The 56307-nt window shown below is 69.7% G+C and carries 56 protein-coding genes (2 of these 56 running past the window's edge); 21 read left to right on the forward strand and 35 right to left on the reverse strand.

All coding sequences use genetic code 11. The features are described from left to right. The 6 genes from ITJ43_RS09785 to ITJ43_RS09810 all read right to left on the reverse strand — a co-directional run. Positions 1-273, reverse strand: partial view of an amino acid transporter gene (locus tag ITJ43_RS09785; protein WP_194583636.1) — the 5' portion only. Its footprint begins 63 nt before the window's first position; the window shows 273 of its 336 coding nt (coding positions 1-273); the start codon lies at positions 271-273; its stop codon lies beyond the left edge, outside the window. Next, entirely contained in the window at positions 270-947 is a 678-nt protein-coding gene (locus ITJ43_RS09790; RefSeq protein ID WP_194583637.1) for an acyl-CoA synthetase, read from the reverse strand. The genes ITJ43_RS09785 and ITJ43_RS09790 overlap by 4 nt, the downstream gene beginning before the upstream one ends. Before the next feature lie 87 nt (positions 948-1034). Further along, entirely contained in the window at positions 1035-1472 is a 438-nt protein-coding gene (locus ITJ43_RS09795) for a hypothetical protein (protein ID WP_194583638.1), read from the reverse strand. A 43-nt stretch (positions 1473-1515) separates the two neighbouring features. Then, positions 1516-1929, reverse strand: coding sequence for a VOC family protein (locus ITJ43_RS09800; RefSeq protein WP_194583639.1), 414 nt, complete (start codon positions 1927-1929; stop codon positions 1516-1518). Between the two features lie 5 nt (positions 1930-1934). Beyond that, positions 1935-2336, reverse strand: coding sequence for a helix-turn-helix transcriptional regulator (locus ITJ43_RS09805; protein WP_194583849.1), 402 nt, complete (start codon positions 2334-2336; stop codon positions 1935-1937). 32 nt (positions 2337-2368) lie between these two features. Then, positions 2369-3358 (reverse strand): Gfo/Idh/MocA family protein, encoded by a 990-nt coding sequence (locus ITJ43_RS09810; protein ID WP_194583640.1) that lies wholly within the window; start codon positions 3356-3358, stop codon positions 2369-2371. Between the two features lie 65 nt (positions 3359-3423). Here ITJ43_RS09810 and ITJ43_RS09815 point away from each other — a divergent pair, with 65 nt between their 5' ends. Continuing rightward, positions 3424-4347, forward strand: a complete 924-nt coding sequence (locus ITJ43_RS09815) for an NADP-dependent oxidoreductase (protein WP_194583641.1) — start codon at positions 3424-3426, stop codon at positions 4345-4347. 25 nt (positions 4348-4372) lie between these two features. Here ITJ43_RS09815 and ITJ43_RS09820 read toward each other — a convergent pair whose 3' ends face one another. After that, the gene (locus tag ITJ43_RS09820; protein WP_194583642.1) at positions 4373-4729 is read right to left on the reverse strand and encodes a sterol carrier family protein; all 357 of its coding nucleotides are present in this window, start codon (positions 4727-4729) and stop codon (positions 4373-4375) included. A 56-nt stretch (positions 4730-4785) separates the two neighbouring features. Here ITJ43_RS09820 and purD point away from each other — a divergent pair, with 56 nt between their 5' ends. Further along, positions 4786-6057 (forward strand): phosphoribosylamine--glycine ligase, encoded by a 1272-nt coding sequence (purD, locus tag ITJ43_RS09825; protein WP_194583643.1) that lies wholly within the window; start codon positions 4786-4788, stop codon positions 6055-6057. A gap of 24 nt (positions 6058-6081) precedes the next feature. Here purD and ITJ43_RS09830 read toward each other — a convergent pair whose 3' ends face one another. Continuing rightward, positions 6082-7566 (reverse strand): DHA2 family efflux MFS transporter permease subunit, encoded by a 1485-nt coding sequence (locus ITJ43_RS09830; RefSeq protein WP_194583644.1) that lies wholly within the window; start codon positions 7564-7566, stop codon positions 6082-6084. Continuing rightward, complete coding sequence (locus ITJ43_RS09835) at positions 7563-8192, reverse strand: PadR family transcriptional regulator (RefSeq protein ID WP_194583645.1); 630 nt, start codon at positions 8190-8192, stop codon at positions 7563-7565. Before ITJ43_RS09835 ends, ITJ43_RS09830 begins: the two co-directional genes overlap by 4 nt. A gap of 90 nt (positions 8193-8282) precedes the next feature. Between ITJ43_RS09835 and ITJ43_RS09840 the strand changes: the two genes are divergently transcribed. The 3 genes from ITJ43_RS09840 to ITJ43_RS09850 are packed head-to-tail and all read left to right on the forward strand — an operon-like array spanning position 8283 to position 10010. Continuing rightward, on the forward strand, positions 8283-8606 hold the full coding sequence (locus ITJ43_RS09840) for a hypothetical protein (RefSeq protein ID WP_194583646.1): 324 nt from the start codon (positions 8283-8285) through the stop codon (positions 8604-8606). 55 nt (positions 8607-8661) lie between these two features. Next, complete coding sequence (locus ITJ43_RS09845) at positions 8662-9030, forward strand: PH domain-containing protein (protein WP_194583647.1); 369 nt, start codon at positions 8662-8664, stop codon at positions 9028-9030. A gap of 29 nt (positions 9031-9059) precedes the next feature. Further along, positions 9060-10010 carry a phosphoribosylaminoimidazolesuccinocarboxamide synthase gene (locus tag ITJ43_RS09850; protein ID WP_194583648.1) on the forward strand — a complete coding sequence of 317 codons (951 nt, stop codon included), beginning with the start codon at positions 9060-9062 and terminating at the stop codon, positions 10008-10010. Between the two features lie 13 nt (positions 10011-10023). Here ITJ43_RS09850 and ITJ43_RS09855 read toward each other — a convergent pair whose 3' ends face one another. Genes ITJ43_RS09855 through murQ form a run of 3 tightly spaced genes read right to left on the reverse strand, consistent with a single transcriptional unit; the run spans position 10024 to position 13469 of the window. Further along, positions 10024-11052, reverse strand: a complete 1029-nt coding sequence (locus ITJ43_RS09855) for a MupG family TIM beta-alpha barrel fold protein (protein ID WP_194583649.1) — start codon at positions 11050-11052, stop codon at positions 10024-10026. Next, entirely contained in the window at positions 11052-12518 is a 1467-nt protein-coding gene (locus ITJ43_RS09860; protein ID WP_194583650.1) for a PTS transporter subunit EIIC, read from the reverse strand. Before ITJ43_RS09860 ends, ITJ43_RS09855 begins: the two co-directional genes overlap by 1 nt. A 30-nt stretch (positions 12519-12548) precedes the next feature. After that, positions 12549-13469, reverse strand: a complete 921-nt coding sequence (gene murQ, locus ITJ43_RS09865) for an N-acetylmuramic acid 6-phosphate etherase (RefSeq protein WP_194583651.1) — start codon at positions 13467-13469, stop codon at positions 12549-12551. A gap of 130 nt (positions 13470-13599) precedes the next feature. Here murQ and ITJ43_RS09870 point away from each other — a divergent pair, with 130 nt between their 5' ends. Both ITJ43_RS09870 and ITJ43_RS09875 read left to right on the forward strand, forming a co-directional pair. After that, positions 13600-14481, forward strand: coding sequence for a MurR/RpiR family transcriptional regulator (locus ITJ43_RS09870; RefSeq protein ID WP_194583652.1), 882 nt, complete (start codon positions 13600-13602; stop codon positions 14479-14481). A 153-nt stretch (positions 14482-14634) separates the two neighbouring features. Next, positions 14635-15990: a uracil-xanthine permease family protein gene (locus ITJ43_RS09875; RefSeq protein WP_194583653.1), complete on the forward strand. Its 1356-nt coding sequence runs from the start codon at positions 14635-14637 to the stop codon at positions 15988-15990. Positions 15991-16013: 23 nt separating this feature from the next. Here ITJ43_RS09875 and ITJ43_RS09880 read toward each other — a convergent pair whose 3' ends face one another. From ITJ43_RS09880 to ITJ43_RS09900, 5 genes are all read right to left on the reverse strand, one after another. After that, entirely contained in the window at positions 16014-17027 is a 1014-nt protein-coding gene (locus ITJ43_RS09880) for a LacI family DNA-binding transcriptional regulator (protein ID WP_194583654.1), read from the reverse strand. A gap of 4 nt (positions 17028-17031) precedes the next feature. After that, positions 17032-18528, reverse strand: a complete 1497-nt coding sequence (locus ITJ43_RS09885; RefSeq protein WP_194583655.1) for a GH1 family beta-glucosidase — start codon at positions 18526-18528, stop codon at positions 17032-17034. A gap of 30 nt (positions 18529-18558) precedes the next feature. Then, on the reverse strand, positions 18559-19464 hold the full coding sequence (locus ITJ43_RS09890) for a carbohydrate ABC transporter permease (RefSeq protein WP_194583656.1): 906 nt from the start codon (positions 19462-19464) through the stop codon (positions 18559-18561). Continuing rightward, complete coding sequence (locus ITJ43_RS09895) at positions 19461-20558, reverse strand: carbohydrate ABC transporter permease (RefSeq protein ID WP_194583657.1); 1098 nt, start codon at positions 20556-20558, stop codon at positions 19461-19463. The genes ITJ43_RS09890 and ITJ43_RS09895 overlap by 4 nt, the downstream gene beginning before the upstream one ends. Positions 20559-20646: 88 nt before the next feature. Next, a complete protein-coding gene (locus ITJ43_RS09900) occupies positions 20647-21921 on the reverse strand; it encodes an ABC transporter substrate-binding protein (RefSeq protein WP_194583658.1) in 1275 nt (424 codons plus the stop codon). A gap of 344 nt (positions 21922-22265) precedes the next feature. Between ITJ43_RS09900 and purS the strand changes: the two genes are divergently transcribed. Together purS and purQ are read left to right on the forward strand one after the other, a co-directional pair. Further along, positions 22266-22511, forward strand: a complete 246-nt coding sequence (gene purS, locus ITJ43_RS09905; protein ID WP_194583659.1) for a phosphoribosylformylglycinamidine synthase subunit PurS — start codon at positions 22266-22268, stop codon at positions 22509-22511. Further along, the gene (gene purQ, locus ITJ43_RS09910) at positions 22508-23215 is read left to right on the forward strand and encodes a phosphoribosylformylglycinamidine synthase subunit PurQ (RefSeq protein ID WP_194583660.1); all 708 of its coding nucleotides are present in this window, start codon (positions 22508-22510) and stop codon (positions 23213-23215) included. Before purS ends, purQ begins: the two co-directional genes overlap by 4 nt. Before the next feature lie 3 nt (positions 23216-23218). Here the strand turns inward: purQ and ITJ43_RS09915 are convergent, their stop codons facing one another. From ITJ43_RS09915 to ITJ43_RS09925, 3 genes are all read right to left on the reverse strand, one after another. Continuing rightward, positions 23219-23650 carry a DUF1761 domain-containing protein gene (locus ITJ43_RS09915; protein WP_194583661.1) on the reverse strand — a complete coding sequence of 144 codons (432 nt, stop codon included), beginning with the start codon at positions 23648-23650 and terminating at the stop codon, positions 23219-23221. Between the two features lie 100 nt (positions 23651-23750). After that, positions 23751-24305 (reverse strand): nucleotidyltransferase family protein, encoded by a 555-nt coding sequence (locus ITJ43_RS09920; RefSeq protein ID WP_194583662.1) that lies wholly within the window; start codon positions 24303-24305, stop codon positions 23751-23753. Further along, positions 24302-25381, reverse strand: coding sequence for an XdhC family protein (locus ITJ43_RS09925; RefSeq protein ID WP_194583663.1), 1080 nt, complete (start codon positions 25379-25381; stop codon positions 24302-24304). Before ITJ43_RS09925 ends, ITJ43_RS09920 begins: the two co-directional genes overlap by 4 nt. A 93-nt stretch (positions 25382-25474) precedes the next feature. Between ITJ43_RS09925 and ITJ43_RS09930 the strand changes: the two genes are divergently transcribed. From ITJ43_RS09930 to ITJ43_RS09955, 6 genes are all read left to right on the forward strand, one after another. Then, positions 25475-26308, forward strand: a complete 834-nt coding sequence (locus ITJ43_RS09930) for an FAD binding domain-containing protein (RefSeq protein ID WP_323741189.1) — start codon at positions 25475-25477, stop codon at positions 26306-26308. Continuing rightward, on the forward strand, positions 26305-29067 hold the full coding sequence (locus ITJ43_RS09935) for a molybdopterin-dependent oxidoreductase (RefSeq protein ID WP_194583664.1): 2763 nt from the start codon (positions 26305-26307) through the stop codon (positions 29065-29067). Before ITJ43_RS09930 ends, ITJ43_RS09935 begins: the two co-directional genes overlap by 4 nt. 87 nt (positions 29068-29154) lie before the next feature. Beyond that, the gene (locus tag ITJ43_RS09940) at positions 29155-30252 is read left to right on the forward strand and encodes an ABC transporter substrate-binding protein (RefSeq protein WP_194583665.1); all 1098 of its coding nucleotides are present in this window, start codon (positions 29155-29157) and stop codon (positions 30250-30252) included. A 22-nt stretch (positions 30253-30274) separates the two neighbouring features. Continuing rightward, the gene (locus ITJ43_RS09945; protein WP_194583851.1) at positions 30275-31087 is read left to right on the forward strand and encodes an ABC transporter ATP-binding protein; all 813 of its coding nucleotides are present in this window, start codon (positions 30275-30277) and stop codon (positions 31085-31087) included. Positions 31088-31098: 11 nt separating this feature from the next. Continuing rightward, positions 31099-31896: an ABC transporter permease gene (locus tag ITJ43_RS09950; RefSeq protein WP_228495748.1), complete on the forward strand. Its 798-nt coding sequence runs from the start codon at positions 31099-31101 to the stop codon at positions 31894-31896. Continuing rightward, positions 31893-32729 (forward strand): ABC transporter permease, encoded by an 837-nt coding sequence (locus ITJ43_RS09955; RefSeq protein WP_323741190.1) that lies wholly within the window; start codon positions 31893-31895, stop codon positions 32727-32729. The genes ITJ43_RS09950 and ITJ43_RS09955 overlap by 4 nt, the downstream gene beginning before the upstream one ends. Positions 32730-32895: 166 nt before the next feature. Here ITJ43_RS09955 and ITJ43_RS09960 read toward each other — a convergent pair whose 3' ends face one another. Beyond that, complete coding sequence (locus ITJ43_RS09960; RefSeq protein ID WP_194583668.1) at positions 32896-34272, reverse strand: amidohydrolase family protein; 1377 nt, start codon at positions 34270-34272, stop codon at positions 32896-32898. Positions 34273-34365: 93 nt separating this feature from the next. Between ITJ43_RS09960 and ITJ43_RS09965 the strand changes: the two genes are divergently transcribed. Next, positions 34366-34983 (forward strand): TIGR00730 family Rossman fold protein, encoded by a 618-nt coding sequence (locus ITJ43_RS09965; protein ID WP_194583669.1) that lies wholly within the window; start codon positions 34366-34368, stop codon positions 34981-34983. Between the two features lie 14 nt (positions 34984-34997). Here the strand turns inward: ITJ43_RS09965 and ITJ43_RS09970 are convergent, their stop codons facing one another. Further along, positions 34998-35918: a LysR family transcriptional regulator gene (locus tag ITJ43_RS09970; protein WP_194583670.1), complete on the reverse strand. Its 921-nt coding sequence runs from the start codon at positions 35916-35918 to the stop codon at positions 34998-35000. 72 nt (positions 35919-35990) lie between these two features. On the opposite strand from ITJ43_RS09970, the gene ITJ43_RS09975 reads away from it, so the two are divergent. After that, on the forward strand, positions 35991-36929 hold the full coding sequence (locus tag ITJ43_RS09975) for a DMT family transporter (RefSeq protein ID WP_194583671.1): 939 nt from the start codon (positions 35991-35993) through the stop codon (positions 36927-36929). A gap of 27 nt (positions 36930-36956) precedes the next feature. On the opposite strand, the gene ITJ43_RS09980 is transcribed toward ITJ43_RS09975, so the two are convergent. The 7 genes from ITJ43_RS09980 to ITJ43_RS10010 all read right to left on the reverse strand — a co-directional run bounded on the left by ITJ43_RS09980 (position 36957) and on the right by ITJ43_RS10010 (position 46492). Then, the gene (locus ITJ43_RS09980; protein WP_194583672.1) at positions 36957-38255 is read right to left on the reverse strand and encodes a Zn-dependent hydrolase; all 1299 of its coding nucleotides are present in this window, start codon (positions 38253-38255) and stop codon (positions 36957-36959) included. Then, positions 38252-39523: a pyridoxal-phosphate-dependent aminotransferase family protein gene (locus ITJ43_RS09985; RefSeq protein WP_194583673.1), complete on the reverse strand. Its 1272-nt coding sequence runs from the start codon at positions 39521-39523 to the stop codon at positions 38252-38254. The genes ITJ43_RS09980 and ITJ43_RS09985 overlap by 4 nt, the downstream gene beginning before the upstream one ends. Then, entirely contained in the window at positions 39520-41103 is a 1584-nt protein-coding gene (locus ITJ43_RS09990) for an AtzH-like domain-containing protein (RefSeq protein ID WP_194583674.1), read from the reverse strand. The genes ITJ43_RS09985 and ITJ43_RS09990 overlap by 4 nt, the downstream gene beginning before the upstream one ends. 343 nt (positions 41104-41446) lie before the next feature. Next, a complete protein-coding gene (locus ITJ43_RS09995; protein WP_194583675.1) occupies positions 41447-42565 on the reverse strand; it encodes an acetamidase/formamidase family protein in 1119 nt (372 codons plus the stop codon). Further along, complete coding sequence (gene allB / locus ITJ43_RS10000; protein WP_194583676.1) at positions 42562-44004, reverse strand: allantoinase AllB; 1443 nt, start codon at positions 44002-44004, stop codon at positions 42562-42564. Before allB ends, ITJ43_RS09995 begins: the two co-directional genes overlap by 4 nt. After that, positions 43992-44825 carry an aspartate/glutamate racemase family protein gene (locus ITJ43_RS10005; RefSeq protein ID WP_323741192.1) on the reverse strand — a complete coding sequence of 278 codons (834 nt, stop codon included), beginning with the start codon at positions 44823-44825 and terminating at the stop codon, positions 43992-43994. The genes allB and ITJ43_RS10005 overlap by 13 nt, the downstream gene beginning before the upstream one ends. Beyond that, positions 44822-46492, reverse strand: coding sequence for an NCS1 family nucleobase:cation symporter-1 (locus ITJ43_RS10010; protein WP_194583677.1), 1671 nt, complete (start codon positions 46490-46492; stop codon positions 44822-44824). Before ITJ43_RS10010 ends, ITJ43_RS10005 begins: the two co-directional genes overlap by 4 nt. Before the next feature lie 222 nt (positions 46493-46714). Between ITJ43_RS10010 and ITJ43_RS10015 the strand changes: the two genes are divergently transcribed. The 4 genes from ITJ43_RS10015 to hpxO all read left to right on the forward strand — a co-directional run bounded on the left by ITJ43_RS10015 (position 46715) and on the right by hpxO (position 49467). Beyond that, positions 46715-47338, forward strand: coding sequence for a helix-turn-helix domain-containing protein (locus tag ITJ43_RS10015; protein WP_194583678.1), 624 nt, complete (start codon positions 46715-46717; stop codon positions 47336-47338). A 1-nt stretch (position 47339) separates the two neighbouring features. Continuing rightward, entirely contained in the window at positions 47340-47894 is a 555-nt protein-coding gene (gene uraD, locus ITJ43_RS10020) for a 2-oxo-4-hydroxy-4-carboxy-5-ureidoimidazoline decarboxylase (protein WP_323741193.1), read from the forward strand. After that, positions 47891-48211, forward strand: coding sequence for a hydroxyisourate hydrolase (uraH, locus tag ITJ43_RS10025; RefSeq protein WP_194583679.1), 321 nt, complete (start codon positions 47891-47893; stop codon positions 48209-48211). The genes uraD and uraH overlap by 4 nt, the downstream gene beginning before the upstream one ends. 62 nt (positions 48212-48273) lie before the next feature. Next, entirely contained in the window at positions 48274-49467 is a 1194-nt protein-coding gene (gene hpxO, locus ITJ43_RS10030) for an FAD-dependent urate hydroxylase HpxO (RefSeq protein WP_194583680.1), read from the forward strand. 174 nt (positions 49468-49641) lie between these two features. On the opposite strand, the gene ITJ43_RS10035 is transcribed toward hpxO, so the two are convergent. The 6 genes in view from ITJ43_RS10035 to ITJ43_RS10060 are tightly spaced (at most 47 nt apart) and all read right to left on the reverse strand, a layout consistent with a single transcriptional unit that may run on beyond the window. Further along, positions 49642-50949, reverse strand: a complete 1308-nt coding sequence (locus tag ITJ43_RS10035; protein ID WP_194583681.1) for a MinD/ParA family ATP-binding protein — start codon at positions 50947-50949, stop codon at positions 49642-49644. A gap of 47 nt (positions 50950-50996) precedes the next feature. Further along, positions 50997-52478, reverse strand: coding sequence for a sucrose phosphorylase (gene gtfA / locus ITJ43_RS10040; RefSeq protein WP_194583682.1), 1482 nt, complete (start codon positions 52476-52478; stop codon positions 50997-50999). A 41-nt stretch (positions 52479-52519) separates the two neighbouring features. Then, positions 52520-53488, reverse strand: coding sequence for an alpha/beta hydrolase (locus ITJ43_RS10045; protein ID WP_194583683.1), 969 nt, complete (start codon positions 53486-53488; stop codon positions 52520-52522). Continuing rightward, entirely contained in the window at positions 53485-54309 is an 825-nt protein-coding gene (locus ITJ43_RS10050; RefSeq protein WP_194583684.1) for a carbohydrate ABC transporter permease, read from the reverse strand. The genes ITJ43_RS10045 and ITJ43_RS10050 overlap by 4 nt, the downstream gene beginning before the upstream one ends. Next, positions 54309-55277, reverse strand: coding sequence for a carbohydrate ABC transporter permease (locus ITJ43_RS10055; RefSeq protein ID WP_194583685.1), 969 nt, complete (start codon positions 55275-55277; stop codon positions 54309-54311). The genes ITJ43_RS10050 and ITJ43_RS10055 overlap by 1 nt, the downstream gene beginning before the upstream one ends. A gap of 2 nt (positions 55278-55279) precedes the next feature. After that, positions 55280-56307 carry the 3' portion of an ABC transporter substrate-binding protein gene (locus ITJ43_RS10060; protein WP_194583686.1) on the reverse strand. Its footprint extends 322 nt past the window's final position, so only the last 1028 of its 1350 coding nucleotides appear in the window; its start codon lies beyond the right edge, outside the window; the stop codon is at positions 55280-55282.

Below are 56307 nucleotides of genomic sequence, written 5' to 3' on the forward strand. Positions count from 1 at the left end.
GAGCAGCACACCGTGGGTGATCTCGCCGGTCACCTGAGCCGGGTCGATCGCGAGCATCGACAGCGCGATGATGACGAGCGTCGTGATGAAGGCGATGCCCGCCACAACGAGCGAGACCACGACCACGTGCACACGCTCATCGCCGGTGAGGTCCTGGAAGAAGCCCATCGACAGGAGCGTGACAAGGCCCGAGAACAGGGCGGCGGCGAAGGCGAAGCCCAGCAGCTGCACGGGCTTGAGCAGGTCACGGCGGGTGGGGCGCTGCTCGCTCATACGGACTCTCCTGACAAGATGGCGTCCGACGGGGTCGGGCGGCGCGGCGAGAAGCCGGCAATGCCGAGGAAGACGGCGATGACGGCGGCGTAACCGCCGAACAGACCGACTCCGATCGCGATGCCGGTCAAAGTGAAGGAACGCCCGGCATCGGAGATGAAGTACTCGAGGCTGTAGGCGGGGTTGACCAGCAGCAGACCCACGCCGAGAGCCAGGGTCAGCGCTCCGATGAGCATGGCGTCACGGCCGTCGTCACGGCGACTCACCTCGCCGCCTCGGCGCAGACGAATGCCGATCACGAGCTCTGCGACACCGGCGATGACGGCCCAGGCGATGATCGCCACGAAGAAGAGCACCGTCGAACGCAGCCCCGGAATGCCGGTCGCCATTCCGGCCACCAACGTCAGCACGCCGAGCAGGATGGCCTCGCCCCGGCGATCGCGCGGGTATGCGAGCCACGCGCCGATGAAGAACACCAGCGCCGTCGCGATGGCCCAACCGCTGAAGACGGCGAGGCCGATCGCAGCCGAGTGATCGGGCGAGAACGTCACCATGATCGCGGCGAGTGCCGCCAGCAGGGCGCGACCGAGCTGGACATGGCGCACATCGAAAGTGCGCGTCGCGCTCTCGCCGGCACCGGGGGTGCGGGGGGAAGCGGAGACAGGGTCAGACACGTCGACTCATCGGATCGAGGAAGGCGGAACCTCACCAGTCTAGGTCGTCCGCCGCCCCGAACCGCCGTCGTCGCGGCGGGCCCGCGCTCAGCCCGCCGCCGCCGCGACGAGCGCGCGGAGCTTCTTTTCCACGGTCGATGTCACCGCGATCACCGCGAACGACGTCGCCCACATGTCACCGTCGTCGAGGTGTGCGTCCTCCTGAAAGCCGATGTTGCCGTAGCGGGTGCCGAATTTGGACGCCGGCTGGTAGAAGACGACCACCTTGCCGTCCCGCGCGTACGAGGGGAACCCGTACCAGGTCTTGGGCTCCAGTTGCGGGGCGACGTCGGTCACCACGCGGTGCAGCAGCGTCGCCACCTCCTTGTCGGTTCCCGACAGCGCCTCGATCGCCTCGACGCACGCCTCCAGCTCCTTCGCGAGCTTCGCGGCGCCCTTCAGGCCCTTGGTGGTGCGCAACTCTTCGGCGCGCTGCTTCATCGCGGCGCGCTCGTCGTCGCTGAATCCGCTCTTGGTGTCGCCCATGCCGGTTCTCCTATCTGAGGTGGGGTGAGGCAGCGGCCGGCGCTCAGGCCGGCAACTGCTGGATGCGGATGAGGTTGCCGGCCGGATCGCGCACCGCGGCATCCCGCAGCCCGTAGTCCTGATCGGTCGGCTGCTGCACGACCTCGGCCCCGGCCGCGGCCAGGCGGGCGACGTCGGCGTCGAGGTCTCCTGAAGCGAGGTTGACGCCGAAGTAGCTGCCCTTCGCGACGAGTTGTTCCAGCGTGCGGCGCTCGTCGTCGCTGATGTCGCGGCCCACCCCGACCGGATGCAGGACGATCGCGGTGTCGGGTTGACCGGTGGGACCCACCGTGATCCACCGCATGTTCTGGTAACCCACGTCCAGACGCACCTCGAAGCCCAGCACGTCGCGGTAGAACGCGAGCGAGGCTTCCGCGTCGGTGTGCGGAAGGAAGGAGGAGTGGATGCTGATGCTCATGCGCCTCACGATAGGCCGACGTCGGGACCGGCCGCTTCTCGATTCCTGATCGGTCGGGTGAGGCGACGGGCGATGCAGGGAAGCATGCCCTCGCGAAACGGCGCCCCCTGGGTGCGGTACCGGCCCGGGGGCACACCGACAAGCTCGGTGAAGCGCGTCGTGAACGTACCCAAGGACTGACAGCCGACCGCGATCGCGATCTCGGTCACCGTGAGATCTGTGGTGCGAAGCAGCGTCATCGCACGTTCGACGCGACGCGTCATCAGATAGGAGTGCGGCGTCTCACCGTAGGCGCGACGGAATTGTCGCGAGAGATGACCGGGCGAGACGTGCACGGCGCGCGCCAGCGCGGCGAGGTCGAGCGGCTGGGCGAAATCGCGGTCCATCATGTCGCGGACGCGGCGCATCCGCACGAGGGTGTCGAGCTCGACCCCGGAGCTCACCGCGCGCCGTCGTCCGATCCCACCGCAGACGCGCCCGCGGCGACACGGATCGCCTCGACGGCCCGCAGGACATCGAGGCTGCGCTGCTGGTCGGGTGCCGCATCGGCATCCCCGCGGACAAGCGCCGCAAAACGGGCGACTTCGAAGCGCATGTTGTTCTCGGGACCGTCGATCTCGATCTCCTCGCTCACGCCGGAGAACAGGTCGAGGCGGATGCGGCGGGGAGCGGTGATCTCGTCGATCTCCATCGTACCGAGCTCTCCCTGGATCTCGTTCGGGCGCCGCGACGCCCCGATCTTGGAGAAGGCGATCTGTGCGACGAAGTCGTCGTAGGCGAGCACCGCCGCGCCGGCGCCATCGGCTCCGGTCGCGATCGTCGCGGTCGCGCCGACCACCGAGGTCGGCGCGCCGAAGAGATCGATCGCGGCGCTCAGGGGATACACCCCCAGGTCGAACAGTGCCCCACCGGCCAGCGCGGGGTCGAAGATATTGGGGGTCTCGCCGGCGAGCACGAGGTCGTACCGCGCCGACCGCTGCGACTGCCCGAACGAGACGAGCCGCACCCGGCCGAGCGCGGGCAGCAGGTCGCGCACGCGCGCCATGCCGGGGTCGTAGACGTTGCGCATCCCTTCGAACACGACCGCTGCGCGCTGTCGGGCGTCGTCGACGAGACGGGCGAACTCCGCAGCCGTCGGGGTCGCCGGCTTCTCCAGGAAGACGTGCACGCCGGCGGCGATCGCGGCGGCGGCCTGCGCCGCGTGCGCCCCGTTGGGTGACCCGACGTAGACGGCATCCACATCGCCCGAAGCCAACAGCGCGTCGAGGTCGGTGCTCACGCCGTCGATACCGACCCGGTCGGCGAAGGCGCGCCCGCGTGCGACATCCCGCGAGTAGACGACATCGATGCCGATGCCGGGTGTCTGCGCGACGGCATCCGCGAACTTTTCGGTGATGGTGCTGGTGCCGATCGTGGCGAGTCTGATCACGCCCCCAGGATAAGGGGCCGCCGCGCAGCGGAATGGACGGCGGCCCCTGCGGGTTGCCCCTGGATATGAAGGCACTCGTCTACTCAGATTTCGGCGGCAACGACCGCTTCGAGCTCACCGACCGCGACCAGCCGCACGTCGGCCCGGACACCCTGGTCGTGCGCGTCGTCGCCGCGGGGATCAACCCGGTCGACTACAAGATCCGCGAAGGCTACCTGCGCGGCCTGATCGATACTCGGTTGCCCGCCGTGCCCGGGTGGGACGTCGCCGGCATCGTCGAGCAGACCGGGCTGGACACCCCCGAGTTCGCCGTCGGGGATGCGGTGCTGGCGTATGCGCGCGCCGACGTGGTCGAACACGGAACCGTCGCCGAGTACACCGCCGTGCCGGTGCGCACGGCTGCCCGCAAGCCCGAAGGGCTTTCATTCGAGGCTGCCGCGGCGCTGCCGCTGGCCGGTCTCACCGCCCTGCAGACGCTGGAGCGCGCCGGCGTCGGCGAAGGCCAGAACGTGCTGATCCACGGCGCCGCCGGCGGCGTCGGTTCGTTCGGCGTGCAGCTTGCGCGTCTGCGGGGCGCGCGGGTGATCGGCACGGCCTCCGAGCGCAACCACGAGTACCTGCGCGGGCTCGGCGCCGAACCCGTCGTCTACGGCGACGGCCTCGTCGAGGCGGCCCGGGCGCTCGTGCCCGGCGGCTTCGACGCCATCATCGACTTCGTGGGCGGCTCGACGCTCGACACGACGAACGAGCTGCTGGCCGAGGGAGGGGTCGTCGCGTCGGTGGCCGACAGCCGCGCGCGCACCGAATTCGGCGGCCACTACGTGTGGGTGCGCCCGAACGCGGAGCAGTTGGGTGAGCTCGCCCAGCTCGCCGCCGACGGCACCCTGCAGGTGGAGATCGCCGCGACCTACCCGCTCGATGAGGCGGCGGCGGCGTACGCCGAGCTCGAGCAGGGACACACCCGCGGCAAGATCGTCGTCACCGTCTGACGCGCGGGCGACAGGGCCGCGCGCTTCAGGGGCGCAGGGGCAGCAGCGCCGCGAGATCGGCGCGGGTACCGGACGCGTGGATACGGCCGGATGCCACGGCATCCGGCCACGCCTGTGCACCGGTCGCGAGGGCGATCCAGGTCGCCGGGTCGGTCTCGACGACGTTGGGCGGGGTTCCCCGCGTGTGGCGCGGCCCCTCGATGACCTGGACCGCGCCGAACGGGGGCACGCGCACCTCGACCGTGTTGCCGGGAGCCTTCTCCGCGAGCAGCTGCAGCAGGTAGCGCACGGCGGTGGCCAGCTCGGTGCGGGCGGGCTCTGCGGAGGCGGCAACCGCAGCCAGGGCGTCGCGACCGTCGTCGGTGGAGATCTTGCGCGCCATGCCTCCACGGTAGTCCGTGACGACCGCGGGCAGGCGGCCGTCGGTAGGCTGACGGCGTGCGCATTCTCGTCCTCGGTTCCGGTGCCCGCGAGCACGCCATCCTTCTGGCGCTGAAGGGAGAGGATGCCGGGCACGAGCTCTTCGCCGCCCCCGGCAACGCCGGCATCGCCGCCGATGCGGCGATCGTCGCCGACCTCGACGCCAACAGCCCCGCCGCGGTCACCGAGTACGCCAACGACCGCGCCATCGACCTCGTGATCATCGGTCCCGAGGCTCCGCTCGTCGCGGGGGTCGCCGATGCCCTGCGCGAGCACGGCGTCCCCGTGTTCGGTCCGGGCCGCGCAGCAGCTCAGCTGGAAGGGTCCAAGGCGTTCGCGAAGCGGATCATGGATGCCGCCGGCGTCCCCACCGGCCGTGCGACCCGCGCCACGACCCGCGCCGAGGTCGAGGCGGCACTCGACGCCTACGGTGCCCCGCACGTCGTCAAGGCCGACGGACTCGCCGCGGGCAAGGGCGTCGTGGTGACCGACGACCGCGCCGCCGCGCTCGCGCACGCCGACACCTACCTGCCCACCGGTCCGGTGCTGGTCGAGGAGTTCCTGGCGGGTCCGGAGGTGTCGCTCTTCTTCGTGAGCGACGGCGACAGCGTGCGTGCGCTCAGCCCCGCTCAGGACTTCAAGCGCGCCTACGACGGCGACGCCGGTCCCAACACCGGCGGCATGGGCGCCTATTCACCCCTCCCCTGGCTCGCCGACCGGTTCGGTAGCGAAGAGGCGTTCGTCGCGGAGGTCACCCGCACGGTGGCCGAGCCGGTCATCCGCACGCTCGATGCCGAGGGCACCCCCTTCATCGGTCTGCTCTACGCGGGACTCATCCTCACGAGCGACGGCATCAAGGTCATCGAGTTCAATGCCCGCTTCGGCGACCCGGAGACCCAGGTCGTGCTCGCACGGCTCACGAGCCCGCTGTCACGGCTGCTCATGTCGGCGGCATCCGGACATCTGGAGGACGAGCCTGCTCCGACCTTTGCCGACACGGCGGCTGTCACCGTCGTGCTCGCGAGCGCCGGATACCCGGAGGCACCGCAGACCGGCCGGGTCATCACGGGCACGGATGCGGCGGCATCCACACCCGGCGTCCACCTCGCACACGCCGCGACCGCCGAGAGTCAGAACGGACTGCTCGCGACGGGCGGGCGGGTGCTCAACGTCGTCGCGACGGGCGACACGTTCGCCGAGGCTCGGCAGCGCGCCTACGCGGCGATGGGGCACATCGAGCTCGAGGGCTCGCATTTCCGACGCGACATCGCCGCCCGCGTCGCCGACTGACGACCCGGGCGGCGAGGCACGCGCTCAGCGCGTGCCGAGGTGCGCGGGACGCTGCATGAACAGCACCGCGACGACGCCGATCAGCATGACGACGGCCGGCAGCAGGATGGTCTGCGCCATGGCGTTGGAGAACCCGTCGACCACGAAGGCGGGCAGCTGACCAGAGCCGAAGTCGCCGCTCGCGTCTGATGCTCCGGGGAGGTTGGCCTCGAGGCGCGCCTGCATGAAGGCGGCGATGGCCGCCGAGCCGAGCACCGATCCGATGGTGCGCGTCGTGTTGTAGATTCCGGCGCCGGCGCCCGCCTGACGTGGCTCGAGGTTGCGGGTCGCCGTCGTGGCCAACGGCCCCCACATCCCCGAGTTGCCGACGCCGATCATGAACGAGGGCAACAGGAACATCCAGATGGGCGTATCGGCGTGCATCAGCGACGAGTACCAGAACAGCGCCCCGGCGACCAGGAGCAGACCGGGTACGAGCAGGACGCGCGCGTCGACACGGTCGAGCAGGCGTCCGGTGAGCGGCGAGAGCACGCCGGCGGCGACCGCCATCGGCACGAGCAGCAGCGCCGACTCGGTCGGCGTCAGGCCGCGGGCCAGCTGGACGAAGAACATCAGTGGCAGCGACATGCTGGTCACCGTGAAACCGACGGTCGCGATCGTGAGGTTCGCGACCGAGAAGTTGCGCTCACGGAACAGGCCCAGCGGCACCAGCGGTTCGCTGCGCGTGGTGGCCTGCTGCCAGATGAACAGACCCATGACCACGATGCCGCCACCGATCATCGTCCAGACCCAGGCGGCCCAATCGAAGTGCTCGCCCTCCTGCAGACCGAAGACGATGAGGAAGAGGCCGATCGCGCTCAGCACCACGCCGACGATGTCGAACTTGTGCGGGTGGGTCGGGAGGTTGGGCACCAGCACCCAGGCGAGCACGAAGCCGATCACCCCGACGGGCAGGTTGACGAAGAAGATCCATTCCCACCCGAGGCCGTCCACGAGCAGGCCGCCGGCCAGCGGGCCGACCAGCATCGCGACGCCCGACGTGGCACCCCACAAACCCATGGCCGCGCCGCGGCGGTTCGCCGGGAAGGTGCGGGTGATGACGGCCATCGTCTGCGGGGTCATCAGCGCCGCGCCGAAGCCCTGCACCGCGCGGAAGATGATGAGCATCTCGAGGCTGCCCGACAGTCCGCAGCCGAGCGAGGCGAGCGTGAAGATCGCCAAGCCGATCAGGTAGATCCGCTTCGGGCCGAAACGGTCGCCGAGGCGGCCCGTGATCAGCAGCGGCACGGCGTACGCGAGCAGGTAGGCCGACGTCACCCACACGACGTTGTCGAGGTTGTTGGTCGACGGATCGAGCGCCGATTTGATGGCGGGGTTCGCCACCGAGACGATCGTCGTGTCGACGAGGATCATGAAGAACCCGATGACGAGCGCCCAGAGGGCGGGCCATGGGCTGCGTTCGGGAGTGGGCGCGGGTGCGGTCACGTCGCGCGTGCGTTGTTCGGTCATGAGCGGGCGGCTTCTCTCTGTGCCAGGTAGCGATCTGTTTTCTCGTGTGATCCCCACACGAAGTCAGGGTGGGCCAGCCGCTCCAGCAGGGCGGCGAGCCAGTCGTGGTCGGCGGCGAGCAGGGCCCGGTCGCGGTCGACCTCGATGAGGTACTGCTCGATGACGGACGGCGGCGCGGCGCTTTCGCGTGCGTGCCGGATGCCGTCCGCGAGATCGTCGCGCGTGCGCGCGAGCGCGGCCAGACGTGTCGAGAGCAAGGCGATGGTCTCGTCGCGGGCGAGGTTGTGCGCCTCCGCGAGCGCGACGCGGAACTCGGTGGGGCGGTCGAGTCGCGGGAGCTCGCGGCGCACCCAGTCGACGACGGCGGCGTGGCCGGCGTCGGTGAGCCTGTAGGTCGTGCGCTCAGGTCGGTTGCCGTCGCGGTCGACGCCGATGTCGGCGACCAGGCCGCTCTTCTCGAGCCGGGCGACCGTGTGGTACATCGTGCCGTTGGTGACCGAGAGGATGCGGTCGTCGTGACGGTGGCGCATGAGTCGGATCATCTCGTAGGGGTGCATGTCGTCTTCACGCAGCAGCGCGAGCACCATGACTCCCAGCGGGGTGAGTCGATCGATCGCGGTCTTCACGGCATCCCCTTCCTCTGACAACAGATGGTCCGTTTCGATTAGTCCATGTGGACTATACGGTGAATTGTCACGGCGCGCTACTGTCTCGTCATGACCGCCGACGCCCGCGCCGTCTTCGACGACATCGCCGCCGAGTACATGGTGCTCCCGGCCGTCGACATCGGACCGATGTTCGGCAGCGAGGGGCTGCGAATCCGCGGCAAGGTCTTCGCGTTCCTGGGCCATCGCGGCGACCTCATCGCGAAGCTCCCGGAGGATCGGGTCACCGCTCTCGAGGCCACCGGTCGCGCAGAGCGGATGACCATGCGCGATCGCGCGATGCGCGAGTGGGTCTTCGTCGGACCCGACGCCGTCGACCTCTGGCCGGATGTCGTCGCCGAAGCCTTCGCATTCGTCGACGAGATCACGCCCTGACGGCGCGAGCGCCGCCACAGCTTATGACCCCTGTCCCTCAGAGAAAGAAGGAACAATGGAAACCGCGCCCCTCCTGACCTGGACCCTGCAGCAGGAGATTCCTGTCCCCGCAGACGTGCTGCCCCTCCTCACTCAGGGCGAAGACGCCGTGGCGTCTTTCAAGACCTTTCGAGACTCAGCGACATTTACGACGCGACGGCTCATCGTGCGCGACGCTCAGGGGATCACGGGCAAGAAAGTCGAGATCTACTCCCTGCCCTATTCGGCGATCAACATGTGGTCGTCAGAGAACGCAGGAAAACTGGACTGGAACTCTGAGATCGAGTTGTGGACCCGCGCCGGGCACATCAAGGTGAAGCTCTCCAAGGGTGCGGACGTGCGTCGTATTGACAGCCTGATCGCCTGGGCCGTCTTGAATCACTGACCGATACCCGCGCCCGCGATAATGGACGCGTGACCGACGCTTCCGCCTCATCGCCCGCCGCCGACCTGCCCGGCTGGACCCACGTCTACTCGGGCAAGGTGCGCGACCTGTACCGACCGGCGGTGGACACCGCGGCCGACGCCGCCACCGACCACATGCTCGTCGTGGCCAGCGACCGCGTGAGCGCGTTCGACCACGTGCTCTCCCCCGGCATCCCGGGCAAGGGTGAGCTGCTGACGACGCTCAGCCTGTGGTGGTTCGATCAGCTCGCCGGCGCCGACGGCGGACGCCGGATCCCGAACCATCTCGCCGCCACCCACGTGCTGCGGCCCGAATCCGACGAGCTCGTCGACCTGATCCCGGCCGCAGTCGCCGGTCGAGCCATGGTGGTGCGCAGCCTCGACATGCTGCCGATCGAGTGCGTCGTGCGCGGATACCTCACCGGCTCCGGCTGGAAGGAGTACGTCGCCGAGGGGACGGTGTGCGGCATCCCGCTGCCGGCGGGGCTCCAGGACGGCGACCGCCTGCCCGAGCCCCTGTTCACCCCCGCCTACAAGGCGCCGATGGGCGAGCACGACGAGAACATCTCGTTCGCCCGCGTCGAGGAACTCGTCGGCGCCGAGCGTGCCGCGCAGCTGCGCGACCTGTCGCTCGAGCTCTACGTACGCGCGGCAGCGACGGCCGAAGCGAACGGGCTGATCCTCGCCGACACCAAGTTCGAGTTCGGCGTGGATGCCGACGGCGTGCTCACGGTGGCCGACGAGGTGCTCACCAGCGACTCGTCGCGGTACTGGGATGCCGCGGCCTGGGCGACGGGCTCGACGCCCGCCGAGCGCATGGCGAGCTTCGACAAGCAGATCGTCCGCGACTGGCTGGCCGCGGCGTGGGACGGGCAGGGCACTCCTCCCGAGCTGCCGACCGCGATCGTCGAGCGCACCGCGGGCAAGTACCGGGAGCTGCTCGCGAAGCTGACCGCCTGACGCGAGGGGGGTGTCAGACCAGACGCACCACGTCGCCGGGCCGCAGGTCGTCGACCATACCGCGGTACGGTGCGGCGATCTCCCCGATATGGGCGTGCAGCCCCGTCAGGGGCAGGTCTTGACGCATGAGATGGACTTCCCCTCGATAGCGTCCGAGCTCATCGAGGTCCATCTGCAGCGACCCCGCGGCGCGGCGGTCGGCGTTGCGCGCACTCGCGGGCGGCGTCGTCCCGCGCGTGCCCTCCAGACGGAAGGAAGCGGCGGCGTCTTCGATGCGCAGCCGCCAGGCGGCATCCGCGAGGAACCGCGCCGCGCCGTCGAGACCGGAGACCGGCAGCGTCACCTCGCCGCTGCGTTCGTACTCCGCGATCCAGTCCAGGTGCTCGGGCAGCAGCGTCCCCTCGGCGCACACGACCTCGACGTCGGGGCCGAGCCGACGAAGGTTCAGGTACGTGCGCCAGGCCGTGCGGTGGCGGTGCTCCTCCACCGTCGGCAGTCCTCGATGCAGCGGCGCGCGCAACGACGTCTCGCCGGGGAGGAAGGCGTACAGGGGCAACCCGCGGTCCGTGAACAGCTCGTTCTGGCTGCGGTAGAACGAGGCAGTGAGGCCGGTCTCGGGCCGGGGATAGAAGTTGTGCCATCCGACCGGGCGCACGTCGACGAGCTCGTCGAGCAGCGACGCTGTCACGGTGCTCGCATTGACCGCGATCAGGCACCCGGACGCACGTGCGATACCACGGATCTCCTCCGGCGTGAAGCCGAAGTCGATCCGCAGCATCCGCACGCCCCAGCTGCGCAGCACGGCTGCTCCGCCGAGGCCACCGCCCAGCCGCTTGATCGTCACGGGCGAGACATCGGCACAGAATTCCACGCCGTGGTCATGATGCAGTCCGCTGAGGATCGCGCCGAAGCCATCGAGGTCAGAGCTCTCGGGCAGATGCAACGACGTGAATATGGTCGGCGTCGGCGCGAGGGTGAGCGCCTGCGCCACGACGGCGGCGCGGTCCTCTGGCGCATCGGTGGGGTAGAGCGAGAACAGCATCAGCTCAACCGCTCGACCATGTGCTCTTTGAAACCGAAGAAATAGGTCAGCACGAAGCCCATGATGTAGGCGATCACGAGTCCGCCCACGTACCAGAGCCACTGACCGTTCGTGATGACCGCGGTCATGAGCACGCCGGACAAGCCCAGCGCACCCGCCCCGAATCCACCGGTCGCCTGGATGCCGAAAGCCACGAATGCGCCTCCGAATCCGCCCCCGAGGCAGGCGGTGATGAGCGGGTAGAACAACGGCAGCGAAACGCCGTAGATGAGCGGCTCTCCCACGCCGAGCACACCGATCGGGAGGGCGGCGCGGATGATGCTCTTCAATCGGGCGCTCTTGGTCTTGACGTAGATCGCGATCGCCATGCCGACCTCGCCGGCGCCGGCCATGGCGAGCACGGGGAGCAGCTGCGTGTAGCCGTGGTCGGCGATGAGTTGCGCGTGGATGGGGGTGAGTCCCTGGTGGATGCCGAGCATCACGAGGGGCAGGAAGAGAGATGAGAGCAGGTATCCGCCGATCACCCCGCCGCGTTCGAGGGCGAAGTCGATGAGCACCCAGTCGATGCCCTGCATCAAGAGTCCGGCGATCGGCATGATGACGAAAATGCAGACGGCGGCACCGACGAGCAGGGTCACGACCGGCACGACGAACAAGTCGAGCCAGGCCGGCACGTGCTTTCTCACCCACTTCTCGATGACGGTGAACAACCACGCCGTCACGATGACGCCGATGATGCCGCCCAGCGCCGGCTTGAGGTCGCCGAAGAGCGGGATCGACAGCGGCTGCGCAGGGATGACGGTGCCGTCGGCCGCTGTCGAGGCGGGGATACCGGCGAGTGCGGGCAGGTACGACACGGCGCCCGCGATCAGGCCGAGCACCGGCGTACCCCCGAACTCCTTGGCCGTGTTGTACCCGACGAGCAGGTTCAGCGCACCCACCACGATGGAGCCGAGCGCCGCGAAGGCCAGGAACCAGGGGTTTGCCGCGACTCCGGGGGCGATGAGCTTCCAGACGTTCGCGATCGCCACGATGAGGCCGCAGGCGATGAAGCCGGGGATGATCGGGATGAAGATGTTGCCGATGTGACGAAACAGCGCGTGCACGCCGGTCTTCTGCCGGGCCTTCACCTTCTGCGTGTTCTTGGTCTGCAATCGACGCAGGTCGTCCACTGCGCTCAGGGGTGCGTCGGCATCGGCATCCACCGGTGCGGAGCCCTCGAGCCCGGTCTCGACGGCGAACGCGTCGCGCAGACGCTGAGCGTGACCGGGGCCGACGACGACCTGCAACTGGTCGCCGTCGACGACGCCCATCACGCCGTCGAGCTTCTTGAGCGCATCGACGTCCACCCGGGAGGGGTCGATGATCTCGAGACGCAGACGGGTCATGCAGTTCGTGAAGGAGGAGATGTTCTCGCCGCCTCCGACGAGGGAGAGGATGTGGCGACTGAGGTTCGGGTAATCCACGGTGATTCCTTTCGAGATGTCGGGGTCGGCTCAGAGCACAGCGGGGGATGCCGGGGCGGCCAGCGCACCGCGGACGAAGCCGTCGGCGGCGCTGAGCCGGGAGCGCGCAGTGTCGGTGTCGACGCCGCAGAGGATCGCCACGATCGCGGTCTTGGCGTGCCCGTCGGCGGCCGCGAGCGCGGTCTCGGCGGTGCGGCGGTCGCAGTCGGTGGCCGCCTGCACGATGCGCACCGCGCGGTCGACGAGCTTCTCGTTGGTCGGTCGCACGTCCACCATCAGGTTGCCGTAGACCTTGCCCAGACGCACCATCGCGGCCGTCGAGATCATGTTGAGCACGAGCTTCTGGCTCGTACCTGCCTTGAGACGGGTCGAACCGGTGAGGACCTCGGGGCCGTTGTCGACTTCGATGGCCACATCGGCGTGCCGGCTGATCTCGGCATCCGTGTTGCAGGCGAGCGCGACTGTGGCGGCGCCGACGCCGCGGGCGTGATCCAGTCCGCCGATCACGTACGGCGTTCGCCCGGAGGCGGCGATGCCGACCACCACGTCCCGATCCGTGAGGCCGATGCCTTCCAGGTCGGCGCTGGCGAGGGCAGCAGAGTCCTCAGCGTTCTCGACAGCCTCGAACATCGCGCCGTGTCCCCCCGCGAGCAGCCCCACGATCTGACTCGGATCGGTGCCGAAGGTGGGTGGGCATTCCGCGGCATCCAACACCCCGAGACGCCCGCTCGTGCCGGCACCCTGGTAGATGAGACGCCCACCGGCGGCGAGCGCGGCGACGACGAGCTCCACCGCGCGGGAGATCTGCGGAATCTGAGCGGCGACGGCGACCGGCACGCGACGGTCCTCATCGTTCATCGTCGTGAGGAACTCGTCGATCGTCATGGCGTCGAGTTCGCGGGTGCGCGGGTTCTGCTGTTCCGTCGTGGAGACGGAGCTCGGAGCGGACATGCAGCCTCCTCGTCGATGGCGGAACGACGGGCGAGCGCCGTCGGCGTGCATGACTATTTCACAACAGCGGCTAAATGTGAAGCAAAATTTCCACAACCGTGCGAAACTGAATCCGGCTCCGGGAGGCGACATGGACGGCGACGTCATCGAGGCGATCCGCACCGCCGCCCCACGGCTGCGACCCGCCGAGTCGAGCGTCGCGGCCGTCGTGATGGACGACCCGGATGCCGTGGTGGGCGCCACCGTCGCTGAGCTCGCCGCCCGCGCGGGCGTCTCCCAGGCCTCCGTCGTGCGCTTTTCGAAGGCTCTCGGCTTTGCCGGGTTCCCCGCCCTGCGTATGCAGCTGGCGCAGGAGCTATCTCGAAACGCCGCCGACCTGGAGCGCTCGGACATCGCCGAGGGGCGACTGAACCCCTCCGACTCCCTCGCCGACATGGTCTCGAAGGTCGCCTTTCACGAGGCCCGGACGATCGAGCAGACCGCGCGCATGCTCGACCTGCCGGCCCTCGAGGCCGTGGCGCAGCGGATCGCCCGCGGCGGACGGGTCATCGCGTTCGGCGTCGGAGCGTCGGGCCTCGCCGCCATGGACCTGTCGCAGAAGCTGCAGCGCATCGGGCTCAACTGCATGACCTCCCCCGACACGCACATGCAGCTCGTCCACGCCGCCCTGGCCGACGCCGACAGCGTCGTGATCGCCTTCTCGTTCAGCGGCGGCACCCGCGACGTCCTCCACGCGGTCGAGGTCGCGGCGCGCACCGGCGCCCTCACGGTGGCGGTCACGGGCGACCCCGATTCCGCCCTCGCCGCAGGGTGCGACCTGCTGCTGCGCACTCCGGCTCGGGAGGCGACGCTGCGCGCCGCGGCGCTGGCGAGCCGCATGGCCCAGCTCGCCGTGGTCGATTTTCTGTTCCTGCGGGTCGGCCAGCTCCGCTTCGACGATCTCGGGTCGGCTCTCGATGCGACCCGAGACGCCGTCACACCGCAGCATCTCCCGCGGGGGCGCGGGAACTGATCGACGCCGGAATCGGCATTTCGACGGGCTGCGCTCGCGCGCCGACCGGGACCGCGTCTTTCCCGGCGCGCGTCCGACACTCACAGGCTTCTCCCAGATAGCCTGAGCTCGGCATCCGCCGACCGCCCCACCCCGATACCGAGGAGCACGAGCATGCCCATCTGGACGCAACACGGAGACGGCCGTACCGTCGAGCCCGGCGCCGTCGTCAAGCCGCACGAACGCCTGGGCTGGCCCGCCACGATCGCCATCGGTGCGCAGCACGTCGTCGCGATGTTCGGTGCCACCTTCCTGGTGCCGCTGCTCACCGGCTTCCCGGTATCGACGACGTTGCTGTTCTCGGGCATCGGCACTCTGCTGTTCCTGGTGATCACAGGAAACCGCCTGCCGAGCTACCTCGGCAGCTCGTTCGCCTTCATCGCGCCGATCCTCGCGCTCGGTCCGGGCGGCGGCAAGGCCCTCGAGACGGGCGAGCAGATCAGCCAGGCACTGCTGGGCGTCTTCGTCGCCGGCGTGCTGCTGGCCGGCATCGGCTTCCTCGTGCAGGCGACGGGAACCGGCTGGATCGAGAAGCTCATGCCGCCGGTGGTCTCGGGGGCCATCGTCGCCCTGATCGGGCTGAACCTCGCGCCGGTCGCGTGGTCGAACTTCCAGCAGGACGCGCTGCTCGGCACGATCACGCTGGCCGCCTGCATCCTGTTCGCGGTGTTCTTCCGAGGCTTCCTCGGTCGCATCTCGATCTTCCTCGGCGTGGTCGTCGGCTTCGTCATCGCGGCGCTGATGGGCCGCGTGAACTGGGACGGCGTGGCGGATGCCGCCTGGATCGGCCTGCCGCAGTTCCACCTGCCCGCCTTCGGCGACGCGCACGCCTGGGCGATGCTGCCGATGTTCCTGCCCGTCATCCTCGTGCTGATCGCGGAGAACGTCGGACACGTCCGCGGTGTCGCAACGATGACCGGCGACCCCTCCATCAACAAGCGCACTGGGCGCGCGCTCATCGCGGATGGTGTCGCGACGACCATCGCCGGCTTCGGCGGCGGCTCGGGCACCACGACCTACGGCGAGAACATCGGCGTCATGGCCGCCACCCGCGTCTATTCGACGGCCGCCTACTGGGTCGCCGGCATCGTCGCGATCGTGCTGGCCTTCTCGCCCAAGATCGGTGCCGTGATCTTCGCGATGCCCGCCGGCGTGCTCGGTGGCGTGACTACCGCCCTGTACGGCCTCATCGGCGTGATCGGCATCAAGATCTGGGTCGACAACCAGGTGGACTTCTCACGCCCGGTCAACCAGTACACCGTCGCCGTCGCGTTCGTGATCGCCATCGCCGGGTTCACCATGAACCTCGGCACTCTCAGCTTCGGCGCGATCGTGCTCGGTACCGTGGCCGCCCTGCTCATCTACCACCTCGGCAACGCTGTCGCCCGCGCGCGCAAGACCGGCGCCGACGACGGCGGTCCGATCGTGCCCATCGGTCCACTGGGCGGCGATCCCGAGAACGTCGGCTGAGCCGCGACCCGGATCAGGGCCGGTCAGGCCGAGGCGCGCACGATCAGGTCGGTCGGCAGGATCGTGACGCGCGGCGGGGCGCCTCCGGCGAGGATCGACAGCAGCAGATCGGCCATCATCTCGCCCTGCTCGCGCGAGGGCTGACGCATCGTCGTGAGCTGCGGAGTGACCGTGCGCGCCACGGGTGAATCGTCGAACCCGATGATGGCGACGTCCTCGGGAACACGGATGCCGGCGCGCGCGAGAACCGCCAGCGCACCGCGCGCCATGAGGTCGCTGGCGATGAAGAGCGCGTCGAACTCCACGCCGGAATCGAGGATGCGCTGCATCGCCGCCGAACCTCCGTCGGCAGTGAAGTTGCCGTCCTCGACGGCCGCGGGCTCCAGACCCGCCTCGGCAAGCGCCTCCTGGTAGCCGACGAGGCGGTCGATGCCGGCAGGCATGGTCACGGGCCCCGCGATCGTCGCGATCCGCCGAAGGCCCCGCCCGAGCAGGTACTGGGTCGCCTCACGACCACCGGCGACGTTGTCGACATCGACGTAGACATCGCGTTCGCGCTCGCGGACGGGACGACCGCCGTAGACCACCGGCACCGCGTGCGCGATGCGGTCGATGAACGTATCGCTGGTGTGGTGCGACACCACGATCGCGCCGTCGACCGCGCCGCTGCGGACGTACGCCGACGTCTTGTCGCCGGGATCGTCGCTCGCGATGATCAGGTTGAGCACGTACTCGGAGCGGCTGAGCCGGGCGTTGATGCCCGAGACGATCGACGCGAAGAACGGATCGCCGAAGAACCGGGTGGTGTCTTCGGGCACGACGAGGGCGATCGCCATGGTCGCTCGGCTTGCAAGAGAGCGTGCGGCGCGGTTGGGCACATAGTTCAGCTGCTCGATCGCGCGCCGCACCGCCTCCAGCGCCGCCGGACTCACGGCCGTGGAGCCGTTGACGACGCGGGAGACGGTCGACCGTGACACTCCTGCGGCGGCGGCGACCTCTTCGATGGTCGGGGCGACTCGCGGGGTGTCGATGGTCACGGGCCTACCTCTGGACGGTATGGATTTGGGCGAGGGGACGAGAGAGCGCGGGGGTCGCGCCGTCAAGTGCACGTGCCGCGATGACCCGACGATACTCCAGCGCGCTGTCCTTCGCGGTGCGCACCTGGGTGTCGTAGTCGACGTGCACGATTCCGAAGCGCTTGGCGTATCCCCAGGCCCACTCGAAGTTGTCCATCAGCGACCAGTAGAAGTAGCCGCGAACGTCTACGCCGTCGTCGGCCGCGTCGAGGATCGCCTCGAGGTGCGCGAGCAGGAACCGGGTGCGCTCCTCGTCGTGCACGCGGGCCACCCCGTCTTCGACCACGAGCTCGTCGTCGTACGACGCGCCGTTCTCGGTGACGTAGAGCGCCGTGCCCGCCGCCTCGGCGTACTCGTCCCACACCCTCTGCAGCAGACGCGTGAGCCCTTCGGGCTGCACCTCCCAGTGCATGTTGGTGCGGGGGAGGCCGCGGTCGTGCCAGAAGATGCCCTCGTGCGACGGGAATGGGGATGCTGCGGGCCGGTCGGTGGGTGCGTCACCGGGAAGCGGCGGCTCGGGGTCGGGTGCGCCGCCCACGAGCTCGCCGTGGTAGTAGTTGACCCCGAGCGCGTCGAGCGGCTGCGCGATGGTGGCGAGGTCACCCGGATGGGTCGCCTCTTCGAGGGCAGCGATCGCCGCGGGCGCGACGGCCCGGATGTCCTCGATCACGTCGGCGGGGTACTCGCCCCGGAAGATCGGGTCGAGGAACCAGCGGTTGAACTGGCCGTCGATGCGGCGTGCGGCGTCGGCATCCGCCGGCGCGGCCGGGTCGACCGGGTCGGCCACCGTCAGGTTCAGCGTGATCCCGAGGCTCAGGTCGGCGTCGCGCCCCCGCAGTTCGCGCACCGCGGCGCCGTGCCCGAGGAGCAAGTGGTGCGCGGCGAGCACGCCGTCGGTGGCGCTGTAGCGACCCGGTGCGTGGATGCCGGCGGTGTAGCTGAGGAACGACGAGCACCACGGCTCATTGAGGGTCGTCCAGTTCTGCACGCGGTCACCGAGTGCATCGTGGACGCTCAGCGCGTACTCGACGAACTGCTCGCTCGTGGAGCGGGCGGTCCAGCCGCCCTGCTCTTCGATCGCCTGGGGCAGGTCCCAGTGGTACAGGGTCAGCCAGGGGAGGATGTCGTTCGCTCGCAGTTCGTCGACGAGACGCTCGTAGAAATCGAGGCCCTTCCGGTTGACCGGACCGCCATCGGGACGCACGCGCGACCACGACACCGAGAACCGGTACGTGTCGAGCCCGAGGTCTTTCATCAGTGCCACGTCGTCGCGGAAGCGGTGGTAGTGATCGCACGCCACGTCGCCGTTGTCGGCGGCGATGACGGCGCCCGGCACGCGGCTGAAAGCGTCCCAGATGGATGCCGTGCGCCCGTCTTCGAAGGCCGCACCCTCGATCTGGTACGCGGCGGTGGCCGCCCCGAACAGGAAGCCCTGGGGGAACGGACGCGAGAACTCTGTCATGAGAGTCGACCTTTCTGAAACGGCCGGGCCTCAGCCCTTGACCGCACCTTGCATGATGCCACTGACCAGTTGCTTCCCGGCGAACACGAACAGGATCAGCAAGGGGATGGTCGCCAGGAGCACACCCGCCAGCACGATCGAGTAGTCGATGAAGTAGTTGGACTGCAACAGCGACAGTGCCACCGGAAGAGTGGGGTTCTGGCGATCGAGCACGATGAACGGCCAGAAGAAGTTGTTCCACGCCGACACGAACGTGAACAGGGCGAGCATCGCCGCTGCCGGCCGGGCGGCAGGAAGGCCGACGGTGAGGAACGTGCGGAACGAGCTCGCGCCATCGACGCGGGCCGCCTCGATGAGCTCGTCGGGCACGGCCTGACGCAGATACTGCGTCATCCAGAACACACCGAACGCGCTCACCAGAGCCGGCACGATGATGGCGCCCAGCTGGCCGGTCCAGCCCATGTCGCTGAAGAGGATGTACAGCGGCACGACGCCGAGCTGCGTCGGAACGGCCATGGTGGCGATGACGAACACGAGCAGCCAGCTGGAGCCCTTGAACTTCAGCTTGGCGAACGCCCACCCCGCGAGCGTGGAGAAGAACACCACCGAGATGGCGATCAGACCGGAACTGATGATCGAGTTCCACAGCGCCATCCAGAAGTTGACGGCGGGGTCGTTCATGACCTTCGCGGCATTGGCGAAGAAGTTGCCGCCCGGGATCCACGACATGTTGGGATCGCGGATCGTGTAGGAGTCGCCCGAGCCGATCAGCAGCGACCAGTAGAACGGGAAGACACTTCCCACCAGCACTGCCGCGAGGCACGCGTAGACGATCCAGCCGGGGCGGGTGCCCTTGACGTAGCGACGCCGACGCTTGCGGGGAGTCGGCAGGGCCTCGTCGATGACGGGAACCGCTCGTTCGTTCAAGACGCTCATCGCGTCACCTCCGGTACTTCGGTCGCGCGGCGAGGGGTGGATGCCGCGGCACGGTCGGCGGCCACGGCGGCACGAGCCGCCCGTCGCGCGGCACGCATCTGGGCGCGGGTGAGGGTGTTGCGGCTGCCCTCGTCACGCACCAGGTTGCGAGTGATGAAGAGGTTGATGACGCCGATCACCAGGATGATCAGGAAGAGGATCCAGGCGAGCGCGGCGGCGCGCCCGAGGTTCCACTGGCCCCAGCCGAGGTCGTACAGCCAGAGCGAGATCGTCAGCCACTGGTTGTTCGCGCCACCGGTACCGGTCTGGTCGTACATGCGCGGCTCGTCGAAGATCTGCAGTCCGCCGATGGTGGAGGTGATGATGACGAAGATCAGCGTGGGACGCAGGCTCGGCATGGTGATCGCGAAGAACTGACGCACCTTGCCGGCGCCGTCGACGGTCGCGGCCTCGTAGTAGTCGCGCGGGATGGCCTGCATGGCCGCCAGCAGGATGAGCGTGTTGTAGCCCGTCCAGCGGAAGTTGACCATCGTGGCGATCGCGATGTGGCTGGCGAAGGTGTCGGAGTGCCACATGACCGGCGGAAGACCGATGTTGTGCAGCGCGGTGTTGATGATGCCGTACTGGTCGCCGAACATGTTCGAGAAGATGAGCGCGACGGCGACGGGCGCCATGACGTAGGGCACGAGCACCCCCATGCGCCAGAAGGTCTTGGCACGGATGTTCTGGTCGAGCAGGGCCGCGATGAAGACGGCGGCGATCAACTGCGGCACGGACGACAGCAGGAAGATGCTGAAGGTGTTGCGCAGCGCTGCCCAGAACTTGGGGTCGTTGATGACCGTGGCGTACTGGTCGAAGCCGACGAACGTGCCGGAGTTGCGCACGAGGTCCCAGTCCATGAACGAGATCACGGCGGTGTACCCGATCGGGAACAGTCCGACCACCAGGAACAGGATGAAGAACGGGGAGATGTACAGGTACGGGGAGAGCTTCAGATCCCACGAGTTCAGGCGGGTGCCGAAGCCGATGCGCTTCGGCTGGCGGGTGACGGCGGCAGTGCCGCGCACACGCGGGGAGGTTCGGGTGGTATCCACTCTTCAGTCCTTCGATTCTCGTGGATGAGGCAGGGAGCGGGCCCGGGAGGGGTCCCCCGGGCCCGCTGTCACTGTGCTGCCATCGTCCTTACTTGATGGCGGCGACTTCGGTGTTCCACTGCGACCACGAGGCCGCCTTGTCCTGCGTACCCTCTTCGACGCGGGTCAGAGCCTTCTGCATCGCGTCGTTGATCTGGAAGTAGAACTGACCCTTGAACGGCGTCACGCTGACGGCGTTGGCGCGGTCGGTGAGGATCTGACCCACCGGAGCGTTGTTGAAGAACTCGTTCTTCGCGCTCAGCAGGGTGTCGGACTTCATCGCGTCGACCTGGCTCGGGAACGTGCCGGCCGCTGCGAACGCCTTGAGCTGCGTGTCGGGGCTGGTCAGCCAGTCGGCGAGCTGCTGGGCAGCCGCGACGTTCTTGCCGTTGGCGGGGACGGTCAGGTACGAACCGCCCCAGTTGCCGCCGCCGCCGGGGAAGACGTTGGCGATGTCCCAGCCCTTGACGTCCTTGGCGTTGCCGGAGATGACACCGAGCATCCAGCCCGGGCAGAGCATCGTGGCGAAGGAGCCGTTGGACAGACCGGCCATCCAGTCGTCGGACCATTGGCTGAGGTGGGCGGACTGCGTCTTGGAGGCGTCGAGCACCTGGTTGTAGATCGTTTCGACCTTCGGGTCGATGGTGATCTTGCCGTCCGAGGGGTTCTCGTACGCGGCCTCGACCTGGTTGATCATGCCCTGGTAGGTGCCGCCGGCGGAGTCGAAGAACGCCTTGCCGGTCGCGGCGGTGTACTTCGCGCCGGTGTCGAAGTAGGTCTTCCAGTCACCGGTGAGCAGCTTCGCGACCGACTCGCGGTCGGTCGGCAGGCCCGCCGCGGCGAACAGGTCGGACCGGTAGCAGACGCCCTCCGGACCGATGTCGGTGCCGTAGCCGATGAGGTTGCCCTTGGGGTCGGTGGCCGCCTTGGTCTTCCAGTCCAGCCAGCGGCTCTGCAGGTCGGTGGGAACCGGTGCAAGCAGGTCGGAGTACTTCATGACCTCGGGCAGCCAGTCGACCTCGATGGCCTCGATGTCGGCGAGGCCGGTCTTGCCGAGCTTCTGGAAGTAGTTGGCGCGCGCGTCGTTGCTCGTGGCCGCCTTGTTGTGAACGATGGTGACGTTCGGGTGCTCCTTCGTGTACTCGGCGAACAGCGCGTCCGAGTAGCCGAAGTCGTTGAAGGTCGCAACGGTCAGGGTGACCTTCTCGTTGGGGTCGGCCGTCTTGGCTCCACCGCTGCCGCCGGCACAGCCGGCCAGCACGAGGGCGGAGGTGGTCGCGACGCCGGCCACGAGGCCGATGCGCCGCAGTGCGCGTGTGTTCACGTGTCACTCCTTTGTGGGTGTGTTGCAGGTGCGTGGGTTGCGTTCCGTCTTCCGCATTCTCGTGTCGAGATTTCGGATGGGAGCGCTCTCACCGGACACGCATGACGATATGGGATCGCTCCCAGGAGCGCAAGAGAGCGCTCCCACGGATCCATCACGGTTCCATAACATGCGCCGTGACAAAAGCTGCTCCCGCCCGCCGTCACACCGCTCGGTCGCAGCACCCGTGCCCCCGTAGACTGGAGGCGACCCCTCCCTCGATCCGCGGCATGTCGGCGCAGTCGGCATCCACGATCGCGGGGCGACCGGAAGCCGCGGCCGTCAGCGGCCCTCAGGAGGACCACATGCCCACCATCGTCGTCGACGTCATGCCCAAGGCCGAGCTGCTGGACCCGCAGGGCAAAGCCGTGGCCGGCGCTCTCGGTCGACTCGGCATCGAAGGCTTCTCGGCCGTCCGCATCGGCAAGCGCTTCGAACTGACCGTCGACGCCGCCGACGAGAAGACGCTCGAGACCGCGCGCCGGCTGGCCGACGAAGTGCTCTCGAACTCGGTGATCGAAGACGTCGTGGGCGTCGAGGTCGTCGAGTGACCACCCGCATCGGCGTCATCACCTTTCCGGGATCGCTCGACGATGGCGACGCCCAGCGCGCGATCCGCCTCGCCGGCGCCGAGCCGGTGGCCCTCTGGCACGGCTCGCACGACCTCGACGGCGTCGACGCGCTCGTGCTGCCCGGCGGATTCAGCTACGGCGACTACCTGCGCGCCGGCGCGATCGCCGCGCTCGCGCCGATCATGACCGAGGTGAAGGATGCCGCAGCACACGGCATGCCCATCCTCGGCATCTGCAACGGCTTCCAGATGCTCGTCGAGGCCCACCTGCTGCCCGGGGGGTTGATCCGCAACGCCCACCAGCAGTTCATCCGCCGCGACCAGCGTCTGCGCGTCGAGAACGCCACGACCGCCTGGACCGCGCAGTTCGAGGCGGGCCAGGAGATCACGATCCCGTTGAAGAACGCCGACGGTGGCTACATCTGCTCGGCCGAGACGCTCGCGCGCATCGAGGGCGACGGCCTGGTCGCGTTCCGCTACGTCGGAGTGAATCCGAACGGATCGCTCGACGACATCGCCGGCTTGACCAACGACCGCGGCAACGTCGTGGGCCTCATGCCGCACCCCGAGCACGCCGTAGAGCCGGGGTTCGGCCCGAACACCCCCGACGCGATGCGCTCGGGTACCGACGGTCTCGCCTTCTTCACCTCGGCGATCGCCGCCGTGGTTGGCGCTGCCGCCTGATCGTCAGACGGTCCCCATCGGCGGCCAGAGACCGATCGAGAGCGCCATCAGCAACACCGATGTCAACTCGAACCCGATGGTGAGCACGGTCAGCTGCGACGGCCGTCCCTCGAAGGCATCGTGGGTGATCACGCGGGCCGCGGTGAATCCCGCCCACAGGGTGATCGCCGTGGCTACCGCCGACCACAGATAGCCCCCGCCGTAGAAGTGCCAGGCGATCGCCACCGATCCGGCCAGAACCCACCCGGTGAGAAACGTGACGACGGCCGAGACGATCAGCGGGATCGCCGGCGAACCGCGGCGCTCCCCCATGTCGATACGGGCGAGGCGTGCCCAGCGTGTGAGGAAGAGGGCCGGCGAGTACCAGACGGCACCGAGGGCCATGCTGAGCACCGTGCCGATGAGCACGGACCAGTAGTTGATCTCGGGGATCATGACGCCCTCCTGGCGATCGAGCCGACGCTGTGACGCCGAGGGTATCGTGCCGGGGCGTGGCGGCGCATCCGGGTCGCCGTGAGGGCGGGCGGAGGTGCACTCAGTCGGGGGCGTCGCGGTCGCGGCCGTGCCACAGGTCGGCGCACTCGATGCGCGCGGCGCGGTGCACGGAGAGATAGCCGCCCGCGCCGCGGTCGCCGACGACGTGCGCCGCCACGGCATCCCAATGCGCCCGGCCGATCAGCACCGGATGACCGGACGCGCCGAGATACGTCGCCTGGCGGAGGGCACTCGCGTCGGCCGACTGCATCACCCGACGGCACGCGGATGCCGGGAGCTCCGGCACGTCGACGGGAACCACGAGCGCGGCCACTGCGGCCGACTCTACCGCTGCAGACAACCCGGCGCGGACGGATGCCGAGAGGCCCATGCTCCACTGCGCGACCCGGACCACGACGGCATCCGGCGGGACGAGCGCGGCGGCCTCGTCCGCGGCCGCGCCGAGGACGACCACGACGGGATCGCAGCCCGCAGCGCGCAGCGTGTGCACCGCCCGCGTCAGCCACGGCTCACCGCCAGGGGTGCGCGCGAGCGCTTTGGGTCCGCCGAAGCGCGTGCCCGCCCCTGCGGCGAGCACCACGCCGCAGACGGTCATGGACGAGTGGTCGGCGACGGGACCGAGGCGCAGGCCACCGCCGAGGCGGGTACCGACGAGGCGACGCGGCGGACGACAGCCGGCTCACGCGTCGCGGCGTGGATCGGTCCGGCGAGGCTCGACAGTCTCGCGCCGGAACCGCCGCGGCGATCGGCGACGATCTCGGCGATGATCGACAGCGCGGTCTCCGCCGCCGAGGAGCCGCCCAAGTCGAGTCCGATGGGTGAGCGCAGGCGCCCGAGGTCCGCCTCCGCGACACCGGCCTCGCGCAAACGGTGGAGGCGGTCGTCATGGGTGGTGCGGCTGCCCATCGCTCCGACGTAGTCGGCGGGAGAAGCCAGCGCCACTCGCAGAGCGGGAACGTCCAATCGCGGATCGTGACTCAGCACGCAGATCGCGGTGCGATCATCGAGCGACGTCGCCGCAAGGTACCGGTCGGGCCAATCGACGACGACGTCGGCGCCGGGGAAGCGGGCCGGGTTCGCGAAGACGTCGCGCGGGTCGACGACCACCACGCGATGCCCGAGCGCACCGCCCAACCGCGCCAGCGCGACGGCGAACTCCACGGCACCCACGAGGATGAGCCGCGGCGGCGCGCCGACCTCGACGACGATCTCGTCCGCGTCTGCCGCACGACCGGGCACGTCGACGGTCTCCACCGTGCCGATGCCGCACGTGGGCCCCGCGGTCGAGAGCCGGAAGCGGGCCGGGTGGCCCGCAGCATCCCTCTCGGCCAGCAGCGCGATCTCCGCCGCTGCCGCGCTGTGCGGGGAGACGGGACGCACGAGCACATCGACCGTTCCCCCGCAGGTGAGTCCCGCCGCCAGTGCGTCGCCATCGCTGTAGCCGTAGCTCTCCACCGAGACCGCCCCGGTGACGACGGCGTGGAGACACCGCTCGTACACGGCGGCCTCGACGCAGCCACCCGACACGTTGCCGAAGGCCCCGGCATCCGAGACCACCATGCTCGAGCCGACCGGTCGCGGTGCGCTGCCGGAGACCCCGACGACCGTCGCGATCGCGAACGGTCGCCCCGTGCGCACCCACGCGGCGGCCACGGGCAGGATCTCTCGCATGTCGGCCACGCTAACGAGCGCTCGTTGCGGGCCTGTTGCGAGCGCGTGAAACACGGGCGAAACGGCGCTCTGTTTCACTCGATTTCCACCCGAGTGCCACACATCCCGCCGCGAGGAGCCGTCATCGACATCACGACCGTGCGCTCCTTCCGCATCGCTCGCACGCGCGCCGACCTCGCCCTCGCCCCCGGCGAGGTCGTGATCGCGGGCGGCACGTGGCTGATGAGCGAGCCGCAGCCCGGAGTGACCGGATTCGTGGATATGACCGGCATGGGCTGGCCCGATCTCGAGGTCTCTCCCGAGGGCCTCCGCATCGCCGCGACGTGCACCATCGCCCGCCTCGTCGCATTCTCGGCTGAGGCCCCGGCCGACTGGACCGCGGCGGCAATGATCCCGGATGCCGCGAACGCCCTCCTCGCCTCGTTCAAGATCTGGAACACCGCGACGGTGGGCGGCAACATCTGCCGCGCGTTCGCGGCCGGAGCGATGGTGTCGCTCGCGGTCGCGCTCGACGGCGTCGCCGAGATCTGGGACGGCGCCGTAGAGCGCGAGATGCCGGTCGCGGAGTTCGTCACGGGCAACGGCACCACGGCCCTCGCCGCCGGTGAGGTGCTGCGCGGCATCCGCGTGCCTGTGCACGCCCTGCGCTCACGCGCAGCACTACGGAAGATCGCCCTCGCAGAGCATGGGCGTTCCGGGGCCGTGGTGACCGGACGCGTCGACCCCGACGGCGCGCACGTCTTCACGGTCACGGCGGCGACGTGGACTCCGACCGTGCTCCGCTTCGCGGGTGCACCGGATGCCGCGGCGCTCGCCGCCGCGGTGCGGGAGGCGCCGGGTTACTACACCGACCCGCTCGGGTGGGCGGACTGGCGCCGGGGCGTGAGCGTGGTGCTCGCCGAGCAGATCCGGAGGGAACTGGCATGAGGTGGAGCGTCGACGGCGCCGATGTCGAGGCAGAGCCGCGGGCCGGGCAGTGCCTGCGCACCCTGCTGCGTGAGACCGGCCACACGCAGGTGAAGAAGGGCTGCGACGCGGGCGACTGCGGCGCGTGCACCGTGCTGCTCGACGGCGAGCCGGTGCACTCGTGTCTCATCCCCGCCGGGCGGGTCGAGGGGCGGTCGGTGACGACGGCGGCGGGCCTGGCGCCCGGCGACGAGCTGCATCCGGTGCAGGAGGCGCTCGCCTCGGGCTTCGGAATGCAGTGCGGATTCTGCAGCCCGGGCATGAGCGTGACGGCATCCACCCTCTGCGCCTCCGACCTCGACGATCTCGACCGGCGGATGAAGGGCAACCTGTGCCGCTGCACGGGCTATCGCCCCGTACGCGAAGCCATCATGACCGCAGTGCGCGAAACCGGATCGCGCGCGGCGTCAGCTTCGACGGATGCGGCCCCGGCGGCGGCGACATCGCCGGTCGCGCCACGGGTCGGACGCTCCGTCCCCCCGGAAGCGGGCCCTCGTCTCACGCAGGGACGCGAGCCGTTCACGTTCGACCTCGAGCCGGGCCACCCCGCCACGGAAGCGCTGGTGCTGCGGCTCGTCACCAGCCCACACGCCCACGCACGCATCACCGCGATCGACACGTCGGCCGCACTGTCCGTCGCCGGCGTGGTCGCCGTGTTCACTCACGAGGACGTGCCCGATGTGCGGTACTCGACCGGACGACACGAGCACCGCACCGACGACCCCGACGACACCCGCATGCTCGACGACGTCGTCCGCCACATCGGGCAACGGGTGGCGGCGGTGGTCGCCGAAACCGCCGAGGCCGCCGACGAGGCGTGCCGCCTGGTGCGTGTGGACTACCGACCACTGCCCGCGGTGTTCGACCCCGACGCGGCCCGCCAACCCGGTGCGCCCCTGCTGCACCCCGAGCGCACCCCCGACGACCGCGTCGACCACGCCGACCGCAACGTGATCGCGAGCCTGCACACCGGCCCCGATCTGACCGTAGCGCTCGCCGCGAGCACCGTCACCGTCAGCGGCACCTGGCACACCTCGCGCGTGAGCCACGCCCAGCTCGAGACCCACGGCTCGATCGGCTGGATCGACGAGGCCGGACGCCTCGTCATCCGATCTTCCACGCAGGTGCCATTTCTCGCGCGGGACGAGATCGCGCACATCTTCGGTCTCGATCGCGACCGGGTACGCGTGCATGCCGCCCGTCTCGGCGGCGGGTTCGGCGGCAAGCAGGAGATGTTCACCGAAGACCTCGTCGCTCTCGCCGTCCTGCGCACCGGCAGGCCGGTCGCGTTCGAGTTCAGCCGCGCCGACGAGTTCCAGCGGGCAGCCGTGCGGCATCCGATGCGCGTCAGCGTCACCCTCGGCGCCGATGCCGACGGACGTTTGACGGCGATGGGCATCGATCTGCTGAGCGATACCGGCGCCTACGGCAATCACTCGCGCGGGGTGATGTTCCATGCGCTGGCCGAGTCGACGACGATCTACCGGGTGCCGCTGAAGCGTCTGGATGCCGAGGCCGTCTATACGAACAACGTCCCCTCCGGCGCGTTCCGCGGGTACGGGCTCGGGCAGGTTGTGCTCGGGGTCGAGTCGGCGATGGACATGCTCGCCGAGCGGTTGGAGATCGATCCGTTCGAGCTGCGGCGGCGCAACGCGGTGACGCCGGACGACGACCCGGGCCATGATGACCTGGTGTGGGGCAGCTACGGCTTCGACCAGTGCCTCGACCTCGCCGAGGCCGCCCTCGAGCGCGGCAACGGCGTCGACGCCCCCGACGGCTGGCTCGTCGGGGAGGGGATGGCGGCGGCGATGATCGCGACGATGGCCCCGTTCGGCCACATCGCGCACACGAGCGCGACTCTGCGCCGCGACGGCACCTATCTGCTGCGGGTCGGTACCGCCGAGTTCGGCAACGGCACGACGACGGTGATGCGCCAGATCGCGGCCACCGACCTCGCCGCGGACTTCTCACGGATCGAGCTGTGGCATGCCGACACCGATGCGGTGGCCCACGACACCGGGGCGTTCGCGTCGGCGGGCATCACGGTGGCCGGCAAGGCGCTGCACGCCGCCTGTCTCGCGCTCGCGCAGCAGATGGGCGCACGTGCCGCCGAGCTGACCGACACGGATGCCACCGACGCCCGCCTCATGCCCGACGGCGTATATACCCCTGCTCGCGTCGTGGGTTTCGATGAGCTCACCGCCGACGAGGAGCTCACGGCCGACGGCAGCGAGCTCGGCGAGTACCGCTCTCTCGCGTTCAACGTGCATGCCGTCCGGGTGGCCGTCGACCCGGAGACCGGGGCAGTGCGCATCCTGCAGTCGGTGCAGGCGGCGGATGCCGGATTCGTGATGAACCCGGCGCAATGTCGCGGTCAGATCGAGGGCGGCGTCGCGCAGGGCATCGGCAGCGCCCTCTACGAAGAAGTGATGGTCGACGACGGCAGAGTGACGACCCCCGTGTTCCGCGTGTACCGCGTGCCGCAGTTCGGTGACGTCCCCGACACCGAGGTGTACTTCGCCGACACCGCCGACGATCTCGGACCGTTCGGCGCGAAGTCGATGAGCGAGTCTCCCTACAACCCCGTCGCACCGGCGATCGGCAACGCCATCGCGCGGGCGGTGGGCGCGCGGCCCTTCGTTCAACCGTTCCGCCGCGACCGCGTGTGGCGACTCACGTCACACCACCGAAACACGATCGGGCAAATGCCGGAAACCTGAGCCTCCTATCGTCTCCAGAACAGCACCGCAGTTCGTTCTGCGTTTCCGTGCACATCCGTGCACACCCACAGCACCCTGGGAGACCCGATGCACTCACGCTCCACCCGTCGCCGCCGCGGCGCTCTCGTCCTGGCGGTCGCCGCCGCCGCAGCCCTCGCACTGTCGGCCTGCTCATCGTCGGGAGGCGCTGCCAGCCCCTCGGCATCCGGCGAGGCCGCCAGCTACGGCGACATCAGCGTGCAGTACTCGTGGATCAAGAACGAGGAGTTCGCGGGCGAGTTCTACGCGTACGACAACGGCTACTACGACCAGGCCGGATTCTCGAAGGTCACCGGCGTCGCCGGTCCTGACACCGGTGTCGCGAAGCTCCTCTCCGGATCGGTGCAGGTCGCCCTCACCGACGCCGCGTCGGTGGGAGCGGCCGTGTCGGAGCAGAGCGCGCCCCTGAAGATCATCGCGACGACGTTCCAGAAGAACCCGTTCACGATCCTGTCGCTCAAGAGCAAGGGCAACATCGCGACGCCCAAGGACCTCATCGGCAAGAAGATCGGCGTGCAGGACTCCAACGCCTCGGTGTTCAAGGCGCTGCTGGCCGCGAACGGCATCTCGGAGAACCAGCTCACGATCGTCCCCGTCGACTTCGACCCGACACCGCTCATGAACGGCGACGTCGACGGGTTCATGGCGTACCTCACCAACGAGGCCATCACGGTCTCGATGGCCGGCTACGAGACCACCAATCTCGCCTACGCCGAGAACGGTCTTCCGTACGTCGCCGAGTCGTACGCGGTGACCGACCAGTACCTCGCCGAGCACAAAGACCTGCTCAAGGCGTTCCTCATCGCCGAGATCAAGGGCTGGACAGACACATTCACGAAGCCGGTCGATGACACGGTGGCGGTCGTCACGAAGCACTACAACGACTCCGCGGCAGCGGGCGACCTCACCTTCGGCGAGCTCAACCCCGCGAAGGTCAAGGCCGGCATCGAGGCGCAGGCGAAGCTCATCTCCACCGACGAGACCCAGACCAACGGGCTCTTCACGATCTCGGACGACCTCAAGGCTCAGACCCTCGCCTCGCTCAAGGCGTCGGGCTGGGAGCTTTCGGCCGACCAACTGTTCGACACCTCGATCATCGACGAGATCTACGCCGAGCACCCCGAGCTCAAGAAGTACCAGCCGTAACGAGATGTCCGTGTCATCCACCATGGATGCCGGTGCCGGCGCAAATGCCGCCGGCACCGGCATCCAGATCTCCGGGGTCTCGAAGTCGTTCACGCTGCGCGGAGGACGGTCGCTGCAGGCTCTGCAGGGCACCGACCTGCACACCGACAAAGGATCGTTCCTCGCGCTGCTGGGCCCCTCGGGATGTGGCAAGTCCACGATCCTGCGGATCCTCGCCGCGCTCGATCACCCCACCGACGGCGTCGCGCTCGTCGACGGCGAGACGCCCGACCAGCTGCGCGCGAAGAGCGAGCTGGGCATCGCGTTCCAGGATCATGCGCTGCTGCCGTGGCGCAGCATCCGCAAGAACATCGAGCTACCGTTCGAGGTCGCCGGTCGCAAGGTCGACCAGGCCTATGTCGACGAGCTGATCGACCTGGTGGGCCTGCGTGACTTCGCCGACGCGAAGCCCGCGCAGCTGTCGGGCGGCATGCGCCAGCGCGCCTCCATCGCTCGGGCCCTCGTGCTCAAGCCCTCGGTGCTGCTGCTCGATGAGCCCTTCGGTGCTCTCGACGACATGACCCGTCAGAATCTGAACCTCGAGCTGCTGCGCATCTGGACCGAGAAGCCCGCGACGACGCTGCTCGTCACCCACGGCATCAGCGAGGCGATCTTCCTGGCCGACCGCGTGGCCGTGATGTCGCCGCGTCCCGGGCGCGTGAAGGAGATCATCGAGGTCGACCTGCCCCGACCGCGCACGCCGGAGATGATGCGCACGCCCGAGTTCCACGCCCTCGTCGACCGCGCCTCCGAGCTGCTGTTCGGACAGGACGGGCGTGCCGAGGCTGAGGCGTAGCCGTGGCACGGATGCGGATTCCGGGCTGGCTCGCCGGGATCATCGGGGGTGTCGTGCTCATCGGCGTGTGGTGGCTGTTCTCGCTGACCGCCTTCCGGCCACAGGACGGAACGACCTATACGCCGGTGCCCACCCCGTGGGCCGTCGTGGACTGGCTCTTCGTGCAGGGCAACATCGCCGGGGCGTGGAGCGTCTTTCAGCCGACGATCACTGCCGCGGCCATCGGCTATCTCTGGGGCAACGGCATCGCGCTGCTGCTGGCGACCGTCGTGCTCATCTTCCCTCGCACCGAGACGGTGATCACCCAGATCGCCGTCGTGACCTACTGCCTGCCGATCGTGGCCGTCGGCGGCATCTCGATCGTCGTCCTCGGGGGCGCCAAGAACCCCGGTGACCCGTCGGCGACCGCGATCTTCCTCGCCGCGCTGGTGTGCGTGTTCACCACCGTCGTCGGCGCGATCCTCGGCTTCACCTCCGCCGACAAGGCGTCGCTGGACGTCGTGCGCGTCTACGGTGGCGGCCGGTGGACGCAACTGCGCAAGGTCCGGGCGATCGCGGCTCTGCCGGCCATCCTGACCGCCCTGCAGATCGCCGTGCCCACCGCTTTCCTGGGTGCCGTGCTCGGTGAGTACCTCGGCGCGATCACGGCAGGCGTCGGCCCGACGCTCATCCGCCTACAGGGGCAGCTCGACTCGGCCGGTGTCTGGTCGGTGTTCCTGCTGTGCGCCGTCTTCGCCCTCGTCGCCTACGGGCTCTTCGGTCTCCTGATCCGACTGGTCACCCCCTGGGTGGCAGGAAAGGCGGTGTGAGCGTGGACGCTGTGGCGCGACTGCGCGCCGAACGCCGCCGGTCGATCCGTCGCACCGTGCTCCGCTCGCTCGGCAACGCCGGCATCACGATCCTCGTGCTGCTGCTGCTCTGGCAGGCGATCGTCAGCCTCACCGGCATCTCGCCCTACATCGCGAAGGGCCCGCTGGATGTCTGGACCTTCCTCGTCACCGCGCCGAAGGCCGAAGGCAATCGCACGCAGATGATGCCCCTCGTCGGGCAGACCCTGCTCGATGCCTCGACCGGCTTCGTCGTGGGCATGCTCGTCGCCGTCGCTCTCGCCCTCGCCTTCAGCCTGTCGAAGGCGATCGAGGCCGGCGTCATGCCGCTGGTCCTGTTGCTGCGGACGATCCCGCTCGTGTCGATCGCGCCCGTCATCATCCTCGTCACCGGGCGCGGTACTCCGGCATCCGTCGCCGTCATCGGCACCGTGGTCGTACTCTTCCCGGCGCTCGCGAACGTGCTGTTCGGTCTCAGTCGCGCCAGCCAGCAGAGCCTCGACGTCGTGCACGTCTTCGGTGGGGGGCGGTTCACGGCGCTGCGGAAGGTGAACCTGCCCGGTGCGCTGCCGTCGGTGTTCGCCGCCGCGCGGGTCTCGGTGCCGGGTGCGGTCACCGGTGCGCTGCTGGCAGAGTGGCTGTCGACGGGCACGGGCATCGGCGGATCGATCCTGAAGTTCAGCGCTCAGGCGCAGTTCGCGCAGCTGTGGACCTCGATCGCGCTCATCACCCTCATCACGCTGGTGCTCTACAACCTCGTGCAGATCGTCGAGAACGTCGTGCTCGCCCGCATGGGCATGACGACCGGCCGCTGAGACCGCACCGGCGCCCCGTCTCGCCGCCGCCCGCCCTTCTGGCCTAACCGAACTGCAAGGTCGAAGGCCGGACACGCCGTCGGCGGCGGCGCGGATGCCGCGTGTTGCGGAAAATCCCTCGCCGTTGCGGTGGGGGCGGGTGGGGACGACGCGCAGCGGAGGGCGCTCAGTGCGGGTGGCCGCGCAGGGGGAGGACCGCGGCGGGCAGCTCGTGCACCTTTGCCGAGGCCTCTTCGGCGAGCGGGTTCGTCGAGACGCCGTCGGTGTTCACCAGGCGTCCGCCGACGTAGACGGCCTTCAGATTGCGCGGACTCATCGCCAGCACGTACGAGCGCACCGGATGCCACAGCGGACCCACGTCGGGCCGACGCGGGTCGACGACCACGAAGTCGGCGAACTTGCCGACCTCCAATGAGCCGACCCGGTCGGCGACCCCCATGATCTCCGCCGAGCCCAGTGTGTGCAGGCGCAGCATCTGCTCGGGCATCATCGACAGCGGGTCTTTCGTGCGCGCCCGCTGCGCGTAGATGCCGATGCGCATGTTCTGCCACGGATCACTCACGTCGGTGCAGGCCTGATCGTCGAGGCCGACGCCCACCTTCATGCCCATCTCGAGCATCTCGGGCACGAGCGCGGTGCCCGAGGCGAGGCGACCATTGGATGCCGGCTGCCACGACATTGCCGCCCCGCCGGAGACCGACTGCGCGATGATCTCGGGCGTCGTCTGGATGAAGTGGCCGAATACGAGCCCGAGCTCGAGAGCTCCCGCGTCGCGGTACAGCGCGAACTTCGACTGCTGATGCTCGACGGCCTCCGGCGACTCCAGGAAGTGGGCCTGGTTCGTGACCCCGTACCGGCGCATCGCCTCGACCTCGAAGGCCGCGGCATCCGGGTGGGGCGACCACTGCACCTGGCCCATGATCGACGAACCCAGCGCGTAGTCGGGGTCGAACGAGCGGGTGTGCTCGACTTCGGCCGCGAAGCGCGCGAACACCTCGTCGGGGGTGCCGGCGGTGACATCCATGCCCGCCGCATCGACGAAACGGATGCCGGCGTCGCGGGTGCCCTCCGCCTGGCGCCAGTGGTACTCGAGGCCGCGGAGTCCGGCCGTGCCGGTGCGCTTGCCGTCGACCATCGATTCCCACGCCTGCAGCGGGTCGGTGAAGTTGTAGGCCGTCGTGACGCCGTTGGAGAGAAAGTCGAGCGCGCCGTGGAGCGTCGCCCAATAGAGCTGATCGGCGGTCATGTGGGCGGTTGTGCCCAGCATCGAATCGCACCAGCCGTAGAGGGTGTCGGCGACACCGAGGCCGCGCAGGCCGCTGGTGAACAGATGCGAGTGGCTGGAGACGAAGCCCGGCGCGACGAAGGCGCCCGCGACATCGAGGGTGTCGTCGGCGGTGACACCGACCGGCGGCGTGCCCGCGCCGAGTGCGGCGATGCGGCCGTCGTCGCCCACCAGCATCCATCCGTTCTCGATGTAGCCCGGATCGTCGGTGCCGGCGGGGACGGTGATCAGACGGGCGTGGACGACGAGAAGCGACATGCTCTGCACGCTAATCAGGCGATGTTTCCGACCTGTCACGGCGCGGAAACACCGATGCACGGCCCGGAAACACACGGGGATTAGCGTCTGTGCATGTCGCGATTCACAGTTACGGTCTTCTGCGGATCCTCACCCGGTTTCGACCCCGTCTACGTCGAGGCGGCCCGTGCCGTGGGCACCGAGATCGGTCGGTCGGGTATGGCGCTGGTCTACGGCGGGGGCCACGTCGGGCTGATGGGCACGGTGGCGGATGCCGCGGTCGCGGCCGGCGCGGAGGTCACGGGCATCATTCCCCGCGCGTTGCAGGCGCGCGAGGCCGTCAATGAGAACCTGACCGAGCTGATCCTCGTCGACACCATGCACGAGCGGAAGATGCTCATGGCCGAACGCGCCGACGCCTTCCTGGCGCTTCCCGGCGGGCCGGGAACGGTCGAGGAACTCACGGAGCAGTGGACCTGGGCGCAGCTCGGCATCCATCACAAGCCCGTCGGACTGCTCAACGTCGCCGGCTACTTCGACCCGCTGCTGGCTTTCGTCGCAAACATGCGCGATCGCGGCTTCACGCACCCGCGGTACACCGACATGCTCGTCCTGGCCACCGAGGCGACCGAAGCCCTCGCGCGGCTCCGTGACTACGTGCCCCCGGCGGCATCGGAGGCCTCACCCGGAGCGGAGATGACCGGCGCGGTAGCACTGCCCGTAAGGCCCTAGCCCCGGTGGCGGCGTCACACCCGTATGGCCGGGTTCTCTCCCGTGAGCGTGCGGGCGTGATCACGCAGCGCGTCGACGACAGCGCCGACCGCGGCGCGTCGCAGTGTCTCCGGCCGAGCCAGGATGTCGATGGCGCGGTGGGCGGCGAGTTCCGGGGCGAGCGGGCGCAGGGTGAGATCGGTGCCGAGATAGGCGCGGCCGGTGTGGCGGGCCATGAGTGCGACGCAGTCCGAGCCGGCCAGCATCCGAGCCGTGATCGCCCAGTCGTTGACCCGGTGCCGGATGCGGGGTTCACGACCTCCGTTCGCATACAGCGGCGCGAGCGAGTCCGCGAGCGGAAAGGCTTCGTGCACGTGGATCCATTCCGCACTGCGGAGGTCGTCGAGTCCGGCAGGTCCGGGTCTGTCAAGGCGGTGACCGCGCCGCACGACGAGATCGAGCGGTTCCTCCAGCAGCGGTATCGCGCGCACCGTGCGGGGCCAGGGGCGCTCCGGAAGCCGATGGGCGATGACGAGGTCGATATCGGCGGTGAGCAGCGAGTAGTCCGCCTGCTCCACGTCGAAATCCGTCAGCGTGAGGGCGGGCGAGCCCGGCAGCGGCGACGCCAGCAATGCGGGAAAGAACGCGACCGCCGCCGAGGCGAGAGCAGACACGGTCACGGTGCCCGCGGCATCCGCCTGGTACCGGCTGATCGCGTCGCGGGCGGCGGACATCGCGGACATCACGTCGACAGCGGCGTCGGCGAGAGCGAGCCCCGCGTCGGTCAGCACGGTGCGGCGGCCCTGTCGCCGTGTCAGCGCGACACCCGCCGAGCGCTGCAATGCGGCGAGCTGTTGCGAGATCGCCGCGGGCGACACCCGGAACGCGGCCGCGACGGCCGCGATCGAGCCGCGATCGCGCAGTTCTCGCAGCGTTCTGAGTTGGCCGTATTCCATAAGGTCAACCTTATGCATGAGGCGAGAAAGTGACGCATTGTACGTTTCCTGCCCACGAGCGAGTATCGAGAGGTGCCGCCTCGACAACACCGCGCACCCCGCCCCCGCCTCGTGACCGTGCTGCTGCTGCTCGGAGCGGTGGCGTGGGGTTCGACCTACCTCTGCGCGAAGTCGCTGCTGCCCGATGCGGCGTACGCGCCCGTGCTCGTCGCCAGCCGGATGCTGATCTCCGCAACCGTGCTCGCCCTGTTCGCGACATTCGTGCGACGTCGCCGACCGACGGCATCCGAGGTGCGTTCGGGGATTCTGTTCGGCCTGCCGCTGAGCGCGGTGTTCGCGCTCGAGAACTACGGAATCGCGCTGACGAGCGTCACGAACGCGGGCGTGCTCATCTCCCTCTGCATCGTCCTCGTGCCGTTCGCAGAGACGGCCGTGCGGCGCACACGCGTGAATCCGGTGCTCGTCCTGCTCTGCATCGTCGCCGTGATCGGCGCGGTTCTGCTGGTCTCGGGTGCCGGGTTCAGCGCTCCGGGACTCGGTGACCTGCTCATCCTCGGGGCCGCGCTGGCCCGCGTCGTCCACGTCACGACGAGCAGCGCCGTGCAGGACAGGCATCCGACCGACCCCTTCTGGGTGACCGCGATCCAACTGGCCACGGTCGGGGTCGTGTTCGTGATCGTCTGCGTGGTGATCGGTGCTCCCGTCGGCGCGTTCATCGCGGGGCTCACGGGGCCCGCGATCGTCGCACTGCTCTATCTCTCCGTCGTCGCGGGAGCGTTCGTGTTCGCGATTCAGACGTGGGGCATCGCCGTCACCTCCGCCGCGCACGCCAGCCTGCTGCTGGGCACCGAACCGGTGTGGGCCGCCCTGTTCGGCATCATCCTGGCCGGCGATCGCCTGGACCCACTCGGCGCCGTCGGCATCGTGCTGACGCTGAGCGCCGTGCTGGCCGCGCAGCGCGTGAGCGCGTCCGCGCCGCGGATCGCCCGCGAGGTCGGTGTCAGAAGCTGACCCCGGCGGCCCGGCGCGGCGGGTGCGTCACACGCGCTCGGTGCCACGCAGCAGCACGGCTTCGGCGAGGGCGCGGATGCCGTGGGCGACATCACCCGCCGCGACGGACTCGTCGGGGTGGTGGCTGATCCCTTCAGGGTTGCGCAGGAACAGCATCCCCACGTCGGTGACGGCGCCCAGCGACATCCCGTCATGCCCGGCGCGACTGAAGATCACCGGCGGCGCCTCCGATCGCGGCGGCAGGGTGGCGCGGATGCCGCCGGCCACCACATCCTGCAGCAGCGGCGCGCAGAACACCGCGGGGGCGCTGTGCACCTCTCGCGAGCGCCAGCGCAGTCCGCGGCGACCCATGATGTCGTCGAGTTCGCGAGCGAGCGCATCCCAGACGCGGTCGCGCTCGCCGTCGAACTCACCGCGCAGATCGAGCGAGAACTTAACTTCCCCCGGAATCACGTTGACGGCGCCCGGGAACGCCTCGAACCGTCCGACCGTCCCGACGATGTGGTGCTCGGCCGAACAGATCCGCTCGACGGCGAGCGCCGCTTCACTCGCCCCGAGCAGCGCATCGCGGCGCATGTCATAGGGGGTGCCGCCCGCGTGGCGCGCCTCACCCTCGACGACCAGCTGGAAGCGGCGGGCCGACGCGATCGACGAGACCACGGCGAGCGCCTCGCCCGCCCGGTCGAGCTCGGGGCCCTGCTCGATGTGCGCCTCGAGATAGCCGACGAGTTCATCCGGCCTCCGCGCGGCCTCCCCCACGCGCGCCGGATCGAGCCCGAATTCGAGGAACGCCTGCCGCAAGCTCACGCCGTCGGCATCCATCAGCGTCCACCACGCGTCGTTCCAGGTGCCGGCCACCGCCGACGAGCCCAGCAACGCCCTGCCGAAACGCGTGCCCTCTTCGTCGGAGAACGCCACCACTTCGATCGCGAACGGCAGGGGCACGGTCCAGCCGTCGCCATCTGCAGTCGGCACCCGCAGCAGGCGCACGACCTCGAGCGCCATCAGCACCCCGGCGATGCCGTCGTACCGGCCCGCGTCGAGCACCGTGTCGAGGTGCGAACCGATCATCAGCGCGGGAGCCGCCGCATCGCCGATGCGGCCGACCCGGTTGCCCGCGGCATCCTGCCACGTGCGCATGCCCAGCTCGCGCATCCATTCCGCCGCCAAGCGGTTGACGCGCGCGTGCTCGGGCGAGAGGTAGACGCGTTCGATGGATGCCGCATCGGCGCTGACCCGCGCGAGCTCGTCGCACCGCGCCATCACCCGACGAGCCGCCGCCGCGATGGTGTCGGGCGCGGCCGTCAGCAGCGGAGCCGCAGTCACGGCGCCTCCGTGGGCTCCGGCGGCAGAGCGGATGCCGCGGCGTACACATCGGCGGCGGCCTCGACTCCGCCGCCCGCGGGCATCGACGCACCGAAGCGCCGCAGGACGGTTTCGAGGGCTGCGAGGGTGGTGAGCACGGCATCCTTCCGCGCGTTGTAGCCCATCGTGCCGATGCGCCAGACCTTGCCGTGCAGCGGACCGAACGACGTGCCGATCTCGATGCCGAAATCTTCCAGCAGCGCCGCGCGGGCGGCATCGCCCGGCACGCCGCCCGGGATCTCGACCGCGACGACGTTGTTCATCTTGTGGGCGACGTCGCCGAAGACCACGAGCCCGAGGGCCTCGACACCGACGAGCATCGCGCGACCGGCCACCTCGTGGCGCGCGATCACCGCGTCGCGGCCCTCGAGCAGCAGCAGGCGCGCGCACTCCCGGGCGCCATAGAGCATGCTCGTCGCCTCGGTGTGGTGGTTGAGCCGGCGTGGACCCCAGTAGTCGAGGATCTGCCCCAGGTCGAAGTAGTTCGAGCGCACGAAGTCGGGCGACGAGACGTCGCCGGGCTCGCGGATGCCGGCCTCGACCTTCTTCCGCGCCTGGATCGCCTCGACGGCGCGCGCACTCAGCGTGATCGGCGCCGATCCGCTCGGTCCGCCGAGGCATTTCTGCAGTCCGGCCGTCGCGGCATCCAACCCCCACGCATCAGCCTCGAAGGCGTTCCCGCCCAGGGATGCGGTCGCGTCGGAGTAGAAGAGCACGCCGTGGCGGCGGCAGAGCTCGCCGATGTCGTCGAGCGGCTGGAGCATGGTGGTCGACGTGTCGCCCTGCACGAGCGCCAGGAGCGTCGGCTTGACCCGGATGATCGCCTCCTCGATGACGGATGCCGGGAACACCTGACCCCAGTCGGTCTCGATCGTGTGCACCTCGGCGAGCGCGCGCTCGGCGATTTCGGCGAGCAGGTGCCCGAACCGGCCGAACACCGGGACGAGCACGCGGTCGCCGGGCTTCACGAGCGAGATGATCGCGGCTTCGATACCCGCGCGGCTGGTGCCGTCGACGAGCAGGGTCGCGTCGTTGCGCGTGTTCCAGACGCCGCGGTACAGCTCCTGCGTCTCGGACATCGTCGCCGTCATGAACGGGTCGTACTGCCCGACCAGCGGCGCCGACATCGCGGTGAGCACGCTCGGGTACGCCGAGATCGGGCCGGGGCCCATGAGCAGGCGGGCGGGCGGGGCGATCGGGCCGGGGACGGCGATCGGGGTGATGCTCATGCGAATTCCGTTTCGGTGGTGCGGGCATGGAGGGCGCGACCCAGGCGCACGAGCGCGATGTCGGTGCCGGCGCGCGAGACGAGGCTGACGCCGACCGGGGCGGGGCCGCGGTCGGACGCCACCGTCAGCAGCGGCACCGACAGCGCCGGGAGGCCGGCGACAGCGGCGGGCGTGGTCAAGCGCAGGGTGTTCTGCCGCACGGCATCCACGTCGACGCCCGTCGCGGTGCGCGACGGAGCGGGGCCCGGCACCGTCGGCAGCAGCAGCACGGCGTCGCGGACGAGCTCGTGCAGCGCGTCGCGGAGCGGTGCGAGCGCGGCGCGCGCGGCGGCTTCGGCGGTGGCGGTGATGGCGGCGGCGGCGCGGAAGCGCTCGGTGACCGCCGGCCCCGTCGCGCCCGGGTGCGCACGGAGCCATTCGCCGTTGTTGCGCCACGCCTCCGCGCCCTGCACGGTGCGAAACGGCACGAGGTAGTCGTCGAGGTCGCCGAGGGCGACCTCCTCTACCGGCAGGGCGGATGCCGCGATCAGCTCCTCGAACGCGGCACGGGTATGCGCATCGACGGCGGCGAGCGCTTCGGTCGGCACGCGGAAGCGCCACGGCACGTCGTCGCGCGAGGCGCCGAAGACCGACTCCGTGGAATCCGACCCGTCGTAGCTGAGGCACCAGTCCGCCACGGCTTGCAGGGTCGCGCCGTCGCGCGCGAGCCAGCCGACGGTGTCGAAGCTCTGCGCCAACGGAAGCATCCCTTGGCGGGGGACCAGGTCGTGGGTCGTCCGCAGACCCCACAAGCCCTGGTACGACGCGGGAACACGCACGGAGCCGGCGGTATCGGTGGCGAGGGCGATGTCGGCCTGGCCGGTGGCGACGGCCGATGCCGGGCCGCTCGACGACCCGCCGGGCAACGATCCGGGCAGCGCCCCGTTGGGCGGGGTGCCGTAGTGGGCGTTGTCGCCGGCGATCGAGTACGCGAACTCGTCGGTGCGGGCGATGCCACGCAGTGACGCCCCGCCGCGGAGAAGGTCGCCCACGGCCGGCGCGCTGGTGGTCTCTGCGCGCGCCGAAGCGAGGTACGCGGGGTTGCCTGCGCCGATGCGGTAGCCCTTGATCGCGAAGACGTCCTTGACCGCGACGGTCAGCCCCGCCAGCGGCCCCTCCCAGGCGCCCTGGTACAGCGGGTCGCCGACGGTGCGCCACACCGCGCGGTCGAAGGCCGGCGTGCGCGGGGTGACATGCGCGGCCGTGATCAGCCAGCGGCCGTCGACCTGCTGCCACACCTGGGTCTGCAACCCGGTGCCCCCGCCCTCGTACCGCGACACCGAGACGAGCAGGGCGACGCCGTCGGCCAGCGGCCGGTACTCGACGCGGTCGATGGTGCGCGCCGAGACGCCGCCGCGGGCACCGCGAAACGCGCTGATCGCGTCGTGCCCGACGAGCAACCCCGCCGCGTCGCCGCGGAGTGTCTGAGCCCCCGGTGCGAACGCCGCATCCAGCGCGTCGACGTCGTTCGCCACGATCGCCCGCTCATACGCCTCGAACGCTGCCCGCAGGTCGTCCGGCATGGTCTCGGCCGCGGTCATGGGCGGCCGCCTCGGGCCGGCTCGGTGCCGAACTCCTCCACCGCGGGCCGGGCGAGCCAGTGCGAGGGTGCGACGACCGGTTTCGCCCCTAGATGGGAGGAGTTGGGGCTTCGCCTCGCGGGTGAGCCGGCCGCTGCCGCCGTCACAGCCGCGCCGTCGTCCGCAAACCCCTCCACGCCCGAACGCGTCCCGAACTCCTCCATACCGGACCCGGCGGGATGCCGCGGGCCGGCCAGGCGCCGCAACGGCTCTGATCTGGAGGAGTTGGGGACGGGCGACCCGGCGGCCGGGCTCGCACGAGTCCCGAGAAGCGGGTCTGCGGCACCGCCGCGCGAGCGGCCGGTCACGAGGCGTCCTCGGCGGGCATCCAGGGCGGCCGGGCGGCGGCGAAGTCCGACTCGCGGATGCGCGCGTGCACGCCGCAGACGACGTCGACCACCTGCGAGATATCGAAGTCGGTCGCGGCCGACAGATAGGCGTAGGCCAGGTGCTCGGCCATGCCGTACCGCGCCTGCAGCAGATCGAGCGCCGCGCGCACCGCTTTGCGCATCGCCTCGCCGAGATCGACGTCGAGGCCGGTCGGCACCAGATACTCCGGCGTGCGCACGAGCGGACCGGTCACCTCACCGAACGCGGCGAGCGCCTCAGCCCGGGGCACGATGTCGAAACGCAAGGTGGCGCGCAGCGACGCCTCGAGTGCGGTCAGCGCGACCTCGCCGTCGCCCTGCGCGAAGTGCGGATCGCCGACGTATGCCAGTGCGCCCGCCACCTGCACCGGCAGGTAGAGCACCGTGCCTTCCACCAGCAGGTTGATGTCGATGTTGCCGCCGTGTGCGCCCGGGGGTACCGAGTGCGGGCGTTCGTCGCCGGCGACGGCGACCCCCATCGTTCCCAGGAATGGCGCGAGCGGAAACCGCACGACGCGCTCTCCCCCGTCGACGAGCGGCAGGATGCCGAGCCCGTCGGCGACCGGGGTGAACACGCTGACGTTCTCCGGTCCGCGCGGCAGCGTACCGGCCAGCGCGCCTTTGCCGTGCCGGTTGGAGATGACGCCGTAGGGCACCCGGGGCCGCAGATCGACCACCGTGATCTTGAGCAGATCGCCGACCTCGGCGCCGGAGACGAAGATCGGTCCGGTGACGACGTGCGGACCGTCGGCGACGGCATCGCGCGGCACGGTGGCGGCGATCTCGATCGCATCGGTCAGCACGTGCGCGGCCGGTACGCCGTGCCCGGTGAAGTAGCCGAGCGGATCCTGCCCCTGGTCGGGCAGGATGCCCTCGTGACTGACCGTGTCGATCGTCACCGTCTCGCCCGCGGCGATGGTCAGCACGGGCGCATCGGCGGCGCACGGCAACCGCCCCCACAGCACGGTCTCCGGCGAGGCCGGGAGATAGTGCTGCCCGGCGACCTCGCCCGTCCCGGGCTGCAGGATCTCCCTCGCCGCCGTCGTCTCGCTCATGACCTCGCCCCTTCGCGAATCGTGACACCCGCACCCGCACCCGCGCCCACACCGGCGCCCGCCAGCAGCTCGACGCCCGGCCGAGCGCGAGCGTCGTCGTCGCCGGCGCGGTACACGACGGTACCGCCGACCACCGTGGTCACGACGGCGCCCCGCAGCACGTGGCCGTCCCACGGCGACAGCTTGTGGCGGTAGAGCAGACGGTGTGCGTCGACCGTCCACTCCCTCTCCGGTGCGAAGACCGTCAGGTTCGCCCGCGCGCCCGGGATGATCACGCCGAGTCCTGGCATCCCGGCGATGCGAGCAGGTCCGGTCGTGAACAGCGGCAACAGGCTCTCCAGCGGGATGCCGCGGCGCGCCGCCTCGGTCCAGACGCTCGCGAATCCGGTCTGCACACCTGCGATGCCCCCCCACGCCAGGCCGAAGTCGCCGCCGCCCGCGGTCTTGAGGGCGAGCGTCGCCGGGGAATGGTCGCTGACGATCGCGTCGATCGTGCCGTCGACCACGCCCGCCCACAACAGGTCTTGGTTGGCGCGGTCGCGGATCGGCGGGCAGCACTTGAACGCGCTCGCCCCGTCGGGCACGTCTTCGGCGGCGAGCGTCAGGTAGTGCGGGCACGTCTCGATCGTGAGACGGATGCCCTCGGCCTTCGCGGCCCGGATCGCATCCAGCGCCCGGCCGTCGGCGACGTGCACGATGTGCGCGCGGCCTCCGGTCTCGCGTGCCGCGGCGATGACGGCGGCGATCGCCGCTTCTTCACTGATCGGCGGACGGCTGCGCAGGAAGGTCTCGTAGTGACGGCCCAGTTCGCCAGCCGGCCCCGCGCCGACCTCGACCGCGGCCTCGTGGAGGTGTCCCTCGTCTTCGGCGTGAGCGATCAGCAGGCCGTCGAACACGGCGAGCTCGGTCAGCGCGGCGCGCACGCCCGCGGCATCCAAGTGGCCGAACTCGTCGATACCGCTGGGCACCAGGAAGCACTTGAACCCGACGACTCCGGCGTCGGCGAGCGCGCGCAGGCTGCCGAGGTTCTCGGGTACGGCGCCGCCCCAGTAGCCGATGTCGACCGCGAGCGTGCCCGCGGCGGCGGCGCGCTTCGCCGCGAGCGCGGCGGGCGTCGTGGTGACCGGCACCGAGTTCAGCGGCATGTCGAACAGCGTCGTGATGCCCCCCGCCGCGGCGGCGGCGGTCCCCGTCGCGAACCCCTCCCACTCGGTGCGACCCGGCTCGTCCAGGTGCACGTGCGAGTCGACCAGCCCGGGCAACAGCACCTCGTCGGACCGCAAGACGATGAGGTCGTCGGATGCCGCGGCATCCGCGCCCGCGGCGGCCGACAAGGGCGTGACCTCCGCGATGACGCCGTCGACGATCCGCACCTGCGCCGGCCGGAACCCGCCATCGATCCACGCGCGCTCGGCGCGGACCACCCTCACATCCGCCACAACGCCGCCTCTCGTGCCATCGCCCCCGGTGCGTCCGCCGCCGAGTCCCCCGGTAGCTCCCCTGGTCGATCACCCGACGCTATCGAGGCGTCGTTTCGCTCGTGTTTCCGCCGTGGCGGTGGGGCATATTCCCCGCGGATGCCGGTGCGTACCCCCATCCGCACCATGGCGCCCGCGAGGCCCACCGCCGCCGCGACGCCGTCGATCACCGGGGCCTGCACCCGGGTCGACAGCAGTGTGCACAGATCCGCCATGCCGGCACAGCCGAGCACGATCGTGTCGACGGCGTCGCCGGTCGGCGCCTCTACCGCGTCGAGACACACGCGCTCGATCGTGGCGACCGTCTCGGCCGTCGCTTCCTCGAGGTCGAGGACGGGGATCTCGACCGCGCGGTACTGCGCGCAGGCGCTCTCCATCCCGTACCGGGCGACGAGGTCACGAGCTCGGCCCAGCGTGCGTCCGAGCGTCGTGACGATCGCGAAGCGTCGGCCGGCGATGGCGGCCACATGCATGGCCGCTTCGGCGATGCCGACGACGGGCACGTCCACGAGCTCCCGTGCGGCATCCAATCCTGGATCTCCGAAGCACGCGATGACGTACGCGTCGCTCCCGCCGGCGGCGAGATCGCGGCGGACGAGTTCGACGACGACTGCGGCGGCGGCCACCTCGTCGACATGACTCTCCACGGCGGAAGGTCCGCAGCCGGCATCCGGGCAGACCGCGGCGATCTCGACGTCCGGACCCGCCACCTCCCGAGCGGCGGCCGCGATCTTCGCGGTCATCGCCCGGGAGGTGTTGGGGTTGATCAGGAGGATCTTCACGGGGCGGCGGATCCCGTCGTGGCACCGGTGCGGGGTGCAGCGCCTGCCGCGACCGGGATCTCCGCCGAGATCGCGGGCGGTTCGGCGGCGGCCGTGGCGGCTGCGCCGTCGAGCGCGCCGTCCGAGACCCCGTCGGTCTCACCCTCGAAGGTCGGCACTCGTGGGTCGAGCCGTTCGAACAGCACGAACGAGGCGTAGCCGAGGCCGCAGCCGATGAACCAGCTGTAGTCGCTGATCCAGGAGATGTCGAACAGTCCCCTGTCGGCGAACAGCTTGGGGAAGACTCCGAGGAACACGGCGGGGACGCCGGCGACCAGCAGCGCTTTCATAGCGTTCGGGTTGAAGCCGCGGCGGTACCAGTACGGTCCCTTCGGGTCCATCGTGAACATGGCATCGGTCTTGATGCGCTGGCGTCCCGCGACGTAGTAGCCGGCGATCAGGATGCCGAAGAGGGGCCCGATCAGGGCGCCGAGCAGGCCGAGCGTGTAGTGGATGGCGTCGTCGTTGGAGTACCAGTTCCAGGGCGTCAGGAACACCGAACCGACGGCGGCGATCATGCCGCCCGCGCGCCACGAGATCTTCTTCGGGGCGACGTTGGAGAAGTCGAAGGCCGGTGAGATGAAGTTCGCGACGATGTTGATGCCGACGGTCGCGGTGACGAAGGTCAGGCCGCCGAGGAGGATCGCGAACCAGCCGTCGATGGCTTCGACCGTCTTGATGGGGTCGGTGATGAGCTGGCCGAAGACGGGGACGGTCGCCGACGCCGTGATCACGGTCAGCAGGGAGAAGAAGAGGAAGTTGATCGGTAGACCCCAGAAGTTGCCGCGCTTGACCGCCGCGAAGCTCTTGCCGTAGCGGGCGAAGTCGCCGAAGTTCAGCATCGGTCCGGAGAAGTACGACACCACCAGCGCGATCGCGGCGCACATCACCGGGATCGACGACCAGAAGTCGAGCTGCTTCGTCGACAGGTTGAACGAGATGTTCTGCCAACCCGCCTGCGAGACGAGGTAGATCGCCAGCGCGATCATCACGACGTACACGGCGGGGCCCGCGAAGTCGATGAAGCGGCGGATCACCTCCATGCCGTTCCAGAAGAGCAGGAACTGGGCGATCCAGAGGATGCCGTAGGAGATCCACCCCAGCGCCGAAAGCCCCAGGAACGAGATGTCGAGAAGGCCGGCCGAGCCGGGCACGAACTTGAGGAACACGATGTTCAGCGACTCGGCGGCGAGGAAGGTCTGCACGCCGTACCAGGCGATGGCGATCAGTCCGCGGATGATGGCGGGGATGTTCGCGCCGCGGATGCCGAAAATGGCACGGTTGACGACGGGATAGGGCACACCCGTCTTCTGGCTGGGCTTGGCCACGAGGTTCGCGAAGTACTGCACAATGACGATGCCGACCAGCAGCGCGATGAGCACCTGCCAGCTCTGCAGGCCGAGGGCGAACAACGACCCGGCGGTGACGTAGCCGCCGACCGAGTGCACGTCGCTCATCCAGAAGGCGAAGATGTTGTACGCGCTCCACTTCTGTTTACGCAGCGGTGCAAGGTCTTCGTTGGCGAGGCGTTCGTCGTACTGCGGTTTCATGTTGCCGGAGCCGGTGGGCATGCCGGCGGCTTCGACGATGTCGTAGACGCCCGTCGTGGGTGGGGTGTGCGAGGTCATGAGTACCTTCCAGGAGTGTCCGGTGGAATGTCGGAGGTGGAGCGGACCGCGACGTGGAGTCCGTGGCCTGGTGGTGCTGATGTGAAGTTATTACTTCACGCGTTGCGCGCGATTTCGCCCGTGTAACGGCTGTGTGAAGTTGCCCCTTCACATGTGACAAACGCGTGTCGATGTCTCCGCGGCGCCGCCCGCAGGCCGCACGGGCCCGATACGATCTCGACCATGAGCCCCGCCGCCGCTTCCTCCGTCGACCAGGCGGATGCGAGCGCGGCCGATCGGGCGGAGAGCGTCGGCGAGCGTCTGCGCGCGCTGCGCATCGCCCGCGGCATGTCGGCCCGCGACCTCGCCGCGCGGCTGGGCATCTCCCCCAGCGCGGTATCGCAGATCGAGCGCGGCGTGATGCAGCCGAGCGTCTCGCGCCTCATCGCCATCACCGACCAGCTGGACGTTCCGCTCACCTCGGTGTTCGACCCCTCGAGCGACCAGACACCTTCGACACCGACGAGCTTCGGCCTGCGCCGGGCCGAGCACGACGCGGGGATCGTGCTCGACGACGGCGTCCTGTTCCGCCGGGTCTCCCCCGTGGCCACTCCCGGGGTGGACTACTTCGAATCGACGTACCCGCCGGGGGCCACCGCCCATCGCGACGAGGGACTCTTCCGCCACGAGGGGTACGAGGTGGGCACCGTGGTGTCGGGCGAGCTCACCGTCGACTTCGACGACGAACGCGTCGTCCTCCGCGCGGGCGACGCCATCAGTTATCCCTGCTCTCGCCCCCACCGCCTGCACAACACGTCGGACGAACCGGTCGTCGCGCGCTGGCTCATCGTGCACGGACCGCACTGACGTGGGCGCTCCGATCACTCCCGCCGCCTTCGATGGCCTCGATGCGGATGCCGCGGCATCCATCGTCCGCGTCTGGGCCGCCGTGCCCGCATGGGTCGCCGACATCGTGGCCGCGCGTCCGTTCGGCACGCGAGATGCACTGATCGTCTACGCCGACAGACGCGCCCGCGCGTGGACCCGGAGTGATCTGGATGCCGCACTCGCGCACCACCCGCGTATCGGCGAGCGTCCGCGCGGATCGGGCGCCGACGCCGAGGCCTCTCGCGCCGAGCAGGCGTCGATGTCGTCTGCGGCGACCACGACGGCAGACGCGATCGTCGCAGGGAACGTGGCGTACGAGGCACGGTTCGGACGTGTGTTCCTCATCCGGGCCGCGGGACGCAGCCCCGAGGAGCTGCTCGCCGAGCTCGAACGTCGTCTCCGCAACGACGACGAGACCGAGGTCGGCGAGGCGCTCCACCAGCTGCGCGAGATCGCCCTCCTCCGACTGCAGAGCGCGATCGCCTGCGACCAGCCGCATCAGCCGCACGAGCCGCACCCGGAGACGAACGCATGAGCCACCTCACCACCCACATCCTCGATGGGGCGACGGGAAGCCCGGCCGCCGATGTCGAGGTCGCGCTCCGAGACGCGGAGGGTGTCGTCGTGGCATCCGGACGCACGGGAACCGACGGCAGGCTGGCGCTCGGGCCGGACGCGCTGGAAGCGGGGGTCTACGCCCTCGAGTTCCAGACGGGCGCGTATTTCGCGGCGCGGGGCACCGCCACGTTCTACCCGTTCGTCTCGATCCCGTTCACGGTGGCCGATGCCCCGCACTACCACGTGCCGCTGCTGCTGAGCCCGTTCGCGTACTCCACCTACCGCGGCAGCTGACGCACGCGCGCAGTTACCCGGGTGAAACCTCGCGGTGACACGGCATCCGTAGCGTGACCGGTATGAAGGTCATCATCGTCGGCGCAGGTGTCGGGGGAACGAGCGCGGGCATCGCGCTGCAGAAGCTCGGCCACGACGTCGTCATCTACGACCAGATGCGCGAGAACAAGCCGGTCGGTGCTGCACTGTCGCTGTGGTCGAACGGGGTCAAGGTCCTCAACTGGCTGGGCCTCGGCGCGGAGGTCGCGGCCCTCGGCGGCGATATGGCCGACATGGTCTACCGCGACGGCCGCACCGGCGAGACTCTCTGCGACTTCTCGCTCGCGCCGATCACGGCCCAGACGGGTCAGAAGTCCTACCCCGTGGCGCGCGCCGACCTGCAGGCTCTGCTGATGGAGCGGTTCGGCCTCGACGGCATCCACCTCGGCAAGCGGCTCACCGACATCGCCGACGACGGCGCCACGGTGACGGCAACCTTCGCCGACGGCACCACCGACACCGCCGACCTGCTCATCGGGGCGGACGGGGCGCGATCGCTCACCCGCGACTATGTGCAGCTCGACGGCGCACCGACGATCGAACGCACGTATTCGGGGTACACGAACATCAATGGGCTCGTGCCGGTGTCGGAGGCGATCGGCCGCGCGACCGCCTGGACCACCTACGTGGCCGACGGCAAGCGGGCTGCCGTCATGCCGGTCGCGGGCGACCGGTTCTATTTCTGGTTCGACATCCCACAGCCCTCCGCCATCCCGTACGACCGTGCCGACGGGGTGGCTCCGTTGCGTGAGGCTTTCGCCGGATGGGCGACCGGCGTGCAGGAACTGCTCGACGCGATCGATCCCACCACTTCGCTCAACCGGGTGGAGATCTGGGACATCACGCCCTTCGACACCTGGACGAAGGGGCGCGTCGCGATTCTCGGCGATGCCGCGCACAACACCACGCCCGACATCGGGCAGGGCGCCTGCTCGGCACTCGAAGACGCCTTCGCCCTGGGTATCGCCTTCGCGACGAACTCGCTCGACGTGGCCGATACCCTCCGCCGCTACGCCGCGATGCGCGTCGAGCGCGCTGGGGAACTCGTGATGCGGGCACGCGCACGGGCATGGGAGACCCACGCCTTCGATCCGGCCGTGACCGACGCCTGGTACGCGAGCCTGCGCGGCGCCGACGGGGCCGGGATCATCCGCGGCATCGTGGGCAACATCGAGGGGAGCCCCGTCAACCTCGGCGGCGGCGTTCTCGCCCGCTGACTTCGCCGCGGCTACTACCCGCCGGGCCGCGCCGGCGTCACCCGCCGATCCGCGGACCGAACTGCAAGGGATACCGCGCGACACGCCGCGGCATCAGCCATCCCGCCGGCGCGTCGCCGCGAAAGCCCTTGCAGTTCGGGCAGGCGCGGCGCGGCAGGCGACGGCGACGGCGGATCAGAGACGGCGGGCGATGGATGCCGCGACGGTGAGCCACGCGTCACGGCTCTCGGGCGAGAGCGCGTCGAAGTCGATCGGGCCGCCGTCCACGAGAGCGGGGTCGAACGGCACGTGCACGACCTCGGCGGTGACCTGCGAGAAGTGTCGCTCCAGGCGGTCAGCCAGCTTGCGGTCGGGTTTGGCCGACGGGGCCGCGAGGATCGTGACGGCCTCGTCGATCTTGTGATCGAAGCCCTTCTCGCGCAGCCCATCGAGCAGCCACGCGGCGCTGGCGGCGGTGTCCTCGCGCACCGTCGAGACGATCACGAGCTGGTCGGCGGCGGCGACTGCGGCCACCCAGTTCGACGCGCGCATGTTGTTACCGGTGTCGACGATCAGCAGGCGGTAGTAGCGCGACAGCACATTGTGCAGGCGATCGAATCCGGCGGCATCGATGGTGGAGGATGCTGCGGCATCCTCGTCGGAGGCCAGCACGTCGAATCGCGCGTCGACCTGCGTGCGCACGTAGGTGTCGAGGGCGGCGAGGCTCGCGTGGCCGGGCGTGGTGAAGCGGTCGAGGTCATCGAGCAAGTCGACGGCGGTGCGGTGATGCGGTGCGTGCTGCGCGCGCCAGCCGAGCGTGCCGCGCGTCTCGTTGTTGTCCCACGCGAGGGTCGCGCCGCCGCGCTGGGTGCCGAAGGTAGCGGCCAGCAGCAGGGTGGAGGTCGTCTTGTGCGCGCCACCCTTCGGGTTGAGGACGACGATCGTGCGCGGCGCGTCGAGCCGACGCTGCACGAGGCGTTCCCGGTCGAGACGGGACTGTTCGGCCTTGCCGGGACGCGGCGAGATCGCTCCCCCGGTGACGCGACGCAGTGCACCGCGCCAGCCCTCCGTGGCCCGCGGGCGTGCGCGGTCGGCGCGGGAGTTGAGCAGGTCGTCGACCGTCGGGGTCGCACGCTGCGTGGGTCCGCGCTGGGCGCCCTCGCGACGGGTGCCGCCGCTGCGCAGGGGGCCGTCCGCGAGAGTCGCCGCGGAGATCGGGGCCGCGCTGGCCGCAGCCGACAGCGGCGCCGCGGCATCCTCGGCCGGAGCGGTCGCCTCGGTGAAGCTGCCGTCAGGGCTGACGACGAGCGCCCAGCGCGTGGCGCCGTCGACGACCGTCGCGGTCACGGGCTCTCCGGCTGACGCGGCCATCAGTCTGATCGACTCGACGATGCGGCTGCGCAGGCCCTCCTGGGTCGAGGCGAAGACCTCGTCGACCTCACCGGCGAGATGGATCTCGGCGGCGGTCTGCGAGGTGACGAGCACGGTCGGTTCGTAAGTCACGCCTCCGAGTATCGCATCGCCCTCTCGCGGCCACACAGTTCGCTCGGCTACCGGGCGTCCAGCAGTTCGCCGGCGGTCCAGCGCCGCACGGCATCCCCGTCGGTCGCCGTCAGCGCGAAATCGCGCGCCACGATGTCGAAGCCCAGCTCCACCCGGTGCGCGCCGTGCACCCAGGTGAGGGTGCCGGTCGTGTCGGAGACGTCGGCCGTGAACTCGCCGTCGAAGGCGAGATGCGCCGCGCGCAGCCGTAGCAGTTCGCCCTGCGCGCGCACGATCGGCCGCTCGAGTTCGACGGCGATCTCCGCCGCGGTGTAGTGGTGACGGTTGACGTCGCGGCCGACGCCGGTGGCGCGCAGCAGCTCGAGGTCATTGCGTCCGGCGAACAGTCCGACGTAATACACCTGCGGGATGCCGGGCACCATCAGCTGCAGCAGCCGCGCGAGCAGATAGGCGCGGTCGTCCGCACCGACGGCGTCGTAGTACGTGCAGTTGACCTGGTAGAGATCGAGGTTGGAGGCGGCCGCACCCGTCGCCAGGCGGCTCGTGCCTCCGCTCGCGTCGTGGATCGCCTCGACGAGAGCGTCGATCTGCGCGGGAGCGAGCAGGCCCGCAATTCCGGGCTTGAGGTCGCTCTCGCCGACGTCGACGATGCCGATGCCGTCGTGCGTGTCGAGCACGGTCACCGTGTTGTCCGGGCGCACCGTCAGCCACTGGGCGAGCGGGCGGAGGTCGTGCGCGTGCAGGGCGTGCAGCACGAGCGGTGGCAGCGCGAAGTCGTAGACGTAGTCGACGCTGCGCGCGATCTCGATCTGCTGCGTGAAGTGGCCGTGCACCTCGAGCAGCACCTGCAACCCGCGAGCGTGGGCCATCTCGAGAATCCGCTTCGTGTAGCGATCGGTCGCCGCCGTCATGAAGCAGTCGGTGCCCGCTTGCTTACCGGTGTAGCCGACGGCATCCAGGCGCAGCATCGTGACCCCGCCGGCGGCGAGCGCATCGATGACCGACGTGAGGTAGTCCCACGCCTGGTCGGTGCGCAGGTCGATGTCGACCTGCTCGGCCGTGAAGGTCGTCCAGACGAGCCGTTTGCGACCGCCCAGCTCCATCACCGTGAACGGCAGCCCCGGCCGCGGGCGGTAGATGCGGGCGAGGTCGTCTTCGCGGGCGCCGTCGGGGAACACGGCGTCGAGCGTGAGGAACATCGGGGCGTGCGGCGAGGCGTCGCCGCGGCGGCGCACGTCCTGGAACGCGTCGGATTCCGCCGAGACGTGGTTGACGATCACGTCGCTCATCACCGTCGCGCCTTCACTCAGCGCGCGAACGTCGTCCCAGCTGCCCAGTCGCGGGTCGATGCGGGTGTGGTCACGCGGATCGAAGCCGGCATCCACCCCGTCGAAGGGAGTGAAGTAGGGCAGCAGGTGGATGCCGCCGAACATCCCCGACAGCGGGGTGTCGAGCATCTCCCGCACGCCGGTGACGGTGCCGGCGAGGCGGTCGACGTAGGTGATCAGCTGCGGGGGCGTGCTGTTCATGGCGGGGCTTTCTCTGAGGTGGTGGAGGGAGAACGGGATGCCTAGGCGCGACGCAGGATGCGCCGCAGCCACGCGCGGCGGGCGTGCTGCGCGTCGCGCGACAACGGCAGCCAGGGCGCCATCAGGTCGAACGCGTGCGTGCCGCCGGGCCAGACGTGCAGTTCGGCGTCGCCGCCGGCACGCCAGATGGCGTCGGCGAACGCCAGGCACTCGTCGCGGAAGGTCTCGGCGGAGCCGACGTCGATGAAGGTCGGCGGAAGTCCACTGAGGTCGTCGGCGAGCGCCGCCGACGCGTAGACCGGAACGGTGGCGTCGTCGGGGCCGCCCGAACCACCGCCGAGGTAGGCCGCCCAGGCGACCTCGTTGGCCGCACGATCCCACGAGCCGTGGCCGGCCATCTGTACGGCAGAGTGTGACGTCGAGCGGTGATCGAGCATGGGTGCCTGCAGCAGCAGACCCGCCGGGCGGGGGCCGCCGTGATCGCGCACGTACAACGCGAGCGCCGCAGCCAGGCCCGCGCCGGCACTGATTCCGGTGACCACGATCCGGGCGGGATCGATCTCTGCCGGGGCGTCCGCACTGCCCAGCCAGCGGAGGGCGGCGACCACGTCGTCGAGGGCGGCGGGATACGGATGCTCCGGAGCGAGACGATACGCCACCGACACGACCGCGCACCCGACGCGTTCGGCCAGGGCCGCGACGGCCGGCATCTCCGAGTCGGCGTCGCCCGAGACCAGGCCGCCGCCGTGCAGGTGCAGCAGCACGGGTACCGGGCGGCGCGCGTCGACCGGAAGGGCGATCACCACCGGCACCTCGAGGTCATCGGCGATGATCGTGCGGGTCGACCGCACGAAGGCGCCGTGCCGCGTGAGCTCCAACGCGGATGCCGCGACCGCACCGCGTCGCAGGCGCGGGATGTCGTCGGTGGTGATCGAGACGATGACATCGTCGAGCTCGCCGAAGGCGCGCGCCACCCCGGGATCGAGGGGCGGGCGGGGCGGCGGGGTCATCCCTTCACCGCGCCCTGGAGCAGTGCCGCGACGAACTGTCGCTGGAACACCAGGAACACGATCAGCGTGGGCAGCAGGATCAGGATCGACCCGGCGCACAGGAGCGGGATGTCGGTGCCCCACTGGCCCTGGAACGCGCCGAGCGCACCGGCCATCGTCCGCTTGGTCGGGTCGTCGACGAGCACGATCGCGAGCAGGAACTGGTTCCACGTCCACAGGAACAGCAGAATCGCCAGCGACGAGATCGCCGGACCCGACAGCGGAACGTGGATGCGCCAGAACAGCTGCCACGTGCTCGCGCCGTCGGTGCGAGCGGCTTCGGTGAGCTCGTGGGGCATGTTGACGAAGTGCGCGCGCATCCACATGACGGCGAACGGCATGAACAGACCGATGAGCGGGAAGACGATCGCCCACTGTGTGTTCAGCAGGCCGTAGCCGCGGATCTGGTAGTAGATCGGCACGATGATGCCCTCGATGGGCAGCGTCAGACCGAGCACGAAGATGACGAAGAGGGTGCGCGAGAACGGAACCTTGAGGTGACCGAGCGCGAAGCCCGCGAGGGTCGCGATGAAGAGGCTCACCGGCACCACGGCCAACTCGATCAGGATGCTGGAGCCCAGCATCTTCAGCATGTCGGCCGACTGGAAGGCCCGGATGAAGTTGTCCCAGTGGGGCTCATCCGGCCACGACAGCCCGGATGGGTAGGTGCCGGGGGCGTGCAGGGCGGTCACGAAGAGCGAGATGAACGGGATGATCGTCAACGCCATGACGACGACGAGCAGGAGGCGGCCGGACCACACCTCGACGGCGGAGGTCTTCATCAGCTCTCGTCCTTTCCGCGGGTGAGCTTGTTGAGCGGCAGCACGACGGCGAGCACGAGGAGGGTGAGCACGACCGCGAGGGCGGATGCCTGCCCGACCTGGCGCTCGAAGAAAGCGAGGTAGTAGATCTCCAGTCCGGGCACCATCGTGCTGCGGCCCGGGCCGCCCTGCGTGGAGATGAAGATGATGTCGAAGCTGCGCAGGGCCCCGATCACGGTGATCAGCACCGCCACACCGAGTTCCTGCCGGATGGCGGGAAGGGTGACCGTGAAGAACTCGCGGATGGGTCCGGCGCCGTCGATGCGCGCGGCCTCGTAGAGGGCCGGATCGATCTTGGTCATGCCGGCCAGCAGCAGCAGCATGCACAGGCCCAGCGAGACCCACGCACCGATGACGCCGACCGCGGGCAGTGCGGTGTCGAAGTCGCCGAGCCAGGCCCGGGTGATGCCGCCGAGCCCGATGGCGCGGAGGAACTGGTTGATCGCGCCGTCGGCCGCGAGCAGCCACGTCCACATGATGCCCGCGGCGACCAGCGGGATGACCTGCGGCAGGAACAGCACGGTGCGCGACACCGAGGCCAGGCGGCTGCCGCCCAGCTTGCGGATGAGCGCCGCCGCGATGAGGCCGACCGTCACCGGGATGATCGAGAAGTAGAGGATGAGCGTCAGCGCGTTGACGATCGGGCCGAGCAGCTGCGCGTCGGTGAAGATCCGCACGTAGTTGTCGAGACCGGCCCACGTCGCGGTGGTGACGCCGTTCCAGTTGTAGAACGAGTACTGCACCGTCGAGGCGAGCGGCACGAGCACGAAGAGGGCGTAAAAGGCCAGGGCGGGGGCGACGAGCGCGAGACCGACGACGGCCTCCCGCGACCATCGCACGCGTCGGGGGCGGCGCGGGCGATGGTCGCGGGTCGGGGTCGCACGGTCCCGCGCGGCCCGGGTCGCCCCGGGCCGCGTGGACGTGCTCATGATCAGCCCTTCTTGCTGCTCGTGTAGTCGGTCTGCACCTGGGTCAGCAGGCCCGACGGCGTCTGCTTGCCCGCGAACAGTTCCTGCAGGTTCGGCGTGAGGCTCTTCGCGTAGATCGAGCCGGTCGCGTTGGCGATGAAGTCCATCGACCCGTTGTTCTGCGACAGCTGCGCACCCGCAGCGAGCGTCTCCGCGGTCACCGTGCCGTCATTGACGGCCGGCATGAAGGCATCGGCGGGGCCCATCGGGTGCGATCCACCCTTCTGCACGGCGATGGTGCGTGCCGTCTCGTTGGTGGCGACCCAGTTGAAGAAGAACGCCGCGCAGTCGGGGTGCGCCGCCTTCGCCGAGACGCCGTAGGTGAGCGGCGCCGACATGGCGCCGTTCTGACCGCCCGCCTCAACCGGCGGCGAGAGGAAGAATCCGACATCGCCGGGCATCTGGGTGTCGAAGTTGCCCGACTCCCAGTCACCATCGAAGATGAACAGGCTCTGACCGCCGGTGAAGCGGCTGATCATCTGCGAGTAATCCATCGAGTTCGCGTCGTCGGCGAAGTAGCCGGCCTTGATCCACGAGTCCAGGTGCTCTGCGGCCTTGGCGTTCTCGGGTGTGTCGATCGTCGCGTTGTCTTTGAGGAAGATCCAGTCGTTGATCGCACTCGGCTTGCTGTAGCTGGCCATCAGCGCCTGCAGGGGGAAGGCGAGACCGCCGGTCGCGCCGCCGTTGAACTGCGCGATGGGGGTGATGCCGGCATCCTTCGCCTTCTTCAGGTAGGAGTCGAACTCGTCCAACGTCTTCGGGGCCGCGGTCATGCCGATCTGGGCGGCGAGCTTCTTGTTGTAGAAGACGCCCGTGACCGAGTAGTTGACGCCCATCGCGTAGAGCGAGCCGTCTCCGCGCTGGCCCTTGTCGTTGACGCGCAGCTGCTCGAGCTGCGACGTGGGCCACTTGTCCCAGCCGTACCCGGTCGCGTAGGCGTCGAGGTTGTAGAGGAGCTTGTCGTTGACCAGGTCGACGATCGTGGGAAGGC

It is taken from the genome of Microbacterium sp. VKM Ac-2870, assembly GCF_015350795.1.
Taxonomy (GTDB): domain Bacteria; phylum Actinomycetota; class Actinomycetes; order Actinomycetales; family Microbacteriaceae; genus Microbacterium.

Bases quoted from the DNA above. Each gene is read 5' to 3' on its own strand.
- ITJ43_RS09795 (WP_194583638.1), bottom strand. From the start codon at position 1,472: ATGGGCGACACCAAGAGCGGATTCAGCGACGACGAGCGCGCCGCGATG.
- ITJ43_RS09800 (WP_194583639.1), bottom strand. From the start codon at position 1,929: ATGAGCATCAGCATCCACTCCTCCTTCCTTCCGCACACCGACGCGGAA.
- ITJ43_RS09805 (WP_194583849.1), bottom strand. From the start codon at position 2,336: ATGCGCCGCGTCCGCGACATGATGGACCGCGATTTCGCCCAGCCGCTC.
- ITJ43_RS09815 (WP_194583641.1), top strand. From the start codon at position 3,424: ATGAAGGCACTCGTCTACTCAGATTTCGGCGGCAACGACCGCTTCGAG.
- ITJ43_RS09820 (WP_194583642.1), bottom strand. From the start codon at position 4,729: ATGGCGCGCAAGATCTCCACCGACGACGGTCGCGACGCCCTGGCTGCG.
- ITJ43_RS09830 (WP_194583644.1), bottom strand. From the start codon at position 7,566: ATGACCGAACAACGCACGCGCGACGTGACCGCACCCGCGCCCACTCCC.
- ITJ43_RS09840 (WP_194583646.1), top strand. From the start codon at position 8,283: ATGACCGCCGACGCCCGCGCCGTCTTCGACGACATCGCCGCCGAGTAC.
- ITJ43_RS09845 (WP_194583647.1), top strand. From the start codon at position 8,662: ATGGAAACCGCGCCCCTCCTGACCTGGACCCTGCAGCAGGAGATTCCT.
- ITJ43_RS09855 (WP_194583649.1), bottom strand. From the start codon at position 11,052: ATGCTGTTCTCGCTCTACCCCACCGATGCGCCAGAGGACCGCGCCGCC.
- murQ (WP_194583651.1), bottom strand. From the start codon at position 13,469: ATGTCCGCTCCGAGCTCCGTCTCCACGACGGAACAGCAGAACCCGCGC.
- ITJ43_RS09870 (WP_194583652.1), top strand. From the start codon at position 13,600: ATGGACGGCGACGTCATCGAGGCGATCCGCACCGCCGCCCCACGGCTG.
- ITJ43_RS09875 (WP_194583653.1), top strand. From the start codon at position 14,635: ATGCCCATCTGGACGCAACACGGAGACGGCCGTACCGTCGAGCCCGGC.
- ITJ43_RS09885 (WP_194583655.1), bottom strand. From the start codon at position 18,528: ATGACAGAGTTCTCGCGTCCGTTCCCCCAGGGCTTCCTGTTCGGGGCG.
- ITJ43_RS09890 (WP_194583656.1), bottom strand. From the start codon at position 19,464: ATGAGCGTCTTGAACGAACGAGCGGTTCCCGTCATCGACGAGGCCCTG.
- purS (WP_194583659.1), top strand. From the start codon at position 22,266: ATGCCCACCATCGTCGTCGACGTCATGCCCAAGGCCGAGCTGCTGGAC.
- ITJ43_RS09915 (WP_194583661.1), bottom strand. From the start codon at position 23,650: ATGATCCCCGAGATCAACTACTGGTCCGTGCTCATCGGCACGGTGCTC.
- ITJ43_RS09920 (WP_194583662.1), bottom strand. From the start codon at position 24,305: ATGACCGTCTGCGGCGTGGTGCTCGCCGCAGGGGCGGGCACGCGCTTC.
- ITJ43_RS09925 (WP_194583663.1), bottom strand. From the start codon at position 25,381: ATGCGAGAGATCCTGCCCGTGGCCGCCGCGTGGGTGCGCACGGGGCGA.
- ITJ43_RS09935 (WP_194583664.1), top strand. From the start codon at position 26,305: ATGAGGTGGAGCGTCGACGGCGCCGATGTCGAGGCAGAGCCGCGGGCC.
- ITJ43_RS09940 (WP_194583665.1), top strand. From the start codon at position 29,155: ATGCACTCACGCTCCACCCGTCGCCGCCGCGGCGCTCTCGTCCTGGCG.
- ITJ43_RS09945 (WP_194583851.1), top strand. From the start codon at position 30,275: ATGGATGCCGGTGCCGGCGCAAATGCCGCCGGCACCGGCATCCAGATC.
- ITJ43_RS09950 (WP_228495748.1), top strand. From the start codon at position 31,099: ATGCGGATTCCGGGCTGGCTCGCCGGGATCATCGGGGGTGTCGTGCTC.
- ITJ43_RS09960 (WP_194583668.1), bottom strand. From the start codon at position 34,272: ATGTCGCTTCTCGTCGTCCACGCCCGTCTGATCACCGTCCCCGCCGGC.
- ITJ43_RS09965 (WP_194583669.1), top strand. From the start codon at position 34,366: ATGTCGCGATTCACAGTTACGGTCTTCTGCGGATCCTCACCCGGTTTC.
- ITJ43_RS09970 (WP_194583670.1), bottom strand. From the start codon at position 35,918: ATGGAATACGGCCAACTCAGAACGCTGCGAGAACTGCGCGATCGCGGC.
- ITJ43_RS09985 (WP_194583673.1), bottom strand. From the start codon at position 39,523: ATGAGCATCACCCCGATCGCCGTCCCCGGCCCGATCGCCCCGCCCGCC.
- ITJ43_RS09990 (WP_194583674.1), bottom strand. From the start codon at position 41,103: ATGACCGCGGCCGAGACCATGCCGGACGACCTGCGGGCAGCGTTCGAG.
- ITJ43_RS09995 (WP_194583675.1), bottom strand. From the start codon at position 42,565: ATGAGCGAGACGACGGCGGCGAGGGAGATCCTGCAGCCCGGGACGGGC.
- ITJ43_RS10010 (WP_194583677.1), bottom strand. From the start codon at position 46,492: ATGACCTCGCACACCCCACCCACGACGGGCGTCTACGACATCGTCGAA.
- ITJ43_RS10015 (WP_194583678.1), top strand. From the start codon at position 46,715: ATGAGCCCCGCCGCCGCTTCCTCCGTCGACCAGGCGGATGCGAGCGCG.
- uraH (WP_194583679.1), top strand. From the start codon at position 47,891: ATGAGCCACCTCACCACCCACATCCTCGATGGGGCGACGGGAAGCCCG.
- hpxO (WP_194583680.1), top strand. From the start codon at position 48,274: ATGAAGGTCATCATCGTCGGCGCAGGTGTCGGGGGAACGAGCGCGGGC.
- gtfA (WP_194583682.1), bottom strand. From the start codon at position 52,478: ATGAACAGCACGCCCCCGCAGCTGATCACCTACGTCGACCGCCTCGCC.
- ITJ43_RS10045 (WP_194583683.1), bottom strand. From the start codon at position 53,488: ATGACCCCGCCGCCCCGCCCGCCCCTCGATCCCGGGGTGGCGCGCGCC.
- ITJ43_RS10050 (WP_194583684.1), bottom strand. From the start codon at position 54,309: ATGAAGACCTCCGCCGTCGAGGTGTGGTCCGGCCGCCTCCTGCTCGTC.
- ITJ43_RS10055 (WP_194583685.1), bottom strand. From the start codon at position 55,277: ATGAGCACGTCCACGCGGCCCGGGGCGACCCGGGCCGCGCGGGACCGT.